At 59.2% G+C, this 57,233-nt stretch carries 52 protein-coding genes and 1 pseudogene (1 of these 53 running past the window's edge); 41 read left to right on the top strand and 12 right to left on the bottom strand.

Features of this window, described 5'->3' with window-relative positions; genetic code table 11:
- A protein-coding gene (locus Q1W15_RS21705) for a sigma-54-dependent Fis family transcriptional regulator (protein ID WP_300732235.1) crosses the window boundary here: on the bottom strand, positions 1-347 show its 5' end (the start). It extends 1,498 nt beyond the left edge of the window; only the first 347 of its 1,845 coding nucleotides appear in the window; it begins with the start codon at positions 345-347; its stop codon lies off the left edge, out of view.
- Positions 348-765: 418 nt separating this feature from the next.
- On the opposite strand from Q1W15_RS21705, the gene Q1W15_RS21700 reads away from it, so the two are divergent.
- The 11 genes from Q1W15_RS21700 to tcuA all read left to right on the top strand — a co-directional run bounded on the left by Q1W15_RS21700 (position 766) and on the right by tcuA (position 14,329).
- Positions 766-1,656 (top strand): VOC family protein, encoded by an 891-nt coding sequence (locus Q1W15_RS21700; RefSeq protein WP_300732232.1) that lies wholly within the window; start codon positions 766-768, stop codon positions 1,654-1,656.
- Positions 1,657-1,734: 78 nt separating this feature from the next.
- Positions 1,735-2,271, top strand: a complete 537-nt coding sequence (locus Q1W15_RS21695; RefSeq protein ID WP_300732229.1) for a flavin reductase family protein — start codon at positions 1,735-1,737, stop codon at positions 2,269-2,271.
- A 55-nt stretch (positions 2,272-2,326) separates the two neighbouring features.
- A complete protein-coding gene (locus tag Q1W15_RS21690; RefSeq protein ID WP_300732226.1) occupies positions 2,327-3,547 on the top strand; it encodes an acyl-CoA dehydrogenase family protein in 1,221 nt (406 codons plus the stop codon).
- 107 nt (positions 3,548-3,654) lie between these two features.
- Positions 3,655-5,331: a DUF1302 domain-containing protein gene (locus tag Q1W15_RS21685; protein WP_300732223.1), complete on the top strand. Its 1,677-nt coding sequence runs from the start codon at positions 3,655-3,657 to the stop codon at positions 5,329-5,331.
- Positions 5,332-5,340: 9 nt separating this feature from the next.
- A complete protein-coding gene (locus Q1W15_RS21680; RefSeq protein WP_300732220.1) occupies positions 5,341-6,708 on the top strand; it encodes a DUF1329 domain-containing protein in 1,368 nt (455 codons plus the stop codon).
- A 57-nt stretch (positions 6,709-6,765) separates the two neighbouring features.
- Positions 6,766-7,830 carry a YCF48-related protein gene (locus Q1W15_RS21675; RefSeq protein ID WP_300732217.1) on the top strand — a complete coding sequence of 355 codons (1,065 nt, stop codon included), beginning with the start codon at positions 6,766-6,768 and terminating at the stop codon, positions 7,828-7,830.
- 30 nt (positions 7,831-7,860) lie between these two features.
- The gene (locus tag Q1W15_RS21670) at positions 7,861-10,287 is read left to right on the top strand and encodes an MMPL family transporter (RefSeq protein ID WP_300732215.1); all 2,427 of its coding nucleotides are present in this window, start codon (positions 7,861-7,863) and stop codon (positions 10,285-10,287) included.
- On the top strand, positions 10,284-10,739 hold the full coding sequence (locus Q1W15_RS21665; RefSeq protein ID WP_300732213.1) for a heme-binding protein: 456 nt from the start codon (positions 10,284-10,286) through the stop codon (positions 10,737-10,739). Before Q1W15_RS21670 ends, Q1W15_RS21665 begins: the two co-directional genes overlap by 4 nt.
- Positions 10,740-10,796: 57 nt before the next feature.
- Complete coding sequence (dmpE, locus tag Q1W15_RS21660; RefSeq protein WP_300732275.1) at positions 10,797-11,555, top strand: 2-oxopent-4-enoate hydratase; 759 nt, start codon at positions 10,797-10,799, stop codon at positions 11,553-11,555.
- 371 nt (positions 11,556-11,926) lie between these two features.
- Positions 11,927-12,772 (top strand): alpha/beta fold hydrolase, encoded by an 846-nt coding sequence (locus tag Q1W15_RS21655; protein WP_300732210.1) that lies wholly within the window; start codon positions 11,927-11,929, stop codon positions 12,770-12,772.
- 90 nt (positions 12,773-12,862) lie between these two features.
- Positions 12,863-14,329 (top strand): FAD-dependent tricarballylate dehydrogenase TcuA, encoded by a 1,467-nt coding sequence (gene tcuA / locus Q1W15_RS21650; RefSeq protein WP_300732208.1) that lies wholly within the window; start codon positions 12,863-12,865, stop codon positions 14,327-14,329.
- Between the two features lie 89 nt (positions 14,330-14,418).
- Here the strand turns inward: tcuA and Q1W15_RS21645 are convergent, their stop codons facing one another.
- The gene (locus tag Q1W15_RS21645) at positions 14,419-16,320 is read right to left on the bottom strand and encodes an acyltransferase family protein (protein ID WP_300732272.1); all 1,902 of its coding nucleotides are present in this window, start codon (positions 16,318-16,320) and stop codon (positions 14,419-14,421) included.
- A 192-nt stretch (positions 16,321-16,512) separates the two neighbouring features.
- On the opposite strand from Q1W15_RS21645, the gene Q1W15_RS21640 reads away from it, so the two are divergent.
- Positions 16,513-16,953, top strand: a complete 441-nt coding sequence (locus tag Q1W15_RS21640; protein WP_300732206.1) for a hypothetical protein — start codon at positions 16,513-16,515, stop codon at positions 16,951-16,953.
- Between the two features lie 20 nt (positions 16,954-16,973).
- Here Q1W15_RS21640 and Q1W15_RS21635 read toward each other — a convergent pair whose 3' ends face one another.
- The gene (locus Q1W15_RS21635; protein ID WP_300732203.1) at positions 16,974-17,867 is read right to left on the bottom strand and encodes a LysR family transcriptional regulator; all 894 of its coding nucleotides are present in this window, start codon (positions 17,865-17,867) and stop codon (positions 16,974-16,976) included.
- Between the two features lie 94 nt (positions 17,868-17,961).
- Here Q1W15_RS21635 and Q1W15_RS21630 point away from each other — a divergent pair, with 94 nt between their 5' ends.
- From Q1W15_RS21630 to Q1W15_RS21620, 3 genes are all read left to right on the top strand, one after another.
- On the top strand, positions 17,962-19,125 hold the full coding sequence (locus Q1W15_RS21630) for an MFS transporter (protein WP_300732201.1): 1,164 nt from the start codon (positions 17,962-17,964) through the stop codon (positions 19,123-19,125).
- 255 nt (positions 19,126-19,380) lie between these two features.
- Complete coding sequence (locus Q1W15_RS21625; protein ID WP_300732198.1) at positions 19,381-19,593, top strand: hypothetical protein; 213 nt, start codon at positions 19,381-19,383, stop codon at positions 19,591-19,593.
- Between the two features lie 34 nt (positions 19,594-19,627).
- A complete protein-coding gene (locus tag Q1W15_RS21620) occupies positions 19,628-20,227 on the top strand; it encodes a disulfide bond formation protein B (protein ID WP_300732196.1) in 600 nt (199 codons plus the stop codon).
- A 112-nt stretch (positions 20,228-20,339) separates the two neighbouring features.
- Here the strand turns inward: Q1W15_RS21620 and Q1W15_RS21615 are convergent, their stop codons facing one another.
- Positions 20,340-20,672 carry a DUF2388 domain-containing protein gene (locus Q1W15_RS21615; protein WP_300732193.1) on the bottom strand — a complete coding sequence of 111 codons (333 nt, stop codon included), beginning with the start codon at positions 20,670-20,672 and terminating at the stop codon, positions 20,340-20,342.
- Positions 20,673-20,832: 160 nt separating this feature from the next.
- Here Q1W15_RS21615 and Q1W15_RS21610 point away from each other — a divergent pair, with 160 nt between their 5' ends.
- The 9 genes from Q1W15_RS21610 to Q1W15_RS21570 all read left to right on the top strand — a co-directional run bounded on the left by Q1W15_RS21610 (position 20,833) and on the right by Q1W15_RS21570 (position 30,118).
- The gene (locus tag Q1W15_RS21610) at positions 20,833-21,498 is read left to right on the top strand and encodes a GntR family transcriptional regulator (protein WP_300732190.1); all 666 of its coding nucleotides are present in this window, start codon (positions 20,833-20,835) and stop codon (positions 21,496-21,498) included.
- A gap of 40 nt (positions 21,499-21,538) precedes the next feature.
- Entirely contained in the window at positions 21,539-22,510 is a 972-nt protein-coding gene (locus Q1W15_RS21605) for a TRAP transporter substrate-binding protein (RefSeq protein ID WP_300732187.1), read from the top strand.
- Positions 22,507-23,052 (top strand): TRAP transporter small permease, encoded by a 546-nt coding sequence (locus Q1W15_RS21600; RefSeq protein WP_300732185.1) that lies wholly within the window; start codon positions 22,507-22,509, stop codon positions 23,050-23,052. The genes Q1W15_RS21605 and Q1W15_RS21600 overlap by 4 nt, the downstream gene beginning before the upstream one ends.
- Positions 23,049-24,338: a TRAP transporter large permease gene (locus Q1W15_RS21595; RefSeq protein ID WP_300732182.1), complete on the top strand. Its 1,290-nt coding sequence runs from the start codon at positions 23,049-23,051 to the stop codon at positions 24,336-24,338. Before Q1W15_RS21600 ends, Q1W15_RS21595 begins: the two co-directional genes overlap by 4 nt.
- A 28-nt stretch (positions 24,339-24,366) precedes the next feature.
- Complete coding sequence (locus tag Q1W15_RS21590; protein WP_300732180.1) at positions 24,367-25,464, top strand: mandelate racemase/muconate lactonizing enzyme family protein; 1,098 nt, start codon at positions 24,367-24,369, stop codon at positions 25,462-25,464.
- Positions 25,465-25,856: 392 nt separating this feature from the next.
- Entirely contained in the window at positions 25,857-27,347 is a 1,491-nt protein-coding gene (locus Q1W15_RS21585) for a sodium:solute symporter (protein ID WP_300732177.1), read from the top strand.
- A 20-nt stretch (positions 27,348-27,367) separates the two neighbouring features.
- Complete coding sequence (locus Q1W15_RS21580) at positions 27,368-27,676, top strand: hypothetical protein (protein WP_300732175.1); 309 nt, start codon at positions 27,368-27,370, stop codon at positions 27,674-27,676.
- A gap of 2 nt (positions 27,677-27,678) precedes the next feature.
- A complete protein-coding gene (gene sfnG, locus Q1W15_RS21575) occupies positions 27,679-28,758 on the top strand; it encodes a dimethylsulfone monooxygenase SfnG (protein ID WP_300732172.1) in 1,080 nt (359 codons plus the stop codon).
- 37 nt (positions 28,759-28,795) lie between these two features.
- Positions 28,796-30,118 (top strand): NtaA/DmoA family FMN-dependent monooxygenase, encoded by a 1,323-nt coding sequence (locus Q1W15_RS21570; protein ID WP_300732169.1) that lies wholly within the window; start codon positions 28,796-28,798, stop codon positions 30,116-30,118.
- Positions 30,119-30,240: 122 nt separating this feature from the next.
- On the opposite strand, the gene Q1W15_RS21565 is transcribed toward Q1W15_RS21570, so the two are convergent.
- Entirely contained in the window at positions 30,241-31,632 is a 1,392-nt protein-coding gene (locus Q1W15_RS21565; RefSeq protein ID WP_300732166.1) for an aldehyde dehydrogenase family protein, read from the bottom strand.
- A gap of 103 nt (positions 31,633-31,735) precedes the next feature.
- Between Q1W15_RS21565 and Q1W15_RS21560 the strand changes: the two genes are divergently transcribed.
- Positions 31,736-32,644 carry a LysR family transcriptional regulator gene (locus tag Q1W15_RS21560; RefSeq protein ID WP_300732269.1) on the top strand — a complete coding sequence of 303 codons (909 nt, stop codon included), beginning with the start codon at positions 31,736-31,738 and terminating at the stop codon, positions 32,642-32,644.
- On the opposite strand, the gene Q1W15_RS21555 is transcribed toward Q1W15_RS21560, so the two are convergent.
- Positions 32,641-33,360: a tRNA (adenine(22)-N(1))-methyltransferase TrmK gene (locus tag Q1W15_RS21555; RefSeq protein ID WP_300732163.1), complete on the bottom strand. Its 720-nt coding sequence runs from the start codon at positions 33,358-33,360 to the stop codon at positions 32,641-32,643. The genes Q1W15_RS21560 and Q1W15_RS21555 overlap by 4 nt on opposite strands.
- Before the next feature lie 339 nt (positions 33,361-33,699).
- On the opposite strand from Q1W15_RS21555, the gene Q1W15_RS21550 reads away from it, so the two are divergent.
- Positions 33,700-35,172: an amidohydrolase family protein gene (locus Q1W15_RS21550; RefSeq protein ID WP_300732160.1), complete on the top strand. Its 1,473-nt coding sequence runs from the start codon at positions 33,700-33,702 to the stop codon at positions 35,170-35,172.
- Positions 35,173-35,198: 26 nt separating this feature from the next.
- Here the strand turns inward: Q1W15_RS21550 and Q1W15_RS21545 are convergent, their stop codons facing one another.
- Genes Q1W15_RS21545 through Q1W15_RS21530 form a run of 4 tightly spaced genes read right to left on the bottom strand, consistent with a single transcriptional unit; the run spans position 35,199 to position 43,158 of the window.
- On the bottom strand, positions 35,199-35,846 hold the full coding sequence (locus tag Q1W15_RS21545; RefSeq protein WP_300732156.1) for a response regulator: 648 nt from the start codon (positions 35,844-35,846) through the stop codon (positions 35,199-35,201).
- 42 nt (positions 35,847-35,888) lie between these two features.
- Positions 35,889-39,107 carry a hybrid sensor histidine kinase/response regulator gene (locus Q1W15_RS21540; RefSeq protein ID WP_300732154.1) on the bottom strand — a complete coding sequence of 1,073 codons (3,219 nt, stop codon included), beginning with the start codon at positions 39,105-39,107 and terminating at the stop codon, positions 35,889-35,891.
- A gap of 54 nt (positions 39,108-39,161) precedes the next feature.
- Positions 39,162-40,349, bottom strand: coding sequence for an EAL domain-containing protein (locus Q1W15_RS21535; protein WP_300732151.1), 1,188 nt, complete (start codon positions 40,347-40,349; stop codon positions 39,162-39,164).
- Positions 40,336-43,158 (bottom strand): ATP-binding protein, encoded by a 2,823-nt coding sequence (locus tag Q1W15_RS21530; RefSeq protein WP_300732148.1) that lies wholly within the window; start codon positions 43,156-43,158, stop codon positions 40,336-40,338. The genes Q1W15_RS21535 and Q1W15_RS21530 overlap by 14 nt, the downstream gene beginning before the upstream one ends.
- Before the next feature lie 266 nt (positions 43,159-43,424).
- Between Q1W15_RS21530 and Q1W15_RS21525 the strand changes: the two genes are divergently transcribed.
- From Q1W15_RS21525 to Q1W15_RS21490, 8 genes are all read left to right on the top strand, one after another.
- The gene (locus Q1W15_RS21525) at positions 43,425-43,961 is read left to right on the top strand and encodes a CS1 type fimbrial major subunit (protein ID WP_300732146.1); all 537 of its coding nucleotides are present in this window, start codon (positions 43,425-43,427) and stop codon (positions 43,959-43,961) included.
- A 277-nt stretch (positions 43,962-44,238) separates the two neighbouring features.
- The gene (locus tag Q1W15_RS21520; protein ID WP_300732143.1) at positions 44,239-46,284 is read left to right on the top strand and encodes a TcfC E-set like domain-containing protein; all 2,046 of its coding nucleotides are present in this window, start codon (positions 44,239-44,241) and stop codon (positions 46,282-46,284) included.
- 25 nt (positions 46,285-46,309) lie between these two features.
- Positions 46,310-46,987 (top strand): hypothetical protein, encoded by a 678-nt coding sequence (locus Q1W15_RS21515; RefSeq protein WP_300732140.1) that lies wholly within the window; start codon positions 46,310-46,312, stop codon positions 46,985-46,987.
- Positions 46,987-48,042 (top strand): hypothetical protein, encoded by a 1,056-nt coding sequence (locus tag Q1W15_RS21510; protein WP_300732137.1) that lies wholly within the window; start codon positions 46,987-46,989, stop codon positions 48,040-48,042. The genes Q1W15_RS21515 and Q1W15_RS21510 overlap by 1 nt, the downstream gene beginning before the upstream one ends.
- Positions 48,043-48,074: 32 nt before the next feature.
- A complete protein-coding gene (locus Q1W15_RS21505; protein ID WP_300732135.1) occupies positions 48,075-48,563 on the top strand; it encodes a hypothetical protein in 489 nt (162 codons plus the stop codon).
- A 3-nt stretch (positions 48,564-48,566) separates the two neighbouring features.
- Positions 48,567-49,112 (top strand): hypothetical protein, encoded by a 546-nt coding sequence (locus tag Q1W15_RS21500; protein ID WP_300732132.1) that lies wholly within the window; start codon positions 48,567-48,569, stop codon positions 49,110-49,112.
- 8 nt (positions 49,113-49,120) lie between these two features.
- Positions 49,121-49,777, top strand: a complete 657-nt coding sequence (locus tag Q1W15_RS21495) for a hypothetical protein (protein ID WP_300732128.1) — start codon at positions 49,121-49,123, stop codon at positions 49,775-49,777.
- A 64-nt stretch (positions 49,778-49,841) separates the two neighbouring features.
- The gene (locus tag Q1W15_RS21490; RefSeq protein WP_300732126.1) at positions 49,842-50,915 is read left to right on the top strand and encodes an FAD-binding oxidoreductase; all 1,074 of its coding nucleotides are present in this window, start codon (positions 49,842-49,844) and stop codon (positions 50,913-50,915) included.
- A 16-nt stretch (positions 50,916-50,931) separates the two neighbouring features.
- Here Q1W15_RS21490 and Q1W15_RS21485 read toward each other — a convergent pair whose 3' ends face one another.
- A complete protein-coding gene (locus Q1W15_RS21485; RefSeq protein ID WP_300732124.1) occupies positions 50,932-51,849 on the bottom strand; it encodes a LysR family transcriptional regulator in 918 nt (305 codons plus the stop codon).
- A 66-nt stretch (positions 51,850-51,915) separates the two neighbouring features.
- On the opposite strand from Q1W15_RS21485, the gene Q1W15_RS21480 reads away from it, so the two are divergent.
- Together Q1W15_RS21480 and Q1W15_RS21475 are read left to right on the top strand one after the other, a co-directional pair.
- Entirely contained in the window at positions 51,916-52,533 is a 618-nt protein-coding gene (locus tag Q1W15_RS21480; RefSeq protein WP_300732122.1) for a LysE family transporter, read from the top strand.
- Between the two features lie 37 nt (positions 52,534-52,570).
- Entirely contained in the window at positions 52,571-53,386 is an 816-nt protein-coding gene (locus Q1W15_RS21475; protein ID WP_300732118.1) for an isocitrate lyase/phosphoenolpyruvate mutase family protein, read from the top strand.
- Here Q1W15_RS21475 and Q1W15_RS24580 read toward each other — a convergent pair.
- Positions 53,281-53,646: a DUF2867 domain-containing protein gene (locus Q1W15_RS24580; protein WP_367280648.1), complete on the bottom strand. Its 366-nt coding sequence runs from the start codon at positions 53,644-53,646 to the stop codon at positions 53,281-53,283. The two genes, Q1W15_RS21475 and Q1W15_RS24580, sit on opposite strands and share 106 nt — an antisense overlap.
- A gap of 22 nt (positions 53,647-53,668) precedes the next feature.
- On the opposite strand from Q1W15_RS24580, the pseudogene Q1W15_RS21465 reads away from it, so the two are divergent.
- From Q1W15_RS21465 to Q1W15_RS21445, 5 genes and pseudogenes are all read left to right on the top strand, one after another.
- Positions 53,669-53,803, top strand: a pseudogene (locus tag Q1W15_RS21465) (GNAT family N-acetyltransferase); the annotation flags it as partial.
- 81 nt (positions 53,804-53,884) lie between these two features.
- A complete protein-coding gene (locus tag Q1W15_RS21460; protein ID WP_300732116.1) occupies positions 53,885-54,709 on the top strand; it encodes a hypothetical protein in 825 nt (274 codons plus the stop codon).
- Positions 54,706-55,326 carry a hypothetical protein gene (locus Q1W15_RS21455; RefSeq protein ID WP_300732113.1) on the top strand — a complete coding sequence of 207 codons (621 nt, stop codon included), beginning with the start codon at positions 54,706-54,708 and terminating at the stop codon, positions 55,324-55,326. Before Q1W15_RS21460 ends, Q1W15_RS21455 begins: the two co-directional genes overlap by 4 nt.
- A gap of 288 nt (positions 55,327-55,614) precedes the next feature.
- Positions 55,615-56,715 carry a hypothetical protein gene (locus Q1W15_RS21450; protein ID WP_300732110.1) on the top strand — a complete coding sequence of 367 codons (1,101 nt, stop codon included), beginning with the start codon at positions 55,615-55,617 and terminating at the stop codon, positions 56,713-56,715.
- 329 nt (positions 56,716-57,044) lie between these two features.
- Positions 57,045-57,233, top strand: a 189-nt coding sequence (locus Q1W15_RS21445) for a hypothetical protein (RefSeq protein WP_300732107.1), incomplete at its 3' end; no start/stop codon positions are given.

Genomic DNA, 57,233 nt, shown 5'->3' with positions numbered 1-57,233 from the left:
TGGCCGCCAGCGGCGACGATATCGAGTTCGTTACCGGTACCCCGCGCTTTGATCGCCAGGTCGGCATCGCGTTGACCGGTCAGGTAGCCGACCCGGGTCAGCACACCGCGGGTGAACTCAACGCCGTTGCTTTCCAGCAGTTCCTGGCGCAAGGCACCAAAGGCTTCGACGTGCATGAGCATCATGCGTTTGTCGTCCAGCCAGATCAAACCTTCCTGAGGGTTGAAGTAAAGCCGGTCTACCAGATCTTGCATATCCGGGAAACGCAGGTCGGTGATGATATTGATGCCGTTACGTTTGCTGGATTGATGCGTGGGCGCATCACCCCCGGTCGACGGTGTACTCATCGAATAAGCCTTTTGTTTTTATTGGAATAATGCCGAACACGCGATGCCAAACGCGTGCCAAGGCAATGCTTGGCTGATGTTAGCGCGTGGGCGCGAGCTGCTTGTACTGAAACACAAGCCGTGTGAGAGCGCTACCCGTTCCGGCCAGGTTCTCGCCGCAGGGCGGATTCATGAAATCCTTGAATGAAATTCATAAATGTCGAAATTGATGAAGTGCCCGATTTTTCGCCATGGGGTCAAATCAGCGCGGAACACCGCCATTAAAATTTTGTAAGTGGCTGAATATAAACGGCTATTTTTTTAATTTCAGGCGGTATTCGGGGCTGGCACAGCGCTTGCTCTTGTCCTTGTCAACGGCTGCTCCCTCATGGGTTTCATGAATGGGCAGGACAACAAAAACAAGATGAGGGGCAGGCAAATGGCTGAAATACACGCGTTGGCCTATGCGGGGTTCGGTGTCAGTGACCTGGATCAGTGGCAATGGCTCGCGACCGACATTATGGGCATGCAAGTCGCCAGTCGCGATGAGCAGGGTTTGACGTTGCGCATGGACGAATATGCCCAGCGCTTCTTCCTGGAAAAGAACCCCGTTGACGACATTCTGGTGGCTGGCTGGCAGTTTCGCAGCGAGCAGGAGCTTGAAAGCTACATCGCGCAAATGCGTGAAAAAGGGGTGGCTGTCGAGGTGCTGTCTGACGAGTTACGCCAGCGGCGGATGGTTGAGAAGGCCTACAGCTGCCAGGACCCGAATGGTTTTACCCATGAGTTTTTCTTCGGCCACCGTGAAGCCGGGCTCAATGACGTCTTTCACTCCAAGGTGCTGAAAGGCAAGTTCGTCACTGGCGAACTGGGTATTGGCCACATCCTGCCGTTTGCCAAAGACGGCCCCAAGACCGTGAGTTTTTACACGGATATCTTGAAGCTGCGCGTGAGCGATTACATCCGTGAAGAAGTGCGGCCGGGCATGGTGGTGGATGCCACCTTCTTTCACACCGCCACCGGTCGTCATCACTCCATTGCCACGGCGCAGGCTCCGGCCGCCAAAATCCTGAATCACTTCATGGTTCAAGTGGACAACATGGATGACGTCGGCATGGCGTATGACCGCTGCATCAAGGCGGGCATCCCGATCATTCTGGAGTTGGGGCACCACCCCAACGACAAGACCTTCTCCTTTTATGCCCAGACCCCTTCGGGTTTCAACTTTGAAATGGGCTGGGGCGGCGTGGTCATTGATGACCAGCACTGGGAAGTCAAAGCGTTCAGCAAAATGAGCGACTGGGGCCACAAGCGCAACATCGTCCTTTAAGTATCGGCAAGCCGCCGGACCGTGCATTGATCCAGCATCAAGGGCCACCCATGCCCATGAAACAGTGAGGTATTCCCGATGTTAAACGCCATTCAATCGAGCAGTACGCCGCGGGTTGTCCCGCCGATGGTCGCCACCGCAGATTTCTGCAAGGGCATGCGCCATCTGGCCGGTGCCTGTGTGGTGATTGCCAGTGGTGCCGACGGCGAAAGAGCGGGCCTGACCGCCACGGCCGTGTGCTCGATCACGGCGGACCCGCCCCGCTTGTTGATTTGCGTAAACCGCAATGTTCGCGCCCATGAAGTGATCAAGCGGGCAGGGGCCTTCAGCATCAATGTGTTGGCCCATGACCAGGAAGTCATTGCCAAACGCTTTGCCGGCATGGTCGAGGGCGTGATCGGTGAGCAGCGCTTCGCCGAAGGCCACTGGGAGCCGGGGATCAGTGGCGTGCCACTGCTCGAAGACGCGCTGGTCAGCTTCGAGTGCCGGCTGGCTGAAGTGATCCCGGCCAGTACCCACGACATGTTTATCGGTGAAGTGATTGGCGTACGCGGCCTGCCGGAGCAGGACGGTGCCCTGATGTACTTCAACAGCAAGTTCGCAACGCTTAAGTAAAACCCCGGCCGGTTTTGGCGCGCAGGCCCACCCCTAAAACAAGAGATAAAGACCTATGAACAACTTCGTCCCACACACCGGGCTGTCAGGCACCCAGGCGATACCCACCGAAGCGCAACTGCTGGAGCGGGCCCGTGAGTTGATCCCCATGTTGCTCGAAAAGGCCGATTCGGTTGAGCGTAATCGCATGGTGTCCAGTGAAACCATCGCCGCCTTTGTTAATGCGGGCTTCTTCAAGATTTTGCAGCCCAAGCAGTACGGCGGCTGGGAAATGAACCCGGCGGTGTTTTACAAAGTGCTGATGGAACTGGGACGTGGCTGTGCAAGCAGCGCCTGGAACATGATGATTCTGGGCATTCACCAATGGGAGTACGGCTCGCTTGAACCGCAAGCGTGCCTGGACGTTTGGGGTGAAGACAACACCGTTATTACCGCCTCCTCCTACCCGCCGTTTGGCAAAGTTGTAGAAGTGGAAGGCGGTTACGCCATCAGCGGAACCTGGAAAACCTCCAGCGGTTGCGACCACGGTAAATGGGCATTCCTGGGTGGCCTGCGGCGTGATGCCGACGGTAATGTCATCGATCGCCTGTCGATGCTGGTGCCCAGTTCCGCATGGGTGATCGAGGATGATTGGCATGTATTCGGCCTGGCCGGTACCGGCAGCAAAAGCCTGGTCATCAAGGAAGCCTTTGTGCCTTACCACCGGGCCCACAGCCTGATCGAGTACAGCTACAGCGATCGCCCGGCCAATTACCTGTTTCCGTTTAACCAGATCTTCTTCGGGGCCGTGTCGGCGCTGATCGTGGGGATCGGCCAGGGCGGGATTGATGAATATGTCCGCCAGATGAGCGTGCGCACCAACACCACTGACGGCGGTAATGCGGCACTCAGCCCTTACGTCAAGGACCGCTTGGGCAATGCGGTGGTCCGGGTGCGTTCAGCCCGTGCCCGCCTGCTGCAAATGCTGGCCGAAAGCACCGAATACGTTGAGCGGCGCGAACTGGTGCCGGCCTACGACCGTGTGCACTACATGCTCGATATCGCCCGCGTCGGGCGTGATTGCGAAGAGGCCGTGATGCTGCTGTTCAAGGCCACGTCGGCGCGCGGCATTTATCTGAACAACCCGCTGCAACGCATCCTGCGCGACGTGATCGCGGCGGCCAACCACATTACCCAGAACGCTGACGATACCGCCGGCATGCTCGGCGCGTACCTGTTGGGGCAGGCGCTGCCACCGATGATGTTTGGCCGTGATCCCGTGTCCATCCACGACTGAGCACGTGTGCCGGGGGTAGGGGATTACGCCCGGCAAGACCCGGCCGTTGCCGAGAAGGCGACGGCTTATAAAAACAAAAAAACGGCTTATTGCCGAAGAGGTCTTGAATGTCTAAATCTAAGAGTCTGTTTGCGGGATGCGCGCGGCGGGCAGAGCAACGGCTGCGGCTGACCCGGTTGGCCACCGCGCTGTTGGGCTGTTCAGTGCTGACCACGGCGCAGGCGTTTGAGTTTGATACGGGGAACAAAGACCTCAAAGTTCGCTTTGACACCAACGTCAAATACTCCAATGCCTGGCGTGTCAGCGGCCGGGACGACAAATTGGTTGCCGACGCCAACCTGGACGACGGCGATCATAACTTCAGCAGAGGCATGATCTCCAACCGCCTCGACCTGTTTTCCGAATTTGACCTGTCGTACCAGAAGGTGGGCATGCGCCTCAGCGGTGCGGCCTGGTACGACGACATTTACAACCAGGGTAATGACAATGACTCTCCGCAAACGGTGAACTCTTACACCGTGCGCTACGACCAGTTCACCCGCGACACCCGCGACTTGCATGGGCGCAAGGCGGAATTTCGCGATGCCTTTGTTTACGGCAATTACGACCTGGGCGATGAAATGTGGGGCGTGTCCCGGTTGGGCCGGCATTCACTGGTCTACGGCGAAAGCCTGTTCTTTGGTGCTAACGGTATTGCCGCCGGCCAGCAGCCTATTGATGCGATACGGGCGCTGAGCGTACCCAACACACAATTCAAAGAGCTGGGCTTGCCGGTCAACCAGTTTTCCACGCAACTACAGATCACCCCGACCGTGTCGGTGGGCGGTTACTACCAATTCGAATGGGAGCGCACCCGGATTCCAGCCGCAGGCAGTTATTTCAGCCCGGCGGACCTGCTGGATGCCGGCGGGGAAAGGATTGTCATTGAACGCTTTGCCGATGGCGTTCCGGCGGCCTCGTTTTACCGCGGCAAGGACATCAAAGCCCGCGACAGCGGCCAGTGGGGTGCACAACTGCGCTACCGATCCGAGGCGCTGGATACCGATTTCGGCCTGTACGCGATCAACTACCACGACAAAAACTTTCAGACCCAATTGCGCCCGGGGGCTTACGCCGGTGCACGACCCGACCAGATCGGCGAGTACATGCTGGTCTTCCCGGAAGACATCAAAGCTTACGGCTTGAGTGCCAACCGTGGCTTTGGCGATGTCAACCTGGGCTTTGAAACCTCGATTCGTGACAACGCGCCGCTGGTCAGCCTGACCGTCACGGACTTCACGGGCACCCACAACAACGATTCCAACCCGCTCTATGCCGTGGGCCGTACCGCCCACGCGCAGGTCAACATGATTTACATCATGCCGATGGGAACCTTCTGGGACACCGCCACCCTGTTGGGTGAGGTGGCCTGGAACCGGACCCTGAGCATCCAGAAAAACCGCGACAACATCGACCCCAATGCCACCCGCGATGCCACAGCGATTCGCGTGGCCTTCTCGCCCATGTACTTCCAGGTCATGGACGGTGTGGACCTGACGGTGCCCATGGGCCTGAGCTACGGCATCGACGGCCGTTCTTCCGCTGTCGGCGGCTTCAGCCAGGACAAAGGCGGGGATTACAACATCGGCCTGTCAGCCGAATACCTGAACTCGGTGACGTTCACCCTGGCTTACACCGGTTACTACGGCCCCACAGGGCCGATCAACATTGACGGTGTCAGAACATTCAAACAGACCAGTGCTGACCGGGATTTTGTGTCCTTCAGCGTTTCTCACACATTCTGAGTAGTGACAATGCACAACAATAAGATCGCTCAGTTGTTGACCAGCCTTGCGCTGTCCCTGGCCGCCCTGTCAGCTAACGCCGGCGTCAGTGCCGAGCAGGCCCAGGCCCTGAAAACCACCCTGACGCCCATGGGGGCCGAGCGGGCGGCCAATGCCGACGGCAGCATTCCGGCCTGGTCCGGGGGTTACACCACGGTACCGGCCGGCTATCAGCAGGGCCACAGGGCCTACGACCCGTTCAGCCAGGACAAGCCGCTGTACACCATCACGGCGGCCAATATGGCCGAGTACCAAAGCAAGCTCAGCGACGGCGTGATCCAGTTGCTCAAGGACAACCCGCAGACGTTCCGTATCGATGTCTACCCGACGCGTCGCACGGCCGCCGCCCCTCAGTGGGTGTATGACAACACGTTCAAGAACGCCACGGACGCCAGCCTTGAAGGCGATGGCCTGATCGTCAAGGGGGCATATGGCGGTGTGCCGTTCCCCTTCCCGAAATCAGGGGTCGAGGTGCAATGGAATCACCAGTTGTTGTGGCGCGGTGAGTCGACCCACAGCAAGTACAAAGTGTGGACCACCACGGCAGACGGTCAGCGCGTGCTGGCTACCGCAGCCGAGGACGAAGCCCAGTACCCGTACTACTTCAAAGAAGGTTCGCCCGGCTCATCCGGCATCAACTACATGATGGCTATTCAGTTGACCTATGCCCCGGCATTTCGCGCCGGCGAGGCATTGATGGTGCACAACGTGACCGACTACGTGCAGGGCCGCACCTTGTGGCAATACTTGTCCGGGCAACGTCGGGTCCGTCGCGCCCCGAGCATCAACTTCGACACGCCCAACCCGGTGGCGTCGGGCGTCAACTTTGTGGACGAAAACTATGGCGGCACCGGTTCCCCCGAGCGCTATGACTGGAAGCTGATCGGCAAGAAGGAAATGATCATTCCCTACAACAACAACGCGTTGTTGGCCAATGGTGATGAAAAGGTCATGGCCCAGCGCCATGTCAACCCGGACATGATGCGCTGGGAGCTGCACCGTGTGTGGGAAGTCGAAGCGACCCTCAAGGACGGCAAGCGTCACGCCGTGCCTAAACGCAAGTTCTACTACGACGAGGACACCTGGGGTAACGCGATCATCGATGGCTGGGATGCCGAAGGCACCCTGTGGCGCACCTCGTTGACCACGCCTTTCGTGGCACCGGATATCCCGGCCGTGGTGAACTTTTGCACCAGTTTTTTCCATGACCACCGGACCAAGGCCTGGATGTACAACTGCGCCTTGGGCGACGCCGGCAATGAGCAGTTCGCAATCACCGATCGTCGCCGTGACAGCTACTTCTCACCTGAGTCGCTGACCAAGATGAGCGCCCGCTGATGTTCGTGGCGTGGGCCCCTTAGCGGTCGCCCACGCCTGTCTTACCGGAGGTATGTGGTGAATAAACAAAACAAGGCTTGGCTGTGCAAGGTCCTTGCGGGGTTGCTTGCCGGCTGGTTGGCAACCGGCACGGTTGCACAGACGCGTAGCGCGCCCGACACCCTGGCACAGAAGTCGCTGCCGTCGGCGTTAGCCCGTCACTCGGCGCTCAATGCGGCGGCGATGGCTGGCGGGCGCATGGTGGTTGCCGGCCAGCGCGGTCATATTCTTTACTCGGATGATCAAGGCCAGAACTGGCAGCCGGCCAATGTGCCCGTCACGGTCAGTTTGACCGGGCTGTGCTTTGCCGACCGTCTCAATGGCTGGGCCGTGGGCCATCGTGGGGTGATTCTCGCGACCCGCGACGGCGGTAAAAACTGGCAGCGGCAACTGGACGGCGTTCAAGCCGCCAACGCCATTCTGCAAGCCAGCCGGGGCGCGGAGCAGCTACGGGAAGCACGCGGTTTGGTGGCCGAAGGGGCCGACAAGCCTTTTCTGGCGGTGCAATGCCTGAGCGCTGGGCACGCCGTGGCGGTCGGTGCCTACGGTCTGGTGTTCAGCACCCAGGACGCAGGCCAGCACTGGGAGCCGGCGTTGAATGTGCTTGAGGGCAGCCAGTCGCAACATTTGAATGCCGTGCAAGCGATCAATGGTCGGCTCTACCTGGCAGGCGAGCAGGGCGGGTTGATGCACACCCGCGCCGACCTCAGCGGTTTTACCCGGCTAGAGGGGCCGTATGACGGCAGCTTTTTTGGCTTGCTGGCCTCAAATAATCATCACTTGCTGGCCTTTGGTCTGCGCGGGCACGTGTTCCGCTCGGTCGACCTGGGCTCCAGCTGGCAGGCCGTGGCATTGCCCACCCACAAAAGCCTGACGGCCGCGACCGAGTTGCGCGATGGCGCGATTTTGCTGGCCGATGAGTCCGGGCAGGGCTGGATAAGCCGTGATGACGGTCGCAGTTTTCGGCCGGTCTCCCCCGAACAGCGATTCCCGCTGATTGCACTGCTGGCCATGCCCGATGGCGGCAGCCTGGCGGTTGGCACTCACGGTATTACTCGTTTCCCGCCGAGCGCCTTGCGCTAAGCCGGCCGGTACAGAAGAAGGTCACAGACTATGGCGATCAATCATAACGATGGCTTTACGGCCATCGCCTCCCTGGCGGACTTTGACAGGTCATCGGGCAACTGGCTGGAGCGCCTGCTGTTCAACCATCGCTTTGTGGTGGTCGGCTGTTGCCTGGTCATCACGGTGTTGTTGGCGATGGCGGCTAGCCAGGTTCGACTCAACGCCAGTTATGTCAAAACCATCCCGGCGCATCATGCCTTTACCCTCAATTATCTGGAGCATGCCCACGACCTGAAAGGGGCGGGCAATGCCGTGCGTGTGGCCGTGGCCATGCGCCAGGAAGGTGATGTGTTCAATGCCGGGTATATGGAAACCCTGCGCCAGCTCAATGATGAGTTGTACCTGCTGAACGGTGTTGACCGGGCCTTTATGCGCTCGCTCTGGACGCCCGCCACGCGCTGGCAAGGTGTGACCGAAGAAGGTTTTGACGGTGGCTCGGTGGTGCCGGACGGTTTTGACGGCAGCCCGGCGAGCCTGGACAGCTTGCGCGCCAACGTCGAGCGCTCCGGGGAAATTGGCCAGTTGGTGGCCCGTGACCTGCGCTCCAGCATCGTGTATTTGCCGTTGCTGGACATCGACCCCAAAACCGGCGAGGCACTCGATTACAAGCAGTTGTCCGACAGCCTGGAAGCGCTGCGCAGTCAATACCAGGCCCAAGGCGTGGATATCCACATCACCGGGTTTGCCAAGGTCATGGGCGATCTGATCGACGGGCTGTACTCGGTGCTGGCGTTCTTTGCGGCAGCGGTGCTGATCACCAGCGTCATCCTCTACCTGTTCACCCGCTGTGTGCGCAGCACGCTGGTGGTGCAACTGTGCACGCTGATCGGGGTGGTCTGGCTGCTGGGGCTGTTGCCTTTGCTCGGTTACGAACTCAACCCGTATTCGATCCTGGTGCCGTTTTTGGTGTATGCCATTGGCGTGAGCCACGGCGCGCAAAAAATGAACGGCATCATGCAGGATGTGGGGCGCGGCACACATAAGCTGATCGCCGCCCGCTATACCTTTCGCCGCTTGTTTGCAGCGGGCATGACCGCGCTGTTGGCCGACGTGGTGGGCTTTGCGGTATTGACCCTGGTCGATGTGCCGGTGATACAGGAACTGGCGCTGATCGCCAGCCTCGGGGTGGGCATTCTGGTGTTCACCAACCTGGCGCTGCTGCCGATCATGTTGTCGTTCACCGGCGTTTCACCGGCGGCAGCGGCCCGTAGCCTTAAACATGAAACCCAGCAGCCGGGCCAGCCCGCACAACCGTTGGTGCGCCTGTTTACCCGCTTTACCCACCCGCGTTCTGCGGCCATGGCCCTGGTGGTCGCCGTGGCGGTGGGGGCCGGTGCCTTGTGGATGGGCCAGGGCCTGAAAGTAGGCGACCTGGACCCGGGCGCGCCGGAACTGCGGGCCGACTCGCGGTACAACCGTGATAACCAGTTCATCATCGATCACTACCAGGCCAGCAGCGATGTGTTCGTGATCATGGCGCAAACGCTGCCGGGCAAATGCGTGGACTACGCGATGCTTCGCAAGGTGGAAGAGCTGGAGTGGCGGCTGCGCGAACTGCCGGGCGTTGAAGACACCAAGTCCATCGCCGGTTTGTCGCGCAAGATCAACGTCGGCATGAACGAAGGCAACTTCAAGTGGGATGAGTTGCCGGCCAACCAATCGATGATCAACGCGGCTGCCATGCGCTCTCCGCGTGAGCTGTTCAATGGCACCTGCAGCCTGTTGTCGATCTATGCCTACCTGGCCGATCACAAGGCCGACACCCTGGAGTCGGTGGTCAAGGTCACTCAAGCCTTCGCGGACAAATACAACGACGAAGACGTCACGTTCCTGATGGCCGCAGGCAATGCCGGGATCGAAAGCGCCACCAACATGGTGGTCAAGAGCGCCAATACCAAAATGCTGCTCGGGGTTTACCTGGCCGTCACGCTGCTGTGCTTTATCGCCTTCCGCTCATGGCGGGCTGTGCTGTGCGCCATCTTGCCGTTGATTTTGACGTCGTTGCTGGCCGAGGCACTGATGGTGCAGTTCAACATGGGCCTGAAAGTTGCGACCTTGCCGGTGGTGGCGTTGGGCGTGGGCATCGGTGTCGATTATGCGCTGTACATCTTGAGCGTGACGCTGTTCTGGCTACGCCGTGGCGAGAGCCTGGCGATGGCCTACCGGCAAGCCTTGATGTTCACCGGCCGAGTGGTGGTGTTCACCGGCCTGACGCTGTCGTTGGGGGTCGTCACCTGGGTCTTTTCACCGATCAAGTTCCAGGCCGACATGGGGGTTCTGCTGACCTTTATGTTCCTGTGCAACATGCTGGTGGCGCTGGTACTGGTTCCCGCGCTGGCCTGTTTTTTGTTGCGCCCCGCCAAGGCGGCCACTGAGCCCGCCAGCGCATTTAATAATAAGGAAGTGAAGGTATGAGTGAGGATACGCAGGGGGTCAACACCCGCTTGGCTGACCCGTTGAGCATGGCCTGCGCCCGGCTGGCCATGGACACCGCGTTGCAGCATGCCGGTAACAGCGGCTGGCGGGTCAGTGTCGCAGTGCTCGACGCCGGCGGGCACTTGATGGCATTCGGCAGAACCGCCGGCGCACCGCTGCACACCATCGAACTGGCCCAGGACAAGGCATTGACGGCCGTGTCGTTTGGCATGCCCACGGCGGATGTGAGTCACCGCCTGCGCGATGCGCCTGAGCACGTCAGGCAGTGCTTGATGCTGCGCCCGCGGCTGGTGCCCATGGGCGGTGCCTTACCGTTTCATCTGCACGGCCGGTTACTCGGTGCCATCGGCGTCTCCGGTGCTAGCGAGGAGCAGGATTGTGAATGTGCACAGGCAGGCTATGCGGCCATCACCCCGACACTTGAGCCTTAATTTTCGGCAAATTGCAGGAGCTACAACGTGAACGATTCAACACTTGCTATTCAGCGCATGGGCGACCAGTTGTTCAACGCGCTGATCGAGGCCCGGCCCATTGCACCGCTGACCGAAGGCAACCCAGGCTTGACGCTGGAACACGCATACCAGATCCAGCAGCACGTGATCAGCCGCCGGGTAGCCACCGGGGAGCGGATCATCGGCAAGAAAATCGGTGTGACCAGCCAGGCGGTGATGGACATGCTGGGGGTGCACCAGCCGGACTTCGGTCAGTTGACCGATGCCATGGTGGTGAACCCGGGCGCGAGCATTGCCATGAACACCCTGATCCAGCCCAAGGCTGAAGGTGAAATCGCCTTTGTGCTCAAACACGACCTGTCAGGGCCGGGCATCACCGTGGCCGACGTATTACGTGCCACAGACGGGGTGATGGCGTGTTTCGAAATTGTCGATTCGCGTATCCGTGACTGGAAAATAACCATCCAGGACACCGTGGCGGACAACGCCTCGTGCGGTGTGTTTGTGCTCAGTGACAAGCTGGTCAGCCCGCGCTCGCTGGACCTCTACACCACCGGCATGGTGCTGGAGAAGAACGGCCGCATCGTCGGCACCGGCGCAGGGGCTGCCACCCTGGGTTCACCGGCGGTCGCGGTGGCCTGGCTGGCCAATACCCTGGGCCGATTGGGCATGAGCCTCAAGGCCGGCGAAGTGATTTTGTCCGGGGCACTGTCGGCCATGGTGCCGGTCGTGGCCGGTGACAACTTGCGCGTGAGCATTGCCGGTATCGGCAGTTGCTCTGTGCGCTTTGATTGATGCAATCACGGCCATGTCCCCCCTCTGAAGCCCGGTGTTTGAGTGGCCAACACGGAGCCGGTGAAGATTCATCTTTTTAATGCTGAATTTGATGAACCTTCACACTTTTCTCATCCCGTTGCGGCCTGCACCTGAGGCATAAATGGAACAGCATGTTTTTAGTAAGTTACTGATAAATATAGAAATATTTTCAATATTTGGCGATGACTGACGGATGGCACAGCCATTGCTATTGCCCTGTTAATGGCTGCACCGCCTGGCCCGACAGCGCCATGGCCGGGCGACTTTATCGCGCGCCTTTCTGACACCCCAACCGCGCGTGCTGCGCGATGCTCGTACCGCTACAAAACCCATAATAAGGACTGAACCCCATGAGTCGATTTACCCAAGAAAACACCAGCAAATTCGTCCAGACCCCTGAATGGAAAATGCATTACAACGAAGCCGGGGAGGGCGAAGCCGTCATCATGGTTCACGGCTCGGGCGCGGGTGCCACTGGGTGGGCCAACTTCCACCGTAATATCGATGCCTTCGTCGAGGCGGGCTACCGCGTTATTTTGATGGACTGCCCAGGCTTCGGTAAATCCGACCCGTTGGTAACGGCTGAACCGCGCTTTGTGATCAATGCCCGGGCGATCAAGGCCCTGATGGACGGGCTGGACATCGATAAGGCCCACCTGGTCGGTAACTCGATGGGCGGCGGCAGTGCATTGGGCTTTGCCGTTGCCTACCCCGAGCGCCTGGGCAAAATGATCCTGATGGGGTCTGGTGGGGTCGGTCGTACCAGCCTGTTCACACCACTGCCCATGGAAGGCATTAAATTGCTGTTTGGGGTGTACCGTGACCCTAGCCTTGAAAACCTGAAAAAGATGCTGGACGTGTTCGTCTATGAGCCCAAGGCGCTGACGGAAGAACTGATCAACCTGCGCCACAAAAGCATCCTCGCCAACCCCCAGCACCTGGAAAACTTCCTCAAAAGCATTGACCTGAGCAAGTTCCAGATGGGCGATTTCACCGCCAACCTGCCGGATATCAAAAACCCGACCCTGATCACCTGGGGGCGCGATGACCGTTTCGTGCCGATCGACTGGAGCCTCAAGCTGCTCAATGGTTTGCCCGACGCCCGTTTGCACGTCTTCAGCCAATGCGGCCACTGGGCACAGTGGGAACATGCAGAGGCGTTCAACCGTCTGGTGATCGATTTCCTCCAGCACTAAGCCTTTGCCGCTGCCGCTGCCTCTGCCCGTCGCGGCCAGAGGCAGCACGGTGGGTGCGAAACCCGCGTGACAGGTTGATCAGGAGCAACTATGCAGTCTTACGATGTGATCGTGCTTGGCAGCGGTAATGCCGGGCTTTGTGCTGCGCTTTCAGCCCGTGAAAGCGGGGCGCGGGTCGCCTTGCTGGAACGGGCCCCCCAGGCGCAGCGAGGGGGCAACTCGGCCCATACGGGCGGGGCTTTTCGGGTGGCGTATCAAGGGGTGGATGACCTGCGCCGGTTGATGCCCGATTTGATGGACAGCGAAGTCCAGAACAGTGACTTCGGCAGCTATACCCAGGACGATTTTTTCGGTGAACTGGCTGCCATGAGCCAGTACCGCTCCGACCCTGAAGTGCTCGACACCGTGGTGTCCAGCAGCCTGGACACCTTGCACTGGATGACTGGCAAGGGCGTGCGTTTCATGCCCATTTATGGTCGGCAGGCATTCAAGGTGGAGGGCAAATACCGGTTCTGGGGTGGCTTGACCATCGAAGTGTCCGGGGGTGGCCTGGGGCTGGTGGATGCCCTGTTTCGACGATTGGAAAAAGACCAGGTAGAGGTCTTCTACGATTGCCGCACCCAACATATCGAGCGCTCGCCGGAGGGTTTATGGCAATTACAGTGCGCCGACGGGCAGCAGTTTTCGGCGCGCAGCCTGGTGCTGGCCACGGGTGGGTTTCATGCCAACCTGGAGTGGCGCACGAAATACCTGGGGCCCGGCTGGGACTTGGCCAAGGTTCGGGGCTCACGCTACAACACCGGTGACGGCATTCGCATGGCCATGGACGTGGGCGCGGTAGCGCACGGTAACTGGTCAGGCTGCCACGCGGTATTTTATGACGTCAATGCCCCGCAAATGGGCGATCTGAGCCGCCTCAACCAGCAGAAGAACTATTTTCATCTGGGCGTGGTGGTCAATACCGACGGCAAGCGCTTTATCGATGAAGGCAAGGACTTTCGCAACTACACCTACTCCAGCATGGGCGCACAAGTCATGAATCAGCCGGGCGGTGTGGCCTGGCAAATCTTTGACCAGCACACCCATGACCTGCTGCCGGATGAATACCGGGTACGGCAAGCCACCCGTATTCAGGCGCAGACCCTGCAAGGGTTGGTGGAGCAAATGGAAGGCATGAATGGCCCGGCCCTGATGCACACACTGGAGGCGTACAACACTGCCGTTCAGCGCGAGGTGCCCTTCAACCCGGCGATTCGCGACGGCCGCGAGGCGCAAGGCCTGGACATCCCCAAGTCGAACTGGGCTAACCCGCTGGACCGCCCACCGTTCGTTGCCTATGCGGTGACGTGCGGCATCACCTTCACCTTCGGTGGCCTGAAGGTCAACACCCGTGCCCAGGTGCTGGATGACGACGATAAACCCATCAGCGGGCTCTATGCCGCCGGTGAGTTGGTGGGCAACTTGTATTACATCAAATACGCGGGTGGCGCGGGGCTGACGTCAGGCTCCGTGCTCGGCCGTATCGCCGGTGCAGAGGCGGGTGCCGCACGCCTCTGAACCCACCTGGCCTGCACGGGCAGGCCGGGCTCGTGCTGATCAGGCAGCACGTGCCTTTCGAAGCACCTTAAGCGACTGACAAGAGGGGCTCAGGAGGGGTCAAACACTTCATTGAACAGCCCTTTCAACTGTTCATTACCTGCGTCAACCAGATGGTTGTCGTCGTAATACAACGGCACACCGTCCTTTGAACCCATGCATTGGCCCTTGGCGCAAAGGTAGGGAATGGGGTCAAGCACCTTGGCCTGGCAGTGCGTTGCAGCGCTCTCGATCGCACGGTTGGCAACCCGATTGCGCTGTTCATAATCTGCCAGTGGAACTGAGATGTCGGAGGTGTGCTGAAAAATACGCGTATGCAGGTTCAGCCCCTTGTAAATGCTGAAGGGCATTTCAGGGATGGGCTTGACGATATACACCGGGTGATTCTGCGCAATGGAGCAGACGGTTCGGGTGTATTCGGCAATGTAAGCATTGTTGAACGCTTGACCCGACAACTGCTCCTGCCCCGGGAAGTAAATACGATGACTGTTGCCCCGGCTTGTGTCGGTGTACATGGCGGCACGGCTAAATAGCACGACGGGGATACCCGCGTACTGGTTCTTCAATACGTCCAGTTTTTCGTTGTTGAAGCCGTGGCACTTATCGGCTTGTTCTTTGTTATACAACTCAAACGTCTCTAACGTGGGACACCCGCCCCGCGCCCAGGCCAGAGCCGCCTGAGGGTTCTCGACCTGTACGGCGGCAGCGGTCGACTGCGCGTGGCTGTCGCCGAACAAAATCACAGAGACATCGCCTGATCCCAGTTTGCAATCCGCGGCGTCGTAGGCGTTGGGCAAGCACTCTTGTTTGAAGAGCTTGCTGGCGTATTCGGGTTGCCCCAGGTCCACGTAGGCAAACCGGACACCCGGATGGTCTTTGACCACCGAGGCGGTAATTGCCGAGAGGGTAACCATGGCGATGACAAACGCTGCATATTTGAAAATAGCGCGTGGCGCGGTGGTGATTTTCTTTGTTTTCGACTCAATCCAGGTGTAAGACAGGGCCCCCAGCACGAAAGACAGGGCAATGGCCGCCACCACATGTGGCCAGCTGTTCAGCAGCCCGCAGGTATACAGGAACACCACCAGCGGCCAGTGCCACACGTACACGGAGTACGAGATGTTGCCGCAGTATTGCAACGCACGGTGAGTGCTAAAGGCCGACTGGGTATTGGCACTGATCACCAGCGCGGTACCGATGACCGGCAGCAGGGCGAGATACCCTGGCCACCGATCCTGTTCGGTAAAGAAAAAGACACTGGCCGCAATGGCCGCCAGCCCCAGCGCCTCAACGGCGTACCCTGTTCGCTTGCCAAATTGCAGGGGAAACAGGAACAGCAGCCCGCCCGCCATCAGTTCCCAGGCGCGGGTAGGCAACATATAAAACGCAAATACCGGCTGGGTATGGGTCAAGTAGACCGATGCCCCCAGAGAACTCAAGGCCAACAGCACCAGCGCCGCTTTGGTTTTGTGCGCCCCCATAAATCTGTGGAGCGCCATCAAAACGAGGGGGTAGAGCATGTAAAACTGCCATTCGACCGACAGTGACCAGGTGTGCAACAACCAGTTCTCATGCAGGGGCGCAGAGAAATAGTCGCCCTCTTTGGCAAACATGAAGTTGGAACTGAACAGCAGGCTGCTTTTAATAGACCGGATGACATCCCGGTAGTCATCCAGGGGCAGGTAAACGAAGCCGAACATCAACAAGGCGACGCACAGTGTCAGGAGCGCCGGGATAATTCGCCGCGCCCTGGAGGCGTAAAATCCCAGAAGCGAGAAGTGTTGCTGTTGCAGGCCGTTGAAAATAATCCCGGTCATTAAGAAACCGGAAATAACGAAGAAAATGTCGACCCCTGCAAAACCGCCAGTGAACCCGCCTATTTTGAAGTGAAACAACACCACGCTAATGACGGCGAGTGCGCGTAGTGCATTTATATTTTTTCGGAATTGAATGGATGAACCTGTGATCACGTCCTTGGTTGGATGGCATTCTAATGGCTATGGAGAGGTAATAGAAACGAACGTTGGTTTTTAAGTCTGATCTTGGCGAATCCCTTCCTGCTGCAGGTGCATTTCGGACCGCGTCTGGTAATGCGCGTGGTTTAGGTTAAATTGAGCCCTTGCTCACATAAGGATTTCAACACAATGAGTCAGAAAGCTTTTTCGCTCCTGGGTGGCGCTTTTGTCGTGCTGGCATTGACGGCCTGTGCCCCGCATCGTTCTGTGGACGAAGCCGTTACCCCGCAAACCGCCCAGGCGGGCTCGGTGCAGAGCCGTGCGTCAGGCGATGCGAGCGGGTTGTTTGTCGCACGCGGCAATGAGCCGTTCTGGACGATCAAGGCCACCGGCGCAACGCTGACGTTGATCACACCAGAAAACCTGCAGGGCACTGAGCTGAGCGTGGGTCAAGTGGTTGCGGGCGATGAGGGTGTGCAATACAGCGGGGTAGACGGCACTGACGCCTTTACGCTGCTCATCACCCGTGAACCTTGCGTTGATACCATGTCGGGAGAGGCATTCGCCTTCACTTCCGTCTGGACCCATGGCAATGAACGGCACGCCGGGTGTGCGTCAAGCGCACGCTGAGCGGCAACGAGCCTGCCCCTTCACGGCTGCACAGATTCCATCAAGAAATCGACAAAAGCCCTGACGCGCGCGGGCATCGCGGCACCGGCGACGAACACCGCATGGATCGGCTCGCGATCTCCGGGGTTGTACGCCTCAAGAAGCGGGACCAACTGACCGTTTGCCAATTCGTCTGCCACGCTGAAGGCACCAATGCGCGCGATGCCTGCCCCCAGCCTGGCGAACTGAGATAATGCCTCGCCACTGTTGCCCTCGATAGTGCCGGCCACCTTGAGCGAAAAATCCTGGCCGTTCTGGCGAAATGGCCAGTCGGGCGCGGCACGCCGAAAATTGAACCGCAGGCAGTTGTGGTCGAGTAAATCGTGGGGTGTCAGGGGCGTACCCTGGCGCGCCAAGTAGTCCGGCGACGCCACGATGACCTGCCCGGTCGAGCCGATAAGGCGCGCGGTCAATGGGCTGTCGGGTAACGGGCCGAAGCGGATCGCCACGTCGGCTTGCCCGCCCAGAATATCGACGATCTCATCCCCCAGCAGCAAATCGACCACGATGGCGGGGTAGCGCGCGCTGAACGCCGCAATGAGCGGTACGACGAACAGCCTGCCATGGGCGAGTGCCGCGCTGACTCTCAAACGCCCCCGGGGGGCACCCTGGTCGGTGATCGCGTCTTCGACTTCCGCCATATCGGCGAGGATTCGACGCGCGCCACGAAGGTACGCTTCGCCTTCGGGAGTGAAGGTGATGGCCCGCGTAGTGCGCAGCAGCAAGCGGGTGCCAATGCGTTGCTCGGTGCGGGCGATGATGCGGCTGACAGACGACGGCGTAAGGCCTAATGCCCGCGCCGCGCCCGACAGGCTGCCCTGTTGCGCAACCATGGCGAACACTGTCATTTCTCCCGACCGACCGCTCAGGTCCATTTGTGCGCTCCACGCAAAGCTGTAGTGCCCAGGCGAGGGCTACTGCTGGAAAAGGCAGAATTGTAGCATTTGGCTCATTAATCAGGAGTCAAGCATGCGTATCAATCCCCCTCTTTTAGCCCTGTCCATCGGTGCCTTCGGCATCGGCGTCACGGAGTTCGCGCCCATGGGCATGTTGCCCGCCATCGCCAGCGACCTGGACGTCTCCATTCCCGCCGCCGGGCTGTTGGTGAGTGCCTACGCCATGGGCGTGCTGATCGGTGCCCCGATCATGACCCTGGCGACGGCCCGCGTTCCGCGCCGCTACCTGCTGGTCGGGCTGATGGCGATTTTCACTCTGGGTAATCTGCTGTCGGCACTGGCGGCCGACTACCAGACCTTAATGATCGCCCGGCTGGTGACATCGCTGAACCATGGCGCTTTTTTTGGCGTCGGCTCCATTGTGGCCGCCAGCGTGGTAGCCCCCGACAAGCGCGCAGGGGCCGTGGCTGCGATGTTTTTGGGGCTGACCCTGGCCACCATTGGCGGTGTGCCTCTGGCCACCTGGTTTGGCGAGCACTTTGGTTGGCGTACCGCTTTCTGGGGAATTACCGGGCTGGGTGCGTTCGTCATGGCGGCACTGTGGTGGGCGCTGCCGACAGTGGCCGTGGCGAAAAATGACGGGCTGATGGCCGAGGTTCGCGTGCTGGGTCGCGGGCCAGTGCTGGCGGCGCTGGCGCTAACGGTCGTGGGGTCCAGTGCCATGTTCACGGTGTTCACCTATATCGCGCCTATCCTGCGCACCGTCACCCATGCCTCGACCAACTTCGTCACCGGCATGCTGGTGCTGTTCGGAATTGGGTTGACCTTGGGCAACGTGTGGGGCGGTAAATCGGCGGACCGTTCGGTGGACCGTACCTTGATCCTCTCGTTTGTGCTGCTGATTGCCGTACTGCTTGCGTTCTCGGTGCTGATGCAATGGTCGATTCCCGCTGCCTTGTCGATTGTGCTGTGGGGTGCCGCCAGTTTTGCGCTGGTACCGCCCCTGCAGATGCGAGTGATGGAAGCCGCCAAAGAGGCACCCAACCTGGCGTCGGCGATGAACATTGGCGCGTTCAACTTCGGCAATGCCATTGGCGCGGCGCTGGGAGGGGCTGTGATCAACGCCGGGCTGGGCTACCCGGCCATCTCCCTGGCCGGTGCCCTGATGGCGGGTTTGGGCTTGCTGATGGTGCTGGGCATGCGGCGCCAGGCCGTCAGGTGTGGGCAGGTGGCGTAAGTTGCGCGAGTTCAGCGAGCACGCTGCCCAGCGTTGAGAGGCGCTTATTACGAGCACTGCAGCGGTGGCTGGTTCGGTGTGCCAGCCCCGGCGTGCAGCAGGTGGCCCGTGCCTTGCTTTTAAATAGTGCTGGTCTAACCTCACTTTTTATTACGACTGCACGGCCACTCTTTTTCAGTTCATGTGATGGGCTGAAGGCGTCTCAGGAAGAAGGCGGCCCTCGTGTAGAGGCCATTAAAAGGAGTTTATTCACTTATGATGTTTATTGTCTTTGCGGTACTTGCCTTGGCCCTTGTGGTGGGCGGTTTGGGCCATAGGCGACTGTCGTTGTGTTTGATTTTTCTGTTCTTTGTATTGGCGGTCAAACAGTTTCTTTGGGAAATTTATAGCCCGGACTATGGCTTCAGAATGCCCTGGATTCAAGTGCAGCTCATGAACGATAACGCCGTGTCGGCTTCGACGGTCTAGTTATACAGTTTGCGCAACAGGAGTGTGGATCACTATGAAAGGATTGTTAAACAGGGCTGCGGTTGTTTGGGATGAAGTGGGGCCGCCGATGCTCTATGTGTATATGTTGGGCATGATGGCAGTCATTGCCGGAATATTAACCACGGCCATGACGCTGCAATATGTTGAAGGTGAGTTGCCGTGCCCGCTGTGCCTGTTGCAGCGCGCGGCCATGTTGGGGGTGTGTTTTGGAATTATCCAACAATTTCGACATGGTTTTTCTTATACCAACACGGGTGTCAGCCTGATTTTTTCAGTGTTCCTGCTGATCGTGTCGGTGCGCCAAACCTTACTTGATATCTATCCACGGCCGGGTCACGAGTATGTCGGGAGCGCGGTGTTCGGGCTGCATATGCCGGTGTGGTCAGTGATCATTGCCGTTTGCCTGATTACCGCGATCGCGTTTCAACTGATTGTCTGGGGTGGCCAATCACCTTCGCGGGAGAAGCGCGTTTCACACTACCCGAGCCTGAGAGCGATTGCGCGGGTCTTGAGCTTCTATGTGATCGCTGTCGGGGTCATCAATTTCGTGTCCGTTGGCGTTCAGTGCAAGTTCAATCAATGCCACACGTTCAGCTACCAATTGCTGGATTGACGCCCCAGACGGGTTGCCCGGTCTCCCTGCTGGCTGTCTTTGACAGACGTTGGCAGGGAAAACTCAGGCACCGCTAATAAGCCGGTTGCGCCTGCAGCGCTGCGCGGCGCGCTCAGTAGGTCGCCGCAATTGCCTGGGCCAGTTGCGCATCGGACATCAGCGGTGGGCTGTAATGGGCCCGGTAATACCGCACCGCTTGCTCGAATTCCGCTCCCCGAATTTCTCCATCAGAACCGATAAACGCCAGGGCGTCGCTTTTTGCGGGCTTGAACAGCTTTGGCGCGTCGGACGTCAGTGAGGTGGTGCCTGCCACCAAAATGGTGGGGATGAACGTGATGTACATCAGCGTTTTATCGAACGGGTTGGCGTTCTCGGCGGCTGCGGCGTGGTGGGCACTGATTGACGCGAGGAGGGCGATGCTGAGCGTAGCGGTGCGCAATACCATGGTGGGCGGCTTTCCTTTTTCCGCAGACAAGGCCTGACACCCTACCAGAAGCCAAGGTCAGTGTGGATTCGGCTATATGCTTAGCAGTAACTGGCCTTTAACAATTAATTGTTAACAATGTATCTTCGCCAGACTTTCACAGCTGATCGCGCCCCTTGCCATGCTCAAACTCAGGACCATCGAACGCCATAACCTTGACGAGCTGGGTGCACAGGTCATTCGTGAGGCCATTCTCAGCGGGCTGTTCAAACCCGGTGAACGGCTAAAGGAAATTCCCTTGGCCGAACAGCTGTCGCTGTCGCGCAGCACCACCCGTGCCGCCTTGCAGCGTTTGCAACTGGAAGGGCTGGTGGTGCAGAAAACCGCTGGCTGGGAAGTGTTTTCCATCAGCGCCGAAGATGCCCTGGAGCTTTACAGCTTGCGGGCCTGCCTTGAAGGCATGGCGGCTTCGCTGGTGGCCGGCAGCATGGATGATCTTAAGGCTGCGGCCATCGGGCAAGCCTACCAAGACCTGGTACTGGCGGCCGCCACCGATGACCAGACCCGCCTGGGGGCCGCAGATTACGACTTTCACGTGAAAGTGGTTGAGCTGTCGGGCAACCGGCGGTTGATTCATCAGTACGGGCTGGTACAGCAACATGTACGCCTGTATGTCAGTGCGGCGAACATCGCCAGGCTGGACGTCAACAAGATCGTAACCGATCACGATTTACTCAAAGACACTCTGATCGCCGGTGACATCACGGGCGCTGAGCTGGCTGCACGCCATCACTGCGTGTTCAGCGGTCGCATGCTGGCCAGCTACTTGCAAACACCTCGCCCCTAGACCACCGCCCGGGCTTCTCGCATGTTTAGAGGATGTACCTATGTTCGCTCGCGCAGCGCTCAGCATCGTGTTGTCTATGGGAATCGCATTTAGCGCCTCCGCCGATCCGATCAAAATCAAGTACGGCTATGCCAACCCCGCCAATTCGCACTTCGGTGTGGCCGGTGACACCTTCGCCAAAGAAGTTACCCGCCTCAGTAACGGTCGCTTTGAGGTCGAGCAGTTCCCGGCTTCAGCCCTGGGAGGCGAGCGAGAAATGCTCGAGGCGATCCAGCTCGGCACCCTGGAAATCATGCTCAGCGGCAATGGTCCGCTGGCCAATTTCGTGCCTGAAGCGGGCATCATCGATATCCCTTTCCTGTTCCGCGATACCCCGCACATGCGGGCCGTGCTTCAAGGCCCGATCGGCCAGGAACTGCTGGACAAAATGACCGAACGCGGCCTTGTTGGCCTGGCGTGGGGTGAGAACGGTTTTCGCCATATCACCAACAACAAGCACCCGGTGAAGACGCCTGAAGATTTGCGCGGTTTGAAGATCCGCACGCTGGAGAACAACACGCACCTCCTGGCCTTCCGCACATTGGGTGCATCGCCCACGCCCATGTCGTTCCCCGAGCTGTACGGCGCGCTGGAGCAGGGCGCGGTAGATGGCCAGGAAAACCCCATTTCAGTGATGGTGACCTCCAAGCTGTATCAGGTGCAGAAGTACATGTCGCTGACCGGGCATTTCTATACCGCCACCGTTCAGATCGCGTCCCCGAGTTTCTGGAACAGCCTGACCCCTGCAGATCAAGCGTTGATTCAGCAAGCGGTCATCGCGGCGCGTGACGCCCAGCGCGACGAGATCGAGCGCATTGAACAGCAAGGGATCGCGCAGATGCAGAAGGAAGGTCTGCAGGTGGTCAGCGATATCGATAAAGAGGCCTTCGAGCAAGCGCTACAACCCGCTTATGAGACTTACGCCAAGCAATTCGGCCAGGGCGCCATTGACCGTATTCGGGCCGTAAAATGACCGACTCGTCATGGGACACCGGCAGCCGGCTAGCAGAACGGATTGCCGGGGTCATTCGTTATCTGGTGATCGGCGTGCTGGGCCTTATGACGGTGCTGATCTTCGCCAACGTGGTGCTGCGCTATGCCGTGGGCAGTTCCCTCCCGTGGGCCGAAGAAACGGCCCGCTACCTGATGATCTGGCTGACGTTCCTGTCCAGCGGGGTGGTCATGCGCCAGGGCGGGCACATCTGCATCGATTACTTGAACCGTAAGCTCCCGGAGCGCGTGGCGCGGTGGTTCAACCTGTTCAACCTGGCCTTGATCCTGGTGTGCTGCGCAGTGCTGAGCTACTACGGCGTGCGTTATGCGTGGATGACCCAGGTGCAGGTCACACCAACCCTGCGTATCCCGTTCGGCCTGGTGTACCTGGGCATTCCGCTGGGGATGGGCTTGATGGCGACACTGATTGTTCTGGATTTTGGCCGGTTGCTGCGTGGCAACTGGTTCCCTGACCCGGACGCCTCGGCCGATGAGCCATTACCGGGGAGGGCGCAACCGTGACCCTCGCCAGTATGATTTTGCTGATTAGCCTGTGTGTGTTTCTTGCCATTGGTACACCGGTGAGCTTCGCGCTGATCGGTTCGTGCCTGCTGGCTATCGGCTTTGGCACGCATTACCCGATGCTGGTCGTGATCAAGGAGCTGTTCACCGGGATCGACAGTTTCCCGTTGATGGCGGTGCCGTTCTTTGTATTGGCCTCTGAGCTGATGACGGGCGGGTCGTTGACCCGGGTTCTATTGGTGTTCAGTAGCCAGTTCATCGGCCATTTTCGCGGCGGCCTGGGTTACAGCAATATTGGCAGCCTGACCCTGTTTTCCGGTATTTCCGGCTCTGCGTTGGCCGATGCAGCGGGGCCCGGCGCCATGATGATCCGCATGATGGAGCGTGGGGGGTATGACAAGGGGTATGCCGCCGCGTTAACCGCCAGCACCTCGATTTTGGGCGTGGTCATTCCCCCGTCGCTGGTGATGATTATTTATGCCATGCAGGACACCGCGCTGACCGTTCGTGGCTTGTTTATGGCAGGCGTGGTGCCGGGGCTGGTGATTGCCTTGGGCATGGCGGCGGTGAACTTTTACGTATGCCGTCGCCGTGGGTATGTGTCGAGCTTGCCACGGCCGGGGCGTCGCGAAATGGTCATCAACTCGCTCAAGGCCATTCCGGCGCTGGGCCTGATTCTGTTGATCCTGCTGGGTATCCGTGGCGGCGTATTCACCCCCACTGAGGCGTCAGTGATCGCCGTGTTCTATGCACTGGTGTGCGGCCGCTGGATTTACCGCAGCCTGGCGTGGGGGCAACTGCCGGGCATCCTGGCACGGGCCGGGCAACTGACGGGCTCGGTGTTGTTGATGATCGCGGCCACCTCGGTGTTCTCGTGGGTGCTGACCATCGAACGGGTACCCAACAGCCTGGCCGCCGCCTTGATTGCGCTGGAGCTTTCCCCTATCGCGTTTTTGCTCGGGGTCAACCTGCTGTTGCTACTGGCGGGGGTGTTTATCGAACCGGTGCCGGGAGTGATGGTGCTGGTACCGATACTGGCCCCGGTCAGCGCCGCGCTGGGCATCGACCCCCTGCATTTCGCCATGATTGTCATCGTCAACCTGTCGATGGGCATGGTGACGCCGCCGGTGGGCGGGTTGCTGTTTGTCACCAGCGCCGTGGCCAAGATTCCATCCAGCCGGCTGACCGCTGAACTCGGCCCGTTCATGGTCGCTTACGCAGTGATTCTGATGCTGCTGACGTTTTTCCCGCAGCTGTCGCTGTGGCTTCCCCATCACACGGTGTAATCGCCCTTTTGTCTGAGGCCTGTTTCTCATGCGTATCGTAAAAGCTGAAACCATCCTGTTGTCGCTGCCTTTCCAGCTGGACGGCACACCGCCGTGGAGCTGGGGCGGTGTGCCGCCCAACCAATTCGACACCCTGCTTGTGCGTCTGGAAACCGAAGACGGCCTGGTGGGGTGGGGCGAAGCGTTTTCCCGCAGTGAAGACCGAGCGCTAAAGGCCCTGATCGACACCCGGGTCTTGCCGTTGGTGGTGGGCCGGGATGCGCGCCAGATCAGCGCAATCAAGCATGATCTGGAATTCAACCTGCATAACTTTGGCCGTGTCGGTTCCATCATGTATGGCATTAGCGCTGTGGACATCGCCTTGTGGGACCTGCTGGGCAAGCGTGCGGGCCAGCCCTTGGCGGAGTTGCTCGGCGGCGCATGTGCCGAGCGCCTGCCGGTGTACGCCAGCCTGTTGCGCTACGGTTCCAGCCAGGAAGTGGAGCGGGTGGTGGCGCAGACCATCGAGCGGGGTTACCGCTATATCAAATTGCATGAAATCGACCCCGTGATCATCCGTGCGGCCTGCAACGCGGCGCAGGGCAAGGCCCAAGTGATGCTCGACACCAACTGCCCATGGACGGTGCCTCAGGCCTTGAACATCTGCGAGCGCCTGGCTGACCTGGAGTTGCTCTGGTTTGAAGAGCCGGTGTGGCCGCCGGAAAACTACGCAGGCCTGGCGGCGATTCGTCAGCGGGGGTTGCAGCGCATTGCCGCCGGAGAGAACGCCGGCAGCCTGTACGACTTCAAAGCCATGATCGACCTGGGGGCCATTGATATCGCACAACCGGACGTGGCCAAAACCGGCGGGGTGACGGAGCTGCTGAAAATTCGCAGCCTGTGCGAGGCCAGTGCGGTGGAATTTGTACCGCACTGTGCATTGTTTGGCCCTGGCCAGGTCGCCACGTTGCACCTGCAGGCAGCGACCCGCACCTTGCCGGTGTTCGAGCGTTTGTATTGTGACTTTGATGTGGAACTGTACGGCCCGGCGATGACCCCGGTGGACGGTTACTTGACGGTTCCGACAGGGCCGGGACTTGGCCTTGATCCGTTGCCGGAAGTGTTGGAGAAGTTTGAAGTTCGTTAAGCGGTTAAATCGTTTGCTGTAGCAAGTTTGCCTGTTATGGAAGTGTAGTGTCACTGACGCCAACTTTAAAGTGATGGTCGGCGCGAGCGCGCTCGTGATCTTTTGATGTTTTAAAAGGCTGCGAGCGCACTCGTGCCGGCATGAATCTTGATGCAGTACGTATCTTTTTATTGGTATTCAGCCCCCGTCTGAAGGCGTGCGCGTGGCTGTTTATTAATGGAAAGGTGGAATAAAAAGAAGCCTTATAAATAATGTGCCCATTGAAGTTCATGTTTGTAAATCAATATAACGATAGTGTTAAACGTTACTTTGAGGTGATGTAAGGGCTGAGCATACTTGCCGCTCACTGTTCCGCATCTGGAACTTCGTTGGGGCGCCACTGAGTAAACATCATGCTTCAGGAAACTCAATTTCTTTCACCCACCCTTGGGTGGGCGCTTATTGTCGGATTAGGGATATTCCTGACGATTATTGCGATCACCGTTCGTTTGAAACTGGTGCGCAACACTAAGGATTACATCATCGCCAACCGCAAGGTCGGCTTGGGTTTCAGTGTGGGTGCGGTGATTGCGGTGTGGACCTGGTCCATGGCCATTGTGATGTCGGCGGCGTCTGCTTACACCTGGGGCTTGTCCGGGCTGCTGTGGTTCACCATTCCCAACGGGATTGCCATTATTTTGCTTGCCCCGCTGGCCTTGCGCCTGCGCAAAGTGGTGCCCAACGGTTACACCATTCCCGATTACATCCGTAGCCGGCTGTCATCCGGTTTCGCAGCGGCCATCGCCACCGTGATCATGTTGTTGGCGCTGCTGTTCTCGATCCTGATCAACCTCAAGGGCACGGTGCTGGTCACCAGCGCGGTGTTCGACCTGAAACCGGCGGCCGTGCTGGCGGTGGTGCTGGTGATTGTCACGGTGTATTCGTACCTGGGCGGCCTGTGGACGTCGGCCATCACCGGCACCATCAATACCTTGTTGATCCTGGTGCCGCTGGCCGTGATTGTGCTGTTCGCCCTGGCAACCATCGGCGGCCCGGAGTGGGTGTTCGATTCGCTGGCCAGCAAGAACCCCGAGTACTTGAGCATTTTCAATCATGAAGCCGCCGCTGCGTTCGGCCTGACGCTGGCGCTGGGCCTGCTGGGCGCTTCCGTGTCGGACCAGAGCTTCTGGCAGAAAGCCTGGGCGGTGAAGCCGCGCCACCTGTCGCGCACCTTTATCTGGGGCGGTGCACTGTTTTATCCGATCCCGATCATCGCCGGCATTTTGGGGCTGATCGGCCTGGGCTACGGCGTCAGCCTGGCGGACATTGGCGGCGACTCAGCTTCCATCGGCCCGTACATCATCTCCCATATCGGCTTGCCGGCTGTGATCGTCGCGCTGTACGTGTTTGTGGTACTCAACTGCAGTTATTCGAGCATTGACGGCGCGTTCTCGGCGATTTCTTCACTGGTGTCGGTGAACGTGTTGATGCCGCTGTTTCCACGCCTGGGCGGCAAAGCCCTGTTCACCTTGACCAAGTTGAGCATCGTGCTGTTCGGCATTGTGGCCGGGATCATCGTGATGTCTGGTTGGGACTTCGTCAGCCTGGTGCTCCTGGCGCAATCGCTGAATGCTTCGATTCTGGTGCCGTTGTTATTGGCGATCACCTGGCGTCGCACCACGGCGGCGGGCTTCAGTTGGGGGATCATTCTGGCGGTGGCCATTGGCATGAGCGTGCGCTACTTCTACGGCGAACTGGCGGGCATTCTGACCATCACCGGTGTCAGCGCCATCGTGCCCATCACCCTGGGGTTGTTGAACACGCGAACCTTCGATTTCCAGGCCTACGCCCGGCAACTTGAAGCCAATAACGACGTTGACCAACGCATCAGCAACGCTTCCTGAACCCTACGGAGTCCATTCCCATGACTTACGCCATAGTTGCGGCGCTGCTCGCTGTGCTGATCTCGGTGGTTTATCTGTATTACGTGTTTGACGGCATTCAGCGCGCGTCGCGAGAAATGGACAGCGCCGCTGAAGAGTCTTACGACTGGGCGTCCTACACGCGTATCAACTTCAAGGTACTCAACAGCATCATCGGCTCGATCGTGCTGATTTACCTGCTCACCGTTGCGCCGATCTTTTGGTACCTGGTGCCCTTTGCCGGCCTTGCGGCGGCCGTGGGCGTGATCATCGCGTTTATCATCGAGCAGCGCTCGGCGGATGAGGGCTGAACATGGCGATTGAATTTGGCTACTGGGCCCCGAACCTGGGCACCTCGCTGGTCGCCACGCGCATTGCCAACCGTACCGGTGGCAGCTTTGCGGCGAACCAGCGCTATGCGCGCATCGCCGAACAGCATGGTTTCACCTACAGCTTGTTGGCGACACGGTTTGTCTCGTCGCTGGAAGGGGATGAAGGCACTTACGATTCCATGGTCATGGCTGCCGCTATCGCCGCCACCACTGAAACCCTGGTGCCCATCGTCGCGGTTGCGACGGGCCTGGCCCATCCGGCGGTGGTGGCCAAACAACTCATCACCCTGGATGAAATCAGCCAGGGGCGGGCGGCGATCAATGTGGTCAGTGGTTGGTTGAAAGACGAATACACCGCCCTCGGCGAACCCTGGCTTGAGCATGGCGAGCGTTACCGTCGCACCGAGGAATTTATCCAGGTGCTGCGGGCAACGTGGGCTGAAGGCAAGGCGAACTTTGCCGGTGACTTCTTCCGGGTTCGCGAGGCCGACTTTCGCCCAAAACCTGCACGGGAGGGTGCCATTGCGGTGTTTCAGGGCGGCAATTCCGCTGCGGCACGGCAAATGGCGGCCCGGCACAGCGATTACTACTTTATGAACGGTGCGCCGTTGTCGGCCATCGCTGAACACGTGGCCGACGTGCGCGCCCTGGCCACTGAGCAAGGGCGCACGGTGCAGTTTGCGGTTAACGCATTCGTCATTGCCCGGCCGACGGAGGACGAGGCGCGGCAGGTGCTGGCGTCGATCATCGAGCATGCCGACACCGACGTGGTAGAGCGTTTTCGCCGTAATGTGCGCCAGGCGGGCCAGTCGACGGCGGATAAAAAAGGCATGTGGGTCGACTCCAGTTTTGAGGACCTGATTCAGTTCAACGACGGCTTCAAAACCGGCCTGATCGGCACGCCCGAGCAGATTGCCGAGCGTATTGACGCGTTGCAGGCCGTGGGCGTGGACATGGTGCTGGTGGGGTTTCTGCATTACGACGATGAGTTGCTGGAATTCGGCCGTGACGTCATCCCGCTCGTGCGTGAACGCGAGCGTCAGCGGGCATTGCTCAACTGAGCGGCCACCCCTTTCTGTCCTTTAAGGTGTAAACACAATGGCCAACGTAAAATCCAAAGCGCAGTTGCTGGGCTTTATCCAGCACGGCGTGAACAGCCACGCCACCGGGATGTGGCGGCATGCGCAAGACAAGGTCAACTGGGACTGGCGCACGCCGGCCTACTGGGAACACATGGCGCGGACCATGGAGCGCGGCTTTTTCACCGGCGCGTTTATCGCCGATGAGCTGGCCCCGTACAACAACTACGAAGGCAGCTCTGATGCCACTGTGAAGTACGCGGTGCAATTCCCCACGCATGAGCCGTCCACCTTGGTGCCGATCATGGCGCGTGCAACACGCCATCTGGGTATCGGCGTGACCCTGTCTACCGCGTTCGAACACCCGTATTCGCTGGTACGGCGGCTGTCGAGCTTGGATCACTTGTCGCAAGGGCGCGTGGCATGGAACGTCGTCAGTTCCTATTCGAAAAGCGAGTGGGACGCTTACGGTGCTGACATGAGCCAGCGCGAAGACCGCTACGAGAAAATGCAGGAGTACCTGGAGCTTTGCTACAAGTACTGGGACGCCTGGGAGCCGGGCGCGATTATCGCGGACAAGGCCAGCGGCATTTATGCCGACCCTGCCAAAATCAAGGAAGTGATTCACCAGGGGCGCTACTTCAGTTCCCGTGCGCGGCCCTTTGTCAGCCCTTCGCCCCAAGGGCGGCCGGTGCTGTGGCAGGCCGGGTCATCGGATCGCGGGCGGGACTTTGCGGCCCAGCATGCCGAGGCTATTTTCGCCGTGCATCCCAACGTGAAACGCATGCGTGAATACCACGACGACATGCGTGAACGTGAAGGCAAGTTCGGGCGTTCGGCCAAGGGCGTGAAACTGATTTACGGCTTGCAAACGGTGGTGGGCCGCACGCGCAGCGAAGCCGAGGACAAGTACGAGCAACTGAAAGCCAATATTCCGCTGGAAGGCGCGTTGGCGTGGATTTCCGGGCATTTTGGTCCGGATTTTTCCACGTATTCGTTGGATGACATCGTGCAGGACATTGCCATTCCAGGCATTCAGGGCCTGTTTGAATCGATCATCTACGCCAAGGGCGGCGCACCGGTGACAGTACGCGAAGCAGCGTTGATCTACGCGATGGGCATGGGCATGCCGGTTGCGGTTGGCACGGCGGTGGACATTGCCGACCAGATCGAGCACTACATGGACGACGGCGGTGCTGATGGCTTCATGCTTGCGGCCACCTACACGCCGGGTTGCTTTGAAGAGTTTGCCGACTGGGTATCGCCGGAGCTTCAGCGTCGCGGCCGCTTGCGCGAGCGCTACAGCAGCACAACCTTGAGGGGCAACTTGCTGGAGGATTGAGCCAACGCTCGCGCCCTGTATGGGTGCGGGCCCACAGGCCCACGAACGCCCAAAAAAAACACCCCGCCGGGTTGAGCCCGGCAGGGTGAACAGTCACAGGGTGTTCAGGGTTGCGGGTTCAATCAGTGACGGTCCAGCCACACGGTTTGTGCGTTGCAGAATTCGCGTACGCCAAAGTGCGACAGCTCACGGCCAAAACCGCTTTTCTTCACGCCGCCGAACGATACGCGGGGATCGCTGGCCGAGTAGCCGTTGATAAACACGCCGCCGGTTTCCAGCTCAGCGGTCAGTTGCTGGGCCAGGTCGACGTTGGCCGTGTAGATCGTGGCTGTCAGGCCGAAATCGCTGTTGTTGGCCAACGCCACGGCATGGGCGCAGTCGTCGGCGGTGATGATCGATGCCACCGGGCCGAACAACTCCTGTTTAAATGCGGTCATTGTTTCAGTCACATTGGCCAGCACCGTGGGCTCATAGAAGTTGCCCGGCCCTTGTGCCTTGCCACCGCCGAGCAGCAGCGTCGCGCCTTGTTCCAGGGTGTCGATGACTTGGCGGTCCAGTTCATCGCGCAGGTCGAAGCGCGCCATCGGGCCGATATAGGTGGCGCTGGACAGCGGGTCGCCCACGACCAGCTTGCGGGTGGCTTCGACGAATTTCTGAGTGAAGGCCTCGACAACGCCTTTTTCGATAATCAAACGCTTGGCGGCCGCGCAGACTTGGCCCGAGTTCTGGTAGCGACCGATCACGGCCGCTTGCACGGCGGCGTCCAGGTCGGCGTCATTGAGCACAATGAACGGGTCGGAGCCGCCCAGTTCCAGTACGCACTTCTTCAGTGCCGCACCTGCCTGGGAGCCAATGGCCATACCGGCGCGCACGCTGCCGGTCAGCGTGACAGCAGCAATGCGCGGGTCGGCAATGGCGCTCGACACGCCCTCGGCGGTGACGTTGATGACCTCAAATACGCCCTCGGCAAAACCGGCGCGGATGAAGGCGTCACGAATCAGGTACGCGCTGCCCATCACGTTCGGTGCGTGTTTGAGCACGTAGGTGTTGCCGGCCAGCATCACCGGCACCGCGCCGCGCAGCACTTGCCAGATCGGGAAGTTCCACGGCATGACGGCCAGAACCGGGCCGAGCGGGCGGTATTCAATGCGGGCCTTGCCGCCTTCCACCTGGGTGGGTTCGGCGTCCAGCATGGCCGGGCCGTTTTCCGCGTACCACTCGCACATTTTGGCGCATTTCTCGATTTCGCCACGGGCCTGGGTGATGGGCTTGCCCATTTCCTGGGTGATCATGGTTGCCATGGCTTCAGCGTTTTCACGCAGCACGCTGGCCAGCTTGACCATTGCCGCCGAGCGCTCTTGCAGCGGTTTGCGTTTCCAGGTTTTAAAGCCCTCGGCCGCCCGTGTGAGGGCGGCGTCCAGCGCCTCGGCGGATTCAAACGGGTACTGGCCAATCTGTTCGCCCGTGGTCGGGTTGATTGAGATGGCGTGGGTCTGGCTGGAAATCGGGCTCATGGCATCGTCCTGCTGGGTGAGTTGATGGGCACAGAGTAGGGTGGCAAATATTTTCTTTAAACTGAATAATAAAGAGGGTTTCTTTCACGATTGGAGAATGGCTATGGATCTGGTGCAACTGGAGATTTTTACCGCAGTGGTCGACCACGGCAGCATCAGCGCCGCCGCAGCCCGGATCCATCGGGTGCCTTCCAACCTGACAACGCGGATCAAGCAGCTCGAAGAGGATTTGGGCGTCGATCTGTTTATCCGCGAGAAAAGCCGCCTGCGCCTGTCGCCGGCGGGCTGGAGTTTCCTGGATTACGCGCGGCGCATTCTCGACCTCGTGCAGGAAGCCCGGGCGACGGTGGCGGGTGAAGCGCCTCAAGGTGCCTTTCCCCTGGGGTCGCTGGAAAGCACGGCGGCCGTGCGTATCCCCGGGCTGCTGGCGGCCTACAACCAGCAACACCCCAAAGTGGACCTGGACCTGTCGACGGGACCGTCCGGGGCCATGATCGAGGGCGTGCTTTCCGGGCGGCTGGTGGCTTCGTTCGTTGACGGCCCGGTGTTGCACCCTGTGCTGGAGGGCGTACCGGTGTTTGAGGAAGAAATGGTCGTTATCGCGCCGCGCCATCATGGGCCGATTCAGTGTGCATCGGATGTCAATGGCGAGAATATCTATGCCTTCCGGGCTAACTGCTCGTACCGTCACCACTTTGAAAAGTGGTTCAACGCCGATGCTGCGGTGCCCGGCAAAATCTTTGAAATGGAGTCTTACCACGGCATGCTGGCTTGCGTCAGCGCCGGAGCGGGGCTGGCCCTGATGCCCCGCAGCATGTTGCAAAGCATGCCGGGGTGCACAACGGTCAGCATCTGGCCGCTGGCCGCCGAGTTCCGTTACCTGACCACTTGGCTGGTATGGCGGCGCGGGGCGGTGTCGCGCAACCTGAGCAGTTTTGTGCGTTTGCTGGAAGACAAAGGCGTGACGGCCCGCGACGCTCGGGCCACCGCGCAGCCCCCCAGCCCCGTTTAATGGGCCGGGTCGCACTCACGGCGGGCGAGCAGTGCGCTAATCCATTGAACCTGGCGGGTAAGGGCGTGTACTTTTTCCTCAGGCACCGGCCGGGCCATCTGCGCAAACTGGTCCAGGGTTTGTTGCTTCAAACGCAGCCGGTGCTGCCATTTGAGTAAAAAGGCCTGGCTACGGGCCTGCAGCAGTAACGGGCCGAAGTAGAGCTCTTCAGCGGTGTACCTCAACGGTTCACCGCGTTCGGCCACGATGATTTCATAATCAAACCGGTGTTCGCGCAGCACCGCCTCGTAAAGGATGCGGTATTGGTTATGCATCAGCCATTGACGTAACGGCTGCTCGCCGCCGTTGGGTTGCAGAATCAGACGCTCGCGGCCACTCAGGTGCGCCTTGCCGCGCTCGAGGATGTCGCGAATGGTCTCGCCCCCCATGCCGCAGACTGTCACCGCCGTGATCCCGTCTGGCGCCTGAATCGCCGCCAGGCCGTCGGCCCGCCGCACGGTAATCTGCGCGTCCAGATTGTTTTCGCGCACGGTGCGCATGGCCGCGTTAAACGGTGCCAGGGCCACCTCGCCCGCCACTGCCGCAAGAATGGCCCCACGGCGCACCAGCGCCACGGGCAAATAGCCGTGATCCGAGCCGATGTCTGCCAGCCGCGCACCGGCGGGCACCTGCGCCGCCACATGCTCCAGGCGCATGGACAATGTGTGTTCGTTCAATATCTGTTCCTTGGTAAGCGCCTATAAACCCCAGCGGTGTTACGGCGCTTGCTCGCGCGAGCATGCCGTGCGCGAGGCACTCCCAATGCCTTGGCAGCCGCGCGATGTGGGTTCTGAGCCTGAGCGAGTCTTTGTGATCGCCAGTCAATGTTATCCGGGTAGTAAATGCGTGTACATGAGCCCCGGGTAACACTACCGGCAGCGCCTCAGGGTGAGCGCGCCTTGGGCGCGCTGGTTTTTAACCGATCCCTGTCGCCTGTAGGCAAGGCCTTGTTTAACGGAATTAAGAAAGTGAACTATGCTGGCCTTTTTGAATAAGCACGTTTCATAGGGAGTTTTATGCCTGCCTCTTTGCGTTATATCCCCCACGACCCTGTTGAACTTGAGGCGTTGGGCACGTGTACGTGCAGTTCGCCGGACATACAGCACTTTCACGAACGCATGATGGTGGATCTCTCCAAGCGTGACTTCTATGCCAGCGCGAACGCTGCCGGGGCTCCGCGCCCAGGCTCGAAGCTGGCGGCGGTGGCGGGGCAGGGCAGTGCAACCGAGATGGCCGCCCGGCCAATCCTGTTGACCAATATGCGCCTGTTCGATGGCACGGCGGTGCTCAATGACCGCGTGACGCTGCTGATCAAAGACGGGCTGATTGACGCCGTGTTGCCGGTCAATACGCCGGTAGACGGGGCCGTGGTGATTGATTGTGGGCAGCGGGTGGTCATGCCGGGGCTGATTGATGCCCACTGGCATACGACGCTGGCCGGGATCACGCAAATGGACGCGATGACGGCCGATCCGGGTTTTGTGCATTTGACCGCCGGGCGCGAAGCGGAAAAGACCTTGATGCGTGGCTTTACCACGGTGCGTGACCCCGGCGGGCCTTCGTTTGCTCTGAAGCGGGCCATTGATCAGGGCATTGTCAATGGCCCGCGTATTTACCCCTCGGGGGCGATGATTTCTCAAACCTCGGGCCACGGTGACTTCCGTCTGCGCAGCGAAGTGCCGCGCACCGCGCTGCACAGCCTGAACTTCAGTGAGCAAATTGGCGCAACCGCGATTGCAGACGGCGAAGCCGAAGTGCTCAGGCGCACCCGCGAGCAACTGATGCTTGGGGCTTCTCAAATCAAGTTGATGGCCGGCGGCGGTGTGGCGTCCATGCACGACCCGCTCGACAGCACACAGTTTTTGGAGGCCGAACTGAGAATGGCAGTCGAGGCCGCTGCCGACTGGGGGACCTATGTGCTGGTGCATGCGTACACGCCTCGCAGTATTCAGCGGGCCATCAGAGCGGGGGTTAAATCCATTGAGCATGGTCAGCTGGCGGATGAAGACACCGTGCGCATGATGGCCGATAACGGCATTTGGTGGAGCCTTCAGCCGTTCCTGCAGGACGAAGACGCCAACGTTTACCCCGACGCCGCGCGACGTGAATCCCAGCGAGTGGTGGCCGAAGGTACCGCGCGGGCTTATGAAATGGCGCAGCGTTTCAACATCAAGACCGCCTGGGGCACGGATGTGCTGTTCAACCCGGAAAAAACCGTGACCCAAGGCCGGCAACTGGCCAAGTTGACGCGTTTCTATGCGGCCCATGACGTGCTGAACATGGCGACGCAGCACAACGCTGCCTTGTTGGGCCTGTCGGGTGCGCGCAACCCTTACCCGGGCACACTGGGCCGCCTCGAAGCCGGTGCCCTGGCTGACTTGCTGGTGGTTGACGGCGATCCCACACACAGCCTGGCGTTTCTGGAAGATCCCGAGAAGAACCTCGGGCTGATTATGAAGGGCGGTAAAGTCTTCAAGAAAACCTTCTAGGGGTTGGGCGATGAGCCCCATGCGCACTAGCCAAAAATATGATGCGCCAGGCAATAAGCGACCAGACTCTGGTCGCTTGTCACTTCCAGCTTGCGCATGGCCGACACTTTTTGGGCGCTGATGGTTTTAATGCTTCTGTTTTGCCCGCGGGCAATGTCACTGACACTCTGGCCGGCCACAAACAGGCGCAGTATTTCGTATTCCTTGGGGGACAGGCTGGCAAAGCGTTGATCCAGAGCGTCGTGGGTCTCTATGACCGAAGTGGGTGTGGGCCTGGCGCTCTGATAGGGCGTGCCGCAGTAGATGGCGTTAAGCGCGCGTTCGACTTCTTCATGCAAATGGCTTTTTTGAATCACGCCGGCCACGCCCAATTCATGCAGGCGTGTGAGGATCAGGGAGCTTGAGATCATGGTCAACACCAGGATTTGCACGGCGGGGTAATACCGTTGCAAATACTCCACCAGTTTTAGCCCGTCGCCGTAGGGGGACAAGGCCGGCATATTGAAGTCAGTGATGATCAGGTCCACCGGTTGCTGCGTCAGCAGGTGCACCAGTTCGTTGGAGCACACCGCCTCGCCAACCACGTCGAAGCGCCCGTCGCGCTCTACCAGTTCACGCACACCCAACAGCACAATCGGATGATCGTCGGCGATAACAACATTAAGTTTGTGCATGGTTCATCGTCCTTGAAAGAGGAGGCGAATCGGTAGGAAGCTTCACGAGTCCAAAGCCTCCTGTGCGTTCAGCAATGCTTCAAGACGCGCTTGCACGTGCAGTACCTCCCGCGCCAGTGGAGGGGTGATGTCGTGCCCGGCGAGGCGGCATTCCAGATCGGCGCACACGGTGGCCAGCACCGAGGCCTGAACCGCGCCCAGGGCTCCCGCCATGCTGTGCATCAGGTTTGCCAGAGCACCGCCATCGCCGCTGTCCAGCGCTGCCCGGGTCTTTTGCAGGTCATCGCGCAGGGTGGTGATAAACAGTGCGCGCATGGCCGCCGATAACGGCAGCAGGTCGGTGCCCGTGGCGCTGGCAACGGTCGCCTCGGTGACGGGCAATGCCAGGGTCGGCGCGCCATATTTCACCAGTTGGGCCCGCAGCGTGTGCAGGTTCAGCGGTTTGACCATCCAGGCGTTCATGCCGACGGCCGCGCAACGCTCGCCTTCTTCGCGCATGGCGTTGGCCGTGATGCCGATCACGGGCAAGTCGCAGTCATGCAGACGCAAGGCCTGCGTCAACTCATAGCCGTTGAGGAGGGGCATGTTGACGTCTGTCAGCACCAGGTCATACGCGCCGGGCAACCACAATGCGAGTGCCTGTTCGCCATTGAAGGCCGTCGTGACCGAGCAGCCCAGGGCCTGCAATTGTTCCTTGATGATCGCCTGGTTGATGGGGTTGTCTTCGGCCACCAGAATCCGCAGGTTGAGCGGTTGCCGGGTATTTGACAGCGCGGTCGCGGTCGCGGTGTCGTGGCCATGTAGCGCATAACCGACCGCCCTGGCGATCGCCCGCACATCATAGGCATCGACTTCCCAGCCATCCGCGCCGTATTCGGGCGGGTTGCACCCGTCCGGGATCGCGTTGATCCGGGGGCCTGGCCAGGGTTGGCGGGTTGCCAGCATGTCGACCAGCAGCGTCGAGTCGTCGATGTCGCGCCCGTCGCTGCCCAAGGGGCGGGCTTCGACGCCCAGCCGATTGAGCCAGGCGCAGACGTGCCGGGTCAGTTCCGGGGCGGGAGAGCGGACATAGACGGCGGCGCTACGAGGCTCCACGGGTGGGCAATCGGCCAGGGTTCCGGGCGCGCGGGGGAGTTTCAATTGCAGGATAAAGCTGCTGCCCAGCCCTGGCTCGCTGACCACATGAAGCTGGCCGTCCATTAACGCGCACAGCCGATGGCAAATGGACAGGCCCAGGCCTGCGCCGCCTTCGCTAGTGGCATCGCGTACCTGGTAGAACGGGTCGAACAGGTGAACGTGTTGGGCCTGGGAAATACCCACCCCCGAGTCACTGACTTGCCATTCCAGGTGGCTGTATTCGCTGTTCTGTTCCAGAACCCGAACGCGCAGCACGACCCGGCCACTGTCCGTGAACTTGATCGCGTTGCTCAGCAGGTTGTTGAGGATCTGACGGATGCGCAACGCATCGCCCAGCACCCGGTCTGGCAAGCCGGCATCAATGCAGGCATACAGTTGCAGGCCCTTGGCCTGGGCGAACGCACTGTAAGTGCTGAGGGTCATTTCGGTGATTTCCAGCGGGCAAAAGTCGAGCACGTCGATGGTCATTTGCCCGGATTCAATTTTCGACACATCCAGCACATCGCTGATCAACTGGAACAAAGTGGCCGAAGACCGCTGAATGGTGTGCAGGTAGTGTTGCTGGCGCTGATCCAGGGTGGTCAGCCCCATGAGCTCCAGAGTGCCCAGCACCCCGTACAGCGGTGTGCGGATTTCATGGCTCATGGTTGCCAGAAATCGGGTTTTGGCTTCATTGGCGGAGTCGGCGGCCAGCCGCGCTTCGTGCAGGGTGGCGGCGTCTTCGATGTGCCGGGTCACATCATTAAAGGCGCACAGCCACGCGTCCTGGCCCTGGTAACGGGTAAAGACAAAGCCCACGTGCCAGTGGCGACCCTCAACCTCCAGGTCGGTGTGCCCCTGTTCCACCAGATCGTGTTGCTGATGCAGAGCCGCCACCAGCTTGGCGGTGCCGTGCGACTGCCGGGCCAACTGGTTTTCCAGCAACACGGTGTAATCGCTGCAGCGCACCACGCACAAGCCGGTGGGAGCCGTATCGATCACGGCCCGGCTGAAGGCCTCGCTCTCGGCAATCTCGTCAAGGGCCCGGTGGGCGGGCAGTACGACGTGCCGCTGATACCAGCGATTAAACGCCCAGCCGCCCCCCAGCCCGGCCAGCATCAGCGCGATCAAACCCAACAACGGCCAGAAGGCATAGTCCAGAAAGTTTTTATAGCGAATGACATAGAGGCCGACCCAAGGCTGCACGCCCGGGCTGGTCACGCGAAACACCAGCCCGTCGCGGCTCAGGTTCAGCCCTTCATGCAACCCGTTAGCCCACGCCGAAGAACCGACCAGCGCTTCGCCGGAAGGGGCGATCAGGCTGAAGTGGTCATAAGTGGAGCGCTTCATGATGCGCTCAATGTCGTTGACTTGATCCAGGTTCAACAGCGATGCAATCACCACCCAAGGGCTGGCACCTGAAATGTGCAGCGGTGTGGCGGACAGGTCGATGTTGATATAGCCCAGAATACTGGCAGAGCCACTGCCATCCGGGTCGGCGTCGTAGCGTGCCCAGTGCACCTGATTGTCCAACGGTTCGAGGTGGTTCTCGCGCAGGCTTTGCCGAACCCGCTGGACGACCTGGGTGAAATCGTCTTGCTGAAGCGCGAGGGTACCGCGCAGGCGGCCCATAGCAGGCACGCTGATATCAAAGTTATCCGGCAGGTTGAACAGCAACACCTGGGGCGACTGATAGTGCGAAGCCGACCAGAATGCGCTGTAGTAGTTGGCCAGGTTTGCCCCCAGGGAAGAAACCTTGGTGTGTTGCGGGGCAGCAATGTTGGCCGGGTTGATTTTCACGCTAAAGGGCAGGGAAAACGAATGCTCGAACTCTTCATACACCGTGCCGGTTTTATCGGCCGCAGACCGTTGCACCATCACGGGCACCCGGTAGGAATCGAGCAATTGCCCGGCGGCGCTTTTGCGCGACACGGTGGTGAGAAAGGCGTCCTGTTCGCGAATATTTTCCATCAACCGGGTGAAGTGGAATTTCACGGTGGCCTCTCGCTCCTGGGCCATGCGATACACGCCCCAGTAGCACAGCCCGATCAGCAGCAGTGCGAGACCGAAGAGCACCGCCAGCCCGATATTCAGGCGAAGAGAGCTGCTGGCCAGTTTATCGAGCAGGGTATTGCGGTGATTCATCGTGCAATTCCCGTCTCTGGAGAGTTGAGAGGCTGTACCAATGGGCTCCCACCGTTAATAGGCGTTAGCCGGACCATCATGGGTCAGCAGGTGTTGGAACGCCGTGGCGCTGACCGCCGCTGATATTAAAAAGCCTTGTACCTGAGTGCAATTGATTCGGCGCAACAGCGCCAGTTCTTGTGCGGTTTCTACCCCTTCAGCCACGACGGTCAAGCCCAGTTGCCGGCCAAGGCCCACGATGCTGATCAGGGCCTGCGCCAGTTCCTCATTGTCGTTACAACCCTGAACCAGTTCCCGGTCGATCTTCAGCTCGGTAAATGGCGTTGACACCAGGTTGATGTAAGAGCTGTAACCCTTGCCGAAATCATCCTGGGACAGCCCGAAACCTTTGATCCGCAACCGGCATGCACCTGCGTAATAGTTGCTGATGTGTTGCGGTTTGGAACACTCCATCAGTTCAAAACAGAGGGCGGCCGGAACCCCCTGATGGCTGAGAACGAACGCGTAGATCCGGTCGGGCAGGTCGTCGCTGTTGAGCAGGTGCGTGGGCAAGTTGATGGAGACGGGAATGTCATAGCCTTGCTTGCGCCATTGGGCCTGGGCCGTGATTGCTTGCTCCAGCATGAGCCATAACAACGGTTCTTGCAGATTAAAGGTGTTGATGGCGGGTAAAAACACCCCGGGCAGCAGTACCCCATGCTCAGGGTGTACCCAGCGTGCCAGGGCTTCGGCGGCAACGATGCGCCCGTAGACCAGGTTTTTCTTGGGTTGAAACCAGGCCTGTAGCGCGCGGCTGTCCAGGGCTTCCAGCACAGTGTCGCGATTGATCCCGGGCACGGTCGGCGACGGTGTGGCCCTTTGCAAGGCCATGAACTGGTCGATCAGTTGGCGCAGGTCGGCGGCTCGCACCGGTTTGGAAATCAACCCGATGACATTGATCTGCAGATTGCGTGCAACCAGGCTTGCGGCCATTAACATGCGCCTTGAGGCCGCACTCATGATCGCCAGCGCCGGCCGCGTGTTCAAGGTGGCCAGGCCCTTGATAAATTGCACGCCATCCATGCTGGGCATGAGCAGGTCGGTCAATACCACATCGAAATGGCGCTTTCGCAGGCAGGCCAGGGCTTGTGCTCCGTCCTGCGCACATTCCACGTAGAAATCCCCCAGTTCGCTGAACAGGTTCTGCACATACCGTTGCTGGAAGAGGTGATCTTCGACAATCAAAACGCTACACGGCTTCATGAGTGGGCCTTTCGTAGGGCGCAAGGTAGGTAAATAACGCCCGCAAGGTAAAAGGCTTGATCAGGCAATGGTTCATCCCCGCCGCCAGGCACAGTTCTTCGCCACCGAGCATGGCGTTGGCCGTTGCCCCGATAATGGGAGCCTCACACCCCTGGCTGCGTAATGTACGTGTCAGCTCGTAACCATTGAGCCCCGGCATGTTGACGTCAGTCAGCAGCAGGTCGAATTGACCGTCGCGCCACAGCGACAGCGCCTCTTCACCATCGCAGGCCAGCACGACGGTGCAGCCGAGTTCTTCCAGTTGGTCACGCAAAATCAACTGATTGATGACGTTATCCTCCGCCACCAGGATATGCAGGTGCAGCGTGCGAAATTCTCGCCAGGCAGGCTGGCCAAAGGTGTGGATCCTGGGCAGTCCCTGTGCCTGACAGACTGCCTGGTGGAGGGCCGGCAGGTGATTGAGGCTGACCTTCCAGCCGCCCTGCATGATCTGCGGTTCCAGGCTGCCGTCACCGGTGGCCAGCACCAACGGACCGTTCCACTCCGGCGCGAGCCTTTGTTCGAAGGGGCCGGGGTGCACCTCCAGGAGTACGCTGTGCGCCGTGTCGCCCTGGCCGGGCGGGTGGCCGATTTGCGCGCGGGCTCCCCAATTGCGAAGCCAGCCGCACATCGAGTGGGCCAGCTCACGCACTGGTGAGACCACATGGATAATTTCAGGCAGCAGCCCGGTCAAGGGGCTTGCCGTGGCGCTGACCGAGGGTTCCTCCAGAGGCAGTGTGAGGGAAAAGCTGCTGCCCAGCCCCATCTCGCTGACCACGCGGATTGTGCCGTTCATCAAATGAGTCAGGCGTTGACAAATGGGCAGGCCAAGGCCGGTGCCCGCAACGCTGTTGATGGTGCTCTGCGTTTGGTAGAAGGGCTCAAATATCAGGCCCTGTGCGTTTTGCGCGATACCCTTGCCGGTGTCCGAGACCTGCCAGAGCAGGCTGGCTCGCTCGCCTTCGCGGCTTTGCAGGCTGATGCGCAACACCACTCGGCCCGCATCGGTGAATTTCACGGCGTTGCTCAGCAGATTGTTGAGGATCTGGCGGATCCGCACAACGTCACCGATGACGCGGGCAGGCAGTGCGGGGTCATAGCAGGCGTACAGTTGCAAGCCCTTGCTGTGCGCGGCGGCGGCATAGCCCTGGACCACTTCCTGGGCCAGCCCCAGCACCGAGAACTCGCTGAGATCGAGCGCCAGTTGCCCGGCCTCGATTTTCGACACATCCAGCACATCGCAAATCAGTTGCAACAGGGTGGCCGAGGAGCCTTCGATGGCGCGCAAGTAGTCTTTTTGCTGGGGGTTGAGCCGAGTACGCCCCAGCAACTCCAGTGTGCCCAGTACGCCATGCAGGGGCGTGCGGATTTCGTGGCTCATGGTGGCCAGAAACAGCGTCTTGGCCTCGTTGGCCGCATCGGCCGTTTGCCGCGCCTGCTCCAGCGTGTCTTCAATCTGGGTGCGTGCGCTGATATCGCTGAAAGCGCACAGCAGCACGTCTTCACCTTTATAGCGCGTGGGCGCAAAGCTTACGTACAGATGCCGGCCCTCGGCAGTTTCAAGGTAATCGGTGAGCGCCGGGTTGAGACTTTCGAAGGCCCGTTGAACCCAGCCCTGGCTGAGGGTTTGCCGTTGATCGCTGTGCCCCAGCCAGTATTCGCAGAGCGTGTTTTCCAGCACGACCCGACCGTCGGTGCGGCGCAGCACACACAGCGCAACAGGTGCCGTCTGAATCACGTCGCGGCTGAACAGTTCGCTCTCGACCAGCGCCTGGATGCGGTTGATGGTGGGGGTGATAAAACGCAGCTCCAGGCGGCGGGTCAACAGGCTTACCAAGCTGATACTGAGCAGGCAGAACACCAGGGCACCGATTAACTGAGGCCATAGGGCCAGCATGATCGAGCGCAAGTCAATGGAGTAAATTAGCTGCCAGTCCGACGATTTGAGTTGTTTTCCAATGACAACGTGGTCGGGCCACCAGCCCGAGCCGATCAGGCCGAAATAGTTCTGTTCGGGCACCGACAACAGGGTTTCGCTCAGCGGGGCGGCCGGGCCGTTGGAAAACAGCAACATGCCTTTGGAATTGACCATCGTGAATTCGCCAGCGCTTTGATCACTCAAGGCTCTGGAGACTTCACCCGCATCCATTTCCAGCCCCAGCCAGCCGGACTGCGGGTCGCGGTCATCCAGGCAGGTAAACAGATACAGCCGTGAGTGCTGGCCGTTTTCTTCTGTCAGCCACAGTTCATCGCTGGCGGCGGCACCGGCCTGTTTCAAGGCTTGCAACTGGTGCGCAATGGTCCGGGGAAATGCACTCATGACGGGGGTGGCGTTATACAGCCGGGTCACCTCGGCATGGTCCCCGGTACTGACGTACACCAGGTTGACCTGTTTGGCCTTCAAATAGTCGCGCAAGCGTTGAGTCAGCCAGATATTCCACTGCGTCTGAGAGGACGGCCCCAGCCGCAGATGGGTTTCTTCATCTGAACTGGACGCCACAATCACATTGTCCCGGCGAGCAGCCGACAGGCTGATACTTTCCAGTAATGCTTTGCGGGTCGTGAAAAACGTATGGGCTTCGGCAATGGCGGTGCTCATGTAACCGCGCCGCTGGGAGATTTCATTGTCGAAGGTAAACAGCAGGAAGTTGTAGACCGCCCCCAGAATACCCAGCAGTAAAATCGCCGCACACACACGTAATAAACGACGGGCCGCATGGGGGGTGGAAAGTATGGGGTTAATCTGGTGCAGATACGTCTTAAGTCTCATGGCGATAGTGTAAAGGGCAAGCAAAAGAGCCGACTATAAGACGATTCTTAAAAGACCAATCTGTTTTAACGCCCCTGCAGGGGGGCATGATTGAGTCCCCCGTATGAAGGCAGATTAAGAATCGTCTCATTGTTGCAGGGTGACTTTGTTGCGATGATTTTGGCAGGCACTTTAACGGCCTGTTTAATAATCGAATTGCCAACAATACCGTGTGTAACAGGTGAAAGGTGTTGGCAGGTTGTTCTCTCTTGATACTGGATATAAAAATGAACTTTAAAGTTGCTTTGATTGCCGTGGGTCTTAGTGCTGTATTGGCGGGCCTGGCACAGGCCGCCCCGGTAGATGCTCAATCGGTTTCGAAAAAAATCACCCTGACGGCGCAAATTAACGATGCCATGTTTGTGTCCAAGCCAGACGGTTCTACCTGGTACGCGACCGAAGCGCTGGAGCTCGATGATTACACGCAAAAGTCGTTCTCTAAATCGTTGCCTATCCGTGTCTGGACCAAAAACAGTGAGTTCAACATTTCGTTGGCTCAGCCGCTGACCTTGTCCAACGGTTCTTATGAAATGGCCTCAACCGGCGTCAAAATCACCCACGGCAGTGGCGACAGTGCCGTTGTGTTCGGCGCACCGGTGAAAGTGACTCAGACGGCAACCGGTAATGGCGGTTTTGACGAAATTCATAACTTGAACATTACCGCAACCGCGCCTGTTAAATCGGCCTCTGGCCCAAGCACCAACGGCAGCTACAGCGGTGACCTGGTCATGCTGTTTGAGCCTGTGGCTGCTTCAGGCATCTAAATCCGCTTTTAGCGACAGAGCCCCTTGCGGGGCTCTTCTTTGCCATTAATGGATAAACAGGATGTGCCCGCATAAGATTCCTTTCCAGATGCAGATACTGGCGGCTTGTCTTATTGCAGTTGTTTCATCCCGAACGCTCGCTGACGTTAAAATTTCCTATGGAATACCTGCGGGTTTTAGTGCGGTTGAAATGGATAATACTGCGCGCTATGTATCAACTTATAACAGCCAAATAATACCCGGTTTTATTCGTTATTCCCCGGCGCATCATGCGCTGATGCTTGACGCCCCGCCATTTGATGGCGACGGTCTTTCACCTCAAGACCGCAAGGCGATCGAGACCGTGTTGTTGGCCATTGACCACGCACACTGCAAGGAGGGTTGTGACCTGCAGGTAGCCGATCATTATGTAACGCTGGACAAGGCCCGCCGTACATTAAGTATTCGTAATACCCGAGAAGACTATCTCGTCCCTGATACCACATGGGGCTTGATCAATAATCAGTCCCTGGATATTCGAGGTTCTTCCGACAGTTATCGTGCCATGAACCTGAGTGGTAACACTTGGTTCGGATTACCTGGGCGCAGTTTTGGCCATATGAACTGGTATGCCAACCGTACTCGCAGCCTGGGGCAAAGCAGCCGCGATCAAGGGATTTCGTCCTTTTATCTGCAAAAGAACTTTGCCGATACCTACGTGCGAGCCGGCAAGCAAAACAGTATCGACTACGGGTCAGGCTCGGTCAGTACGGTGTTGTCACCTGGTTTTGACCACTTTATGACGGTCGGTAGCCAGGGGTATCTGCGTGCCCGTCGCGATGCAGGGTCGTTGGTGCTGTTTTCCACGGCCGAAGGTAACTATGAGTTTTATCGAAACGGTCGGCTGATTCTCAAGCGTCCCGCCATTCTGGGGCGAAATGAAATCAGTTTTATGGACTTGCCTGGGGGGTATTACCCCATTGAAGTTCGCCTGGTGGACCGCAACGGGAGTGTGGTGAACCAGGAAACCCGCGACATCAACAACCTGAACTTTACCGGCGAGGCGGCCAACAGTTGGCGCATGACGGTCGGTGAGGACATGGAACAGGGCGGGCAACTGGTTGAGGCTGCCTTGAGCCGCAACTTGAGCCAGCTCTATTTGAACGCCGCCGCAGTGTCCAGTGACCGCTCGGCGTGGGCCTCGGAGGTCAACGTTTCCCGGCCTACCACGGCCGGTACCGTGAGCATTACGCCGACGCTGGGTGTACTCAGTGGTGAGGACGGCACAGGTGGCTATGTGAACCTGAACCTGAATGACCCGGTGTTGGGCAGCCTTATGCTCAGCCGCTATGAAAATACCCGTGTCTCGCGCTTTTATTACGGGGCCCCCAGCACGAGCCTTTCGTACAGCAAGAACATCGCGGGGGTCACGCTGGCTTACAACTATCAGCACTTCAGTCGCAGTGAGCGCCAGCAGGCCGAAGTGCGCTGGAACTATCGGCCAAACGGATTGTGGTCGTCGATTTCCGCAGGCGTGCAAAAGGGTGGCTTTATGCCTGGCGAGGGTGATTACACCTTTTACGTTAACGTTTCCTGGACGCTGGATGCGTCGCAAGCAAGCGTGCGCGCCGCCCAGTACGGCGGTAAAACGCAATTGACCGGCGACTATCGCCAGGACTTCGAAGACAGCTATGGCTCGTCGTCGGCTGGTGTCACCGTCAACCGCAGTGACGGCAAAAACAGCGTCAATGCTTATGGCAGCCGCTCGGGTACCCGAGGCGATGCCTCGCTTAACGTTGGCCACAGTGATTACGCCAATAACGTCGACTTTAACTATCGCGGCATGGTGGCGGCGAGCGCCGACGGCATCGCCTTGGGTCGCTACAGCAATGATGGCAGCGCCATGCTGCTGCAAACCCCCGAGCTTGCGGGAAGCCTGTATGGCTTTCGTGTCGAGGGTCAGCCCGTGGCGGGCGGCGGGACGTATGCGGTTCCTCTGAATCAGTATGGCGATGTGCCGTTTGCCCGTGTGATGAGTGACAGCGAGAACATGGACATGAACATTGAAGTGCCCGCGAACATTGTGCGGGCTCACCCGGGGCAGGTGTACAGCGCCAAGGCCAAAGTGGACATCAACATGGTCTACAGCGGCATTTTGCAGGACGCCAACGGCCAGCCCGTGGCAGGCCAGATTATCGAGACCGGCGATGACGCTTACCCGAACGGCCTGTTTTCGATCACCAGCAAGGCGGTGCTTAAGCACCTGACGGTGGAGCGGGCGGGGCGTCGATACACCTGCGACCTGACGCGGCCCCTCAAGCCCAGCCATTACTTGTGTCAATAACCGAATACCCGATGAGAACCCTGTCATGAACCTGCGTACTACGATGTGGCTGAGCGCAATCGCGCTCGGCTCAAGCCTGGCCCAGGCGGAGGGCGAGTTGATGGTCATGCCGGCCACCCTTAAGGTTTTCAACAACCACGAGTACGTGGTGAATGTGAAGAACATCGGTGATGCGCCGCTGTACCTGGCGATTAACCTGCAGAAAGTGACGAACCCGGGCATCGAACCCGAGATCAAACTGGCGCTTAATCAACTCGACCGCCCGGGCATGCTTGCCAGCCCGGACAAACTCACGCTAGGCGCGGGCCAGAGTCGTGCCATCAACCTCAAGTCACTGGCTGAACCGGCCACTGAAGCGCTGTACCGCCTGTACATCCTGCCCGTGCGGGCCATGCAGGTAGACGATGCCCCCGAGAGCAAAATCACCGCGCCGATGTCGGTGTCTGTCGGTTACGGCGTACTGATCCGGCACATGCCGCCGCCCGCAAAGCAGACCTCGGGCTTGACGCATCGCTGTGAGGCCGGGGGGATAACGCTGGAGAACACCGGCAGTGTTCGCGTGGTGCTCTCGGACGTTGCTGTGCAGGGAACTTCGCAGAAAAGAACCCAGCTGGCCCTGTTCCCTGGCACCCCCCAGCACTTTGCCGGTAAGCGTCTGCAGTTCATGCGCGATGAACAGCCACAGACGCTGGAGTGTTTGTAATGAAGGCTCACCCCATGTTGCCCGCAACCGGGCCCGCGGTCATGAGCCGGCACAGGCTGCGCGGGAGCCTGCGCACACTTCATTGCGGGCTGTTCTTCATCGGCATGGGGTTTGCCGTCAATGCGGCCGGTTTTGTTCTGGATTACAGCGACCTCAGTACCGGCTACAGCAACTGCAGTTATCGGGATAACGGCAACGGCACCAGCAGCCTGCAACTGAGTATCGACTTCAAGCAAAGCGCAGGGCATTCCGGCAAGTACCCCTGGCAATCGCGGGGCATTCTGCTCTACGCCTATGACCGGTATGGCCGGCTCTCGAGCAGTACTCGCGTGAGCAATGATGTAAAGCTCGATGGCACGCGCTTTCAAGCCGTTTACTTCGGGGCGGGTTACACGATGTATCACGGCACGACGCTTGAAAATACCAGTTGGAGGCAAACGGCCCCGTTCACTGCCACCGTCACCTTCAGCATTTATAACATCTCCATTGAGGATTGGCCGGCCCTGGCCGTGCGAGCCGGTAACTTCACCGCGGGCGATGACGTGGGGGAAGTCGCCGGAGTGGCCTATCTGTCCCCGGCCACCAAGAACGGTAAGTGCCAGATCGTGATCAACCCGGAATTGCCGCCGCCCCCTATGGACACGGTTTTGACCCTGACCGCACCGGACTGGAACCTGGGCGAGTTGTCCAGGGGCGAAGAAACGGTGAAAACCTTTACCTCGACCCAGGAGCAACTGTGCTTCAACTACGCCTGGGCGAATCATGTTGCCTACCAAAAGTTCATCATTAATGCGACGAACACAAATGGCCTGTCCACAAGTGGCAGTTACAGGCTCAGAAGCCTGGAGGACAGTACGCACACCGTGCCGTACACCGTATCGCTCGCCAACAACACGGACACGGTTGTATTACCCAACCCTCAGAATCGGGTGTTCTCCCTCAGTACAACGGGGCGTACCTGCTTTGTTCCCACCTTCACCGCCTTTGCGGATAAAAAAGCCAAAGATGGGGCTTACAGCGATGTGCTGACCTTTACGGTGGTGGCCAAGCCTTAGGTGCGTACAGCGCCTGAAGGGAGATTAAACGGATGAACCATGGCTTGATGATTATCGTGGCAGGGCTGCTGGCGTGGCCGCTGCAGAGCATGGCCAGCGGCGTGCTGAAACTGTCGAGTGTGGAGTTGCGATTTGCACCGGATGAGCCTCAAGGCGAGCTGTATGCCCACAATATCGGCGACACGCCTTTGTATCTGGACGTGGAGCAAACCCTTGTGCTCAACCCCGGTGCGATCAGCGAGCGCTCAATGGCGATCAGCGAAGTGGCTCGCCCGACCTTGCTGATAACCCCCTCCAGGTTGGTGCTGGCACCGGGGCAAAAATACCGGATGAACCTGAAAGTATTGTCCATGCCGACCCGCAACCAGGTCTGGCGCGTGACCTTTCGGCCCAGGCAGCGTGTGATTGTTCAAGGCCGCGGGGCAGAGGGGCAGTCGGCACCGCTGTCGGTCAGCGTGGGTTACGGCGTGGTCATTTACCAGCGGGCCGCCCACAGGCCCGCTCGTTTTCAACAGGAGTAGTTCATGAACAAAACTGCACGGGTGGCCCTGCTGTGGGGCTTGGCCGCACTGCCGTCCCTGGCGATGGCAGACATTATTCTCCATGGCAAACTTCAGAGCTATGTCAGTGCTTTTGTGAGGCCCAGCCATAAACTGCTGGTGACCGATGACAAGGGCGGATGGTTCGATCAAGGTCTGGCAATGACCCAGTTGGGTGGCTGGAACACCCCCTACGACGTGCGGGCCCGCCTACGGGTTGTCTCAAGCTCCGGGGTGTTCCGAGTGCGCCTGGATGAGCCCTTGAGCATTCGCAATAACGACACTGCAGCGCAAGTGTTCCAGCAACCGAAAGTGGACCTTGCGGCAGAAGGCAGCGCGCCCAAAACCCTTTCCGTGGGGCAGGGGACAGCGTTTGAAAACCCTCCTGGACCCGCTCCCGACCAAGACACGACGGGTTACTACAACCTGACGGTGTCGGCGTACCCACCGGAGGGCAATTTCAAGGAAACGGCGGGTACCTACAGCGGCGTGTTGTCGCTGACCTTTGAACCTGTGATCACCGACCCTTGAGGGCTGCCATGAAATACCTTTTTCCGCGTTTTTTTAGCGCCCTGAGTTGCCTTGCGCTGGCCCTGCCTGCGTTCGCGCTGATTGATGTTCAGCCCCAGGTGGCGCGTGTCGGGAGCACGCCCATCACGGTTGACGTCACCAACAACGGCGAGCGCGACGAGTACGTGTCGATTGCGCTCTCGCGCCTGCTCAACCCTGGGGTTGAACTGGCCGATGAGCGCCTTGAGCCCATCACGCTGGTCAGTCAGCCCCGGTTATTTGCTTACCCGTTCAAACTGATGCTGGGCCCCGGCCAAAGCAAAACCATCATCGTCAAACCCCTTGAGCGCGTGGAGCAGGAGCAGGTTTATCGGCTCGACGTCACACCGGTCCTGAACCCGCTGGCCCCGCAGCAACCGACCGTTGTCGGTAAGGTGGCGGTGAACCTCGCCTTCAGCGCGTTGGTGCGTCACCTGCCGTCTCAACAAACGGCACACGTTCAGGTCACCTGTGAGGTTGGCGGTGCCCGGTTTATCGCCACCGGCAACACCCGCTCCCAGGTCAAAGGCGTTAGCGTCAATGGCCAGCCCAGTGAACCGTTCAATGTGTACCCGGGCGTGCCGATCGTTATCAAAGGTGCGAGCATCCTCATTCCAGAGCATCCAGGCTGCTCAGGCACCCGGTGATAGACGCATACGAAATGTGGGCTATCTGTCGTACCCTTGTCCGTTCGACAGAAGGGAGCGTGATATGGGGCAGGGTCTGGGCAAGCGGGTGATGGTTGTTGGGGCGGGCATTGTAGGGGCGTCGCTGGCGTATCAACTGGCCGATAAAGGCGCGACGGTGACGTTGGTTGAGGCGGGTGATATCGCCTCGGGGGTCACGAGCACGTCGTTCGCCTGGCTCAACACCTCGCACCGTGGGCCTGACGCCATCGCGGCCTTGCGCGGTGCGGCCCTGCAGGCGTACCGCCAACTCGAAACGCAATTGCCCGGCCTGAATATTCGCTGGGCAGGGGCTTTGTCGTATGGCACGACGCCGCACGAAGCCCCGCACGCTGCGGCAGACATGGCCGCGGGGAACCGGGTTTCCCGGTCGCAGATTCTTGACCTTGAACCGAACCTCAACCATCCGCCTCGCCAGGCGGTGTATGTGGCCGAAGAAGGGGCGCTGGACGCTGTCGCCGTGACGCATGCCTTAGTGGCCGGTGCCGTGGCGAAGGGCGCGCAGGTACTCACGCAGACCCGGGTGCTGGGCTTTACCACCCGGGACGCCCAGGTGATCGGCATCGAGACCGCCACGGGCATGATCCCGGCCGATGTGGTCGTGCTGGCTGCCGGAACCGGCATCACCTCGCTGACCGCGTTGCTGGGTGTGAGTTTGCCCATCGAGGCTTCGCCCGCCATTTTCATTCGCTACACGGCAACACCGGACCTGGTGCGTACGCTGATCTCCAGCCCCGACATGGAAGTGCGGCACGGTGCGCCCGGAACGTTGCTGGCGGCTGAAGATTACGTGGACGACGCCCCGGAAAACCAGCCTGCGGCCATCGCCCTGAGAACCGCCAGTGCCATTCGCCGTGAACTCCGTGGGGTGGCAACGCTTGAGCCGGACATGGCGTGCGTCGGCCTGCGGCCCATCCCCGCCGACAGGCTCCCCATCATTGGTTACCTGCCGCGCGTCACCGGTGTCTACGTGTGCGCCATGCACCCTGGGGTGACATTGGCCGCCATTGTCGGCCGCCTGGCCAGTGCTGAGATCCTTGACGATCAGGCTTGCAGCGCGCTTGAACCGTGCCGCTCGGCTCGTTTTTTTTCGGGGTGACCGGGGGCCGCACGCTTCAGTTCACGGCCTGCAGCCAGTGCAATAAATCCATTTCCAGGCTGCCAGGCTTGGGGGCCGTGGGCGCGATCAGGCAGTAGCGGGAGCCGTCCTCAACAAACCCCAAGGGCGCGGCCAGCACCCCGCTCTGGATATCATCGCGAACCAGGTGCCACGGCCCGATCGCCACACCGAGGCCTGCGACAGCCGCCTGGATGCTGAAGTAGAAGTGCTCGAACGCTTGCGCCTGCCCGGTCGGGGTGGGCAGCCCTTTGGCGTGCGCCCATTCCTGCCAGGCCGTTGGCCGGCTGGTGGTGTGCAACTGCGGGGCGCAGGCGCGCAGCCCTGTGCGCTGTTCGTCAAACCATTGTTCAACCTTGTCGGGCCGGCACACCGGGCCGACTTTTTCGTTGAACAGCGGTTCGGCGTGGTAATGCGCCGGGCGCGGGAAGTCGTCCCGCCGAATGGCCAGGTCGATCCCCTGGTCGAATGAAAACGGGCCGCCACCGGCCACTAAGTGAATGTCCAGCCCTTGATGGTGGGCTTTGAAGTCGCCCCAGCGCGGGATCAACCAGCGCATCAGCAGTGTGGGCTCACATGACAGTACACGCTGACGCGCGCGCCGGGCGTCAGCGCGTAACGCACGAATGGCCTGGCTCATCCCCCCAAACCCTTCACTGACGGCTTTTGCCAGGTGCTTGCCGGGCTCGGTCAGGTACACCCTGCGGCTGCGTCGCTCAAACAGCTCAACACCCAGGTCCTCTTCCAGCAAGCGCACGGCGCGGCTAATGGCGCCCGGTGTGAGGTGCAGTTCGGCTGCCGCACGGGCGAAGCTCTCCAGCCGTGCCGCAGATTCGAAGCACCGCAAGGCAAGTAAAGAGGGTAGGCGAGTGTCATAAAAAGGTGATTCAGAATCACCCTTGTCGTTAGCATTCATCGTTAGTCCTCGCGCCTTGAATGATTGATTATCGTGCCATCCAATCGACACTTGAAAAGGCGCAGCATGAACGAATGGCTAGTCGTAATCACCATTACACTCCTGGCGTGCATCAGTCCAGGGCCGGATTTCGCCATGGTGTCCCGTAACGGCTTACTGCTGTCGCGTCGGGCAGGCGTGTTGACCGCTGTGGGCATCGGCCTGGGCGTGTTGGTTCATGTGGGCTACACCCTGTTGGGGTTAGGGCTGGTACTGCAACAAACGCCCTGGCTATTCGGCGCGTTGAAGCTGGCCGGGGCGGCGTACCTGGTTTACCTGGGCATCAACATGCTGCGCGCCAGGGCGATCGTGCAACAGCCGGGGGTTTCACCGCCGGCCCTGTCGGACTGGGCAGCACTGCGCACGGGGTTTCTGACCAACGCGTTGAACCCTAAAACCTCGATCTTTATCGTCAGCCTGTTTATGGGGGTGGTGCAGCCCGATACGGCACCGAGCGTGCAACGGGCATACGGGCTGTTTATCGCGGGTGCGCATGTTGTGTGGTTCAGCGTTGTCGCCCTGTTTTTCTCAACCGCCAAAGTGCGGGATAAACTAATGGCCGCGCGGCACTGGATTGACCGGGTATTTGGCGGTTTACTCGTAGGCTTCGGCGTGCTGTTGGTGGCCGATATGCATTCGGGCTGAGTTGAAATGGCCTTGGTTTTATTGAGGAGGAAGCGTGATGAGTACCAGCCAACGATTCAACGCGTTACATGCCGCCGAGCCGCTTTTTGTCATGCCCAACGCGTGGTGTGAGGGCAGCGCCCGGTTGATTGAAAGTTTGGGCTATAGCAGCGTGGGCACCACCAGTGCCGGCATTGGTTACGCCCAGGGGTATCGTGATTCATCGCCGCACATGGCCAACGAACAGCGGTTTACGGCGATCGAGCGTATCGTCCAGGCCGTGCAGGTGCCGGTCAGCGCAGACCTGGAAAATGGTTTGGCCGACAACCTGGCAGGCATTGAGGCCACCTTCAGGCGTGCCGTGAACATCGGCTGTGCCGGTGGCTCAATCGAAGATATCTGCAGTTATGCAGACCCTTCCGGCCCGCTGTTCTTTGCCCGGGAAGAGGCCTGTGAACGAGTGCGCGCCGCATGCGAAGCGGCACACAGCCTGGACCGTGATTTTATCGTCACCGCCAGAACCGATTACCTGCTGGGCGCGCATGAGTACTCGCTCAGCGAAGTGATTGCGCGCCTGACGGCCTTTGAAGCGGCCGGGGCGGATTGCCTGTTCGCCCCGGGCCTGAAGTCGATAGCGGATGTTCGAGCGGTGCAAGACGCCCTGACCAAACCCCTCAATGTGCTGCCGGTGGCCGGCATGACCCTGGAGCAGCTCAGGGTGGCAAAGGTGCGACGGATCAGCCTGGGCAGCGCGCTGTTTCGAACGGCCTATGCGCAGATCTCTGGCGTATTGAGGGGCCTTGAGCAACCTGACGGTTTCGACTTTACCCAACGCGCGTTGGGTTTTAAGGCACTGGACGAGGTGATGCGCTGAAGGGGCCAGGCCTTGGTCATGAGGCCGGGAGAAGGCCGGCGCAAATCCAGATATTCGCCCACCGCTACCGTTTTGCGCGCGGTGCCAGAGAACCCGCCGATGCGCTTTACGCCGAATAACGACGAAATCGCGTCCCTTATTCGGAACGCCAGCGGCATGATTAGCCCCTGTTTGGCCATTATGATGTTCCAGTCCGCCAGCGGGGTGATGTGCACCGGGAGCGATACCGAGCGGCGGTCGTAGTAATCAAGTTCGGGCACGGCGCGTAGAGTGGGGGGCACTTCGCTGTCTTCGGTGCCGGCCTATGAACGCTACGGCTTTGTCCTGGCAGGTGACGTGAGCGAGTTCGCCGGCCTGGTCTATCAACCGATGGAAAAGCGCTTGTGTGGATACCCGGCAGAGGGCGTAGGGTCGTGACCTGGGTGGTTGAGGGGCCAAGTCTCACACTGTTCGCCCGAGGCGCTAACGCTGCGCGTTTAACCAATAATAGGAGATTGCATGCTTGCTGCCGTATTGAATGGAAAGCGCCGAGGAAGTGGCGTAGCCGGTAAGCCGCTCATTCTGGGGAGTGCGCAGGGTGCTGAGGATTTACTCACCGCCACGGTGTTTGAACGCATTGCTTACCTTCCAGAGTCGGTGTGCGCCACATTTTTTGACTACCTGTTGGGGGTGCAAGAGCCTGTCGGAAGCCTGAGTTCGATAGAGTTTTGGCCATCATGGACGCTTGGCGAAAAGCGTATTGAGCCTGATGTGGTGTTGTATGGAAGTGAGCGCACTGTGCTGGTTGAAGCCAAACGTTATGACGACAGCCAGCAGCAGTACGCCGCGCAGTTAGCCAATGAACTCAAGGCCGGCTGGGAGTGTGAATATATTGGGGATAATGTTCTGCTGCTCACCGTCGGTGGCCTGGTGGACTATTCGCAAGAAACAGCTGTACGGCTCAGGGGCGAAATTGATCAGAAACTGGATCGTACCAGCCTGGATTACGAGCTGGTGTGCCGAAGTTGGTACAACCTCTATCAAGCATTAGAGGCCACTGTGGGTGAGGTCAGTAAAGACAGCGCGCCCGGGTTAAAACGGTTGTTGGACGATATCGCCTCAACGTTTGAATGGCATGGCCTTCGCACCCAGGCCAGTTGCTGGCTAGGCCAACTCAAGCCCGTCTCCATTCGGCCAGAACCATTCCCCGTGTATGATTTTAATGCAGCAGTCAGTACGCCTTTTTCAGAACTTCGCGCGATCCACAAGCCGCTCTCTCAGTTGCGTGCGCCGGGTATCGCGCATGCCACTTTTCAAAAAAAACAATGGAGTTTTATATCTTGAGTACCCCCCTGGGCGCTATTGATGAGGCACTGTTGGATGTGCGAAAAGCCTATCGCCTGTTAGGCGATTATCAGCAGCGGATGTTGGAGCTGTTGGGATTTATTCAAAAGGAACTGGGCGCAGATTACTATTACCAATTCTTCCGAAATAAGCTGCCACGTCGCCTGGAAGCGCTTGAGGCCAGTCATAGCGCAGGCCAACGATTTTTGCCGTTCAACGATCTATCAGTGCTGTGGCTTCGTGATAATGGTCAGGAAGACTCTTTTCATCACCACCACACCGGTGATCTGTTAATTGATGTCTGGGTGCGAAGCGATACCGGGAATGGTGAGGACAATGAACCCGAGCACTCGGTAGAACACAGTCGCAGTGAGTTGCGCATTTTTTTCTTTCTGTGTGATACCCCTCGAGAAGGGCAACATAATTGGTACAGCCACGTATGGGCCAAGACCCATTACCCGCCCTTGGGGGAGGTTGCCTTGTGTGATGATAACCCTGGCTACCGCGCCTATGGTGAGGCCCTGTGTTTATCAACCCTGACAGATGCAACCGCTGTGCGTGAGGCGATAACGGCCTTGCGCCAACGTGCTTCCCTCAAGTTCGGGCAGACTATTTGAAGTTAACGGCGTCGCATTATCGAACGTGAAGATTTCTATCGCGGGCGCATGGGTAGGGCACGCTTGGACTGTCCATCGCCTGGCACGTGGGGAGGCCTGAAGAGGAGCAACTCAAAAACCTGCCTGGATGAGCAGGGCAGCCCGTTGTGGACTATTATTTTTTCGATGCCGTGATGCATTTTCAGCAGGCGATTTTGCAGCGATGCGCTGGGCGTCATACTGTTTTAAATGCGGGGTTATTTAACCCTGCATCACCTCACCAAACCAATTGCGGTTGGGGATTGCTCGATGAAAACAATAAAGCCAGTACTGTTAGTGGGCATTGTTTTTGTAAGTGGCTGCCAGCATACCTATGAATCGTTTGTCAGAGACGAATTACAGATCCCCAACGTGTTTATACCCTCCAGTAATGAGGGCCATCCCTACAGTTTGTTTATGGCCAAGAAAGGCAGTAATTTTGAGCAGGTGTGCTCGGCAACAAAGCTGACGGGGCTGAGTGAGGACAGGATCAAGGCGGCTAGAGTCGTCAGCGATACGGCAGATACGACATTCATTAGAGAGTCTGTGGCGAGCTTTGATGTTGAATTGGAAAACAACGATCTTGGTGGCCTGGATGCAAGGTATGCGACGAAGTACGGGGTCAGGCTTGATCTTTCCAATGGCAAGGTCTATTCATTGCCGGATATCAGTATTTCTGAAGTGCTGCAGAGTATTCATTCAACGACCTGCGCCGCCGATGTTGAGGTGCTCAGGGAGGGTGAAAAGGATGTCAAACTCTATATCCCGATGCACATGTATTCTTATGATGTGGCTTACAATATTTATAGCGGTGGCCACGCAGGCGCGTCGATTAAGTTGCCCCCGGAAGTGGAGAAAATAATCTTGGCCAAGTTGGGGGTTAATTACACAGGCGCAACCGATAAAACAATGTCCAGCAAAGGGCTGTATGTCGGGTTTCGAGGCAAGGCAATCACTGAAAATAACTTGAATAGCGCACTCGTGGCTGCGGCTTCAGCCGCCAAAGCGGCTGCGGCCGCTAAAGCGGCTGAAGTAACCGCTGCGACCACCGCGCTCACGGCTGCCAATAGTGCAAAAGACGCTGCACATATTGCTGACAGTGTTGCGCCTCGTGGTCGGGCTGCACCCAGCAAGGCCGCTATTGTTGCTGCCAATAACGCCGCGGCGACGGCCGTTGTTGCAGAGCTGAGTGCTGAAACCGCAGCCGCGGCGGCGGCCTCCAATGCCACAGCGACTGCCGCCGTGGCGGCTGCAGACCTGGCTATTTCTACGATTGCTGAGTCCGTTGTTACCAATGAGCCGGCGGGCAGCCTGCCCAATGGCGTTGTACTCGATGTGACGTCACTAGTCGAAGCTACGGGGATTCAATGATGTCGAGCCGTCGCCATCGGCGGCGGCTCAAAGCCTTTTCACGGTTGTCGATGAAGAAGGCTTCGACCGTGCAGCCCAGAAACGGCACCGGTAATCCCCCCATCTCTTAGAGATCAGGCCACTAAGGCCCCTTTCTGTTCCGCGTGACGCTTGCGAGCCTTTTAACGTGATTCAACCGGCTTTTGATAAAACCCCTCAAGTCTTTCCAAACAATAGGAAAGCCCCTACATCCTTTTACCCCCTTGGCATGAAACTTTAAGCGTCCTGTAGGGAGCATGTATCTGCACGCTCCACCGGCCCGCTGAAGTGTTTACGCCAGGATGTAGCCGATGCCCACGCCCACCCCTTTTTTCGACCACAGCCGCCATAAACTCGATGTGCGCAATGTCGATGTGCCGCTGGAGGTGCTGGCCTTTCAGGGCGAGGAGTGCCTGAGTCAGCCGTTCAGTTACGTGATCGAATTCACCAGCACGGAACTCGATATTGCCGCCGAGCTACTGCTCGGGCGCGATGCTCGC

Origin of the sequence: Pseudomonas sp. (assembly GCF_030150285.1) — a bacterium.
Classification (GTDB): Bacteria; Pseudomonadota; Gammaproteobacteria; order Pseudomonadales; family Pseudomonadaceae; genus Aquipseudomonas.
Note: the sequence above shows the minus strand (reverse complement) of the source record. Positions and strands in the feature narration are given on the sequence as shown.

What these genes read in the sequence shown, in the direction of transcription:
- Q1W15_RS21530 (WP_300732148.1), bottom strand. Translation starts at nt 43,158, where the DNA reads ATGAGACTTAAGACGTATCTGCACCAGATTAACCCCATACTTTCCACC.
- Q1W15_RS21460 (WP_300732116.1), top strand. Translation starts at nt 53,885, where the DNA reads ATGCTTGCTGCCGTATTGAATGGAAAGCGCCGAGGAAGTGGCGTAGCC.
- Q1W15_RS21590 (WP_300732180.1), top strand. Translation starts at nt 24,367, where the DNA reads ATGCGTATCGTAAAAGCTGAAACCATCCTGTTGTCGCTGCCTTTCCAG.
- Q1W15_RS21685 (WP_300732223.1), top strand. Translation starts at nt 3,655, where the DNA reads ATGTCTAAATCTAAGAGTCTGTTTGCGGGATGCGCGCGGCGGGCAGAG.
- sfnG (WP_300732172.1), top strand. Translation starts at nt 27,679, where the DNA reads ATGGCGATTGAATTTGGCTACTGGGCCCCGAACCTGGGCACCTCGCTG.
- Q1W15_RS21695 (WP_300732229.1), top strand. Translation starts at nt 1,735, where the DNA reads ATGTTAAACGCCATTCAATCGAGCAGTACGCCGCGGGTTGTCCCGCCG.
- Q1W15_RS21500 (WP_300732132.1), top strand. Translation starts at nt 48,567, where the DNA reads ATGAACAAAACTGCACGGGTGGCCCTGCTGTGGGGCTTGGCCGCACTG.
- Q1W15_RS21570 (WP_300732169.1), top strand. Translation starts at nt 28,796, where the DNA reads ATGGCCAACGTAAAATCCAAAGCGCAGTTGCTGGGCTTTATCCAGCAC.
- Q1W15_RS21485 (WP_300732124.1), bottom strand. Translation starts at nt 51,849, where the DNA reads ATGAATGCTAACGACAAGGGTGATTCTGAATCACCTTTTTATGACACT.
- Q1W15_RS21580 (WP_300732175.1), top strand. Translation starts at nt 27,368, where the DNA reads ATGACTTACGCCATAGTTGCGGCGCTGCTCGCTGTGCTGATCTCGGTG.
- Q1W15_RS21520 (WP_300732143.1), top strand. Translation starts at nt 44,239, where the DNA reads ATGCTTGACGCCCCGCCATTTGATGGCGACGGTCTTTCACCTCAAGAC.
- Q1W15_RS21585 (WP_300732177.1), top strand. Translation starts at nt 25,857, where the DNA reads ATGCTTCAGGAAACTCAATTTCTTTCACCCACCCTTGGGTGGGCGCTT.
- Q1W15_RS21605 (WP_300732187.1), top strand. Translation starts at nt 21,539, where the DNA reads ATGTTCGCTCGCGCAGCGCTCAGCATCGTGTTGTCTATGGGAATCGCA.
- Q1W15_RS21450 (WP_300732110.1), top strand. Translation starts at nt 55,615, where the DNA reads ATGAAAACAATAAAGCCAGTACTGTTAGTGGGCATTGTTTTTGTAAGT.
- Q1W15_RS21625 (WP_300732198.1), top strand. Translation starts at nt 19,381, where the DNA reads ATGATGTTTATTGTCTTTGCGGTACTTGCCTTGGCCCTTGTGGTGGGC.
- Q1W15_RS21635 (WP_300732203.1), bottom strand. Translation starts at nt 17,867, where the DNA reads ATGGACCTGAGCGGTCGGTCGGGAGAAATGACAGTGTTCGCCATGGTT.
- Q1W15_RS21540 (WP_300732154.1), bottom strand. Translation starts at nt 39,107, where the DNA reads ATGAATCACCGCAATACCCTGCTCGATAAACTGGCCAGCAGCTCTCTT.
- Q1W15_RS21515 (WP_300732140.1), top strand. Translation starts at nt 46,310, where the DNA reads ATGAACCTGCGTACTACGATGTGGCTGAGCGCAATCGCGCTCGGCTCA.
- Q1W15_RS21600 (WP_300732185.1), top strand. Translation starts at nt 22,507, where the DNA reads ATGACCGACTCGTCATGGGACACCGGCAGCCGGCTAGCAGAACGGATT.
- Q1W15_RS21630 (WP_300732201.1), top strand. Translation starts at nt 17,962, where the DNA reads ATGCGTATCAATCCCCCTCTTTTAGCCCTGTCCATCGGTGCCTTCGGC.
- Q1W15_RS21615 (WP_300732193.1), bottom strand. Translation starts at nt 20,672, where the DNA reads ATGGTATTGCGCACCGCTACGCTCAGCATCGCCCTCCTCGCGTCAATC.
- Q1W15_RS21690 (WP_300732226.1), top strand. Translation starts at nt 2,327, where the DNA reads ATGAACAACTTCGTCCCACACACCGGGCTGTCAGGCACCCAGGCGATA.
- Q1W15_RS21545 (WP_300732156.1), bottom strand. Translation starts at nt 35,846, where the DNA reads ATGCACAAACTTAATGTTGTTATCGCCGACGATCATCCGATTGTGCTG.
- Q1W15_RS21640 (WP_300732206.1), top strand. Translation starts at nt 16,513, where the DNA reads ATGAGTCAGAAAGCTTTTTCGCTCCTGGGTGGCGCTTTTGTCGTGCTG.
- Q1W15_RS21550 (WP_300732160.1), top strand. Translation starts at nt 33,700, where the DNA reads ATGCCTGCCTCTTTGCGTTATATCCCCCACGACCCTGTTGAACTTGAG.
- Q1W15_RS21490 (WP_300732126.1), top strand. Translation starts at nt 49,842, where the DNA reads ATGGGGCAGGGTCTGGGCAAGCGGGTGATGGTTGTTGGGGCGGGCATT.
- Q1W15_RS21610 (WP_300732190.1), top strand. Translation starts at nt 20,833, where the DNA reads ATGCTCAAACTCAGGACCATCGAACGCCATAACCTTGACGAGCTGGGT.
- tcuA (WP_300732208.1), top strand. Translation starts at nt 12,863, where the DNA reads ATGCAGTCTTACGATGTGATCGTGCTTGGCAGCGGTAATGCCGGGCTT.
- Q1W15_RS21475 (WP_300732118.1), top strand. Translation starts at nt 52,571, where the DNA reads ATGAGTACCAGCCAACGATTCAACGCGTTACATGCCGCCGAGCCGCTT.
- Q1W15_RS21505 (WP_300732135.1), top strand. Translation starts at nt 48,075, where the DNA reads ATGAACCATGGCTTGATGATTATCGTGGCAGGGCTGCTGGCGTGGCCG.
- Q1W15_RS21680 (WP_300732220.1), top strand. Translation starts at nt 5,341, where the DNA reads ATGCACAACAATAAGATCGCTCAGTTGTTGACCAGCCTTGCGCTGTCC.
- Q1W15_RS21700 (WP_300732232.1), top strand. Translation starts at nt 766, where the DNA reads ATGGCTGAAATACACGCGTTGGCCTATGCGGGGTTCGGTGTCAGTGAC.
- Q1W15_RS21510 (WP_300732137.1), top strand. Translation starts at nt 46,987, where the DNA reads ATGAAGGCTCACCCCATGTTGCCCGCAACCGGGCCCGCGGTCATGAGC.
- Q1W15_RS21560 (WP_300732269.1), top strand. Translation starts at nt 31,736, where the DNA reads ATGGATCTGGTGCAACTGGAGATTTTTACCGCAGTGGTCGACCACGGC.
- Q1W15_RS21525 (WP_300732146.1), top strand. Translation starts at nt 43,425, where the DNA reads ATGAACTTTAAAGTTGCTTTGATTGCCGTGGGTCTTAGTGCTGTATTG.
- Q1W15_RS21565 (WP_300732166.1), bottom strand. Translation starts at nt 31,632, where the DNA reads ATGAGCCCGATTTCCAGCCAGACCCACGCCATCTCAATCAACCCGACC.
- Q1W15_RS21495 (WP_300732128.1), top strand. Translation starts at nt 49,121, where the DNA reads ATGAAATACCTTTTTCCGCGTTTTTTTAGCGCCCTGAGTTGCCTTGCG.
- Q1W15_RS21620 (WP_300732196.1), top strand. Translation starts at nt 19,628, where the DNA reads ATGAAAGGATTGTTAAACAGGGCTGCGGTTGTTTGGGATGAAGTGGGG.
- Q1W15_RS21480 (WP_300732122.1), top strand. Translation starts at nt 51,916, where the DNA reads ATGAACGAATGGCTAGTCGTAATCACCATTACACTCCTGGCGTGCATC.
- Q1W15_RS21535 (WP_300732151.1), bottom strand. Translation starts at nt 40,349, where the DNA reads ATGAAGCCGTGTAGCGTTTTGATTGTCGAAGATCACCTCTTCCAGCAA.
- Q1W15_RS21655 (WP_300732210.1), top strand. Translation starts at nt 11,927, where the DNA reads ATGAGTCGATTTACCCAAGAAAACACCAGCAAATTCGTCCAGACCCCT.
- Q1W15_RS21670 (WP_300732215.1), top strand. Translation starts at nt 7,861, where the DNA reads ATGGCGATCAATCATAACGATGGCTTTACGGCCATCGCCTCCCTGGCG.
- Q1W15_RS21665 (WP_300732213.1), top strand. Translation starts at nt 10,284, where the DNA reads ATGAGTGAGGATACGCAGGGGGTCAACACCCGCTTGGCTGACCCGTTG.
- dmpE (WP_300732275.1), top strand. Translation starts at nt 10,797, where the DNA reads ATGGGCGACCAGTTGTTCAACGCGCTGATCGAGGCCCGGCCCATTGCA.